At 41.2% G+C, this 57,671-nt stretch carries 53 protein-coding genes, 5 tRNA genes and 2 pseudogenes (1 of these 60 running past the window's edge); 37 read left to right on the plus strand and 23 right to left on the minus strand.

Going from position 1 to position 57,671, the window contains the following annotated elements:
* Positions 1 to 87: 87 nt before the first annotated feature.
* The 19 genes and pseudogenes from CU053_RS04130 (at position 88) to ftsY (ending at position 16,957) form a co-directional block, all read left to right on the plus strand.
* Positions 88 to 1,743, plus strand: coding sequence for a GspE/PulE family protein (locus CU053_RS04130; protein ID WP_100550877.1), 1,656 nt, complete (start codon positions 88 to 90; stop codon positions 1,741 to 1,743).
* Between the two features lie 39 nt (positions 1,744 to 1,782).
* A complete protein-coding gene (locus tag CU053_RS04135; protein WP_100550878.1) occupies positions 1,783 to 2,856 on the plus strand; it encodes a type II secretion system F family protein in 1,074 nt (357 codons plus the stop codon).
* A gap of 200 nt (positions 2,857 to 3,056) precedes the next feature.
* Positions 3,057 to 3,578 (plus strand): type 4 pilus major pilin, encoded by a 522-nt coding sequence (locus CU053_RS04140; protein WP_158106995.1) that lies wholly within the window; start codon positions 3,057 to 3,059, stop codon positions 3,576 to 3,578.
* 16 nt (positions 3,579 to 3,594) lie between these two features.
* The gene (locus CU053_RS04145; RefSeq protein WP_100550880.1) at positions 3,595 to 4,773 is read left to right on the plus strand and encodes a type II secretion system protein; all 1,179 of its coding nucleotides are present in this window, start codon (positions 3,595 to 3,597) and stop codon (positions 4,771 to 4,773) included.
* A 309-nt stretch (positions 4,774 to 5,082) separates the two neighbouring features.
* The gene (locus CU053_RS04150) at positions 5,083 to 6,177 is read left to right on the plus strand and encodes a hypothetical protein (RefSeq protein WP_100550881.1); all 1,095 of its coding nucleotides are present in this window, start codon (positions 5,083 to 5,085) and stop codon (positions 6,175 to 6,177) included.
* Positions 6,178 to 6,911: 734 nt separating this feature from the next.
* A complete protein-coding gene (locus CU053_RS04155) occupies positions 6,912 to 7,325 on the plus strand; it encodes a hypothetical protein (RefSeq protein ID WP_100550882.1) in 414 nt (137 codons plus the stop codon).
* Positions 7,326 to 7,394: 69 nt separating this feature from the next.
* Positions 7,395 to 7,904 carry a DotD/TraH family lipoprotein gene (locus CU053_RS04160; protein WP_100550883.1) on the plus strand — a complete coding sequence of 170 codons (510 nt, stop codon included), beginning with the start codon at positions 7,395 to 7,397 and terminating at the stop codon, positions 7,902 to 7,904.
* Positions 7,901 to 8,668, plus strand: coding sequence for a type IV secretory system conjugative DNA transfer family protein (locus tag CU053_RS04165; protein ID WP_100550884.1), 768 nt, complete (start codon positions 7,901 to 7,903; stop codon positions 8,666 to 8,668). The genes CU053_RS04160 and CU053_RS04165 overlap by 4 nt, the downstream gene beginning before the upstream one ends.
* Positions 8,652 to 9,794, plus strand: coding sequence for an ATPase, T2SS/T4P/T4SS family (locus tag CU053_RS04170; RefSeq protein ID WP_233263335.1), 1,143 nt, complete (start codon positions 8,652 to 8,654; stop codon positions 9,792 to 9,794). Before CU053_RS04165 ends, CU053_RS04170 begins: the two co-directional genes overlap by 17 nt.
* Positions 9,784 to 10,029: an IcmT/TraK family protein gene (gene icmT, locus CU053_RS04175; RefSeq protein ID WP_100550886.1), complete on the plus strand. Its 246-nt coding sequence runs from the start codon at positions 9,784 to 9,786 to the stop codon at positions 10,027 to 10,029. The genes CU053_RS04170 and icmT overlap by 11 nt, the downstream gene beginning before the upstream one ends.
* Before the next feature lie 2 nt (positions 10,030 to 10,031).
* Positions 10,032 to 11,363 (plus strand): type IV secretory system conjugative DNA transfer family protein, encoded by a 1,332-nt coding sequence (locus tag CU053_RS06590; protein WP_325063828.1) that lies wholly within the window; start codon positions 10,032 to 10,034, stop codon positions 11,361 to 11,363.
* 42 nt (positions 11,364 to 11,405) lie between these two features.
* A pseudogene (locus CU053_RS06595) lies at positions 11,406 to 12,374 on the plus strand (TraM recognition domain-containing protein); the annotation flags it as partial.
* Positions 12,352 to 12,648 carry a hypothetical protein gene (locus tag CU053_RS04185; RefSeq protein ID WP_100550887.1) on the plus strand — a complete coding sequence of 99 codons (297 nt, stop codon included), beginning with the start codon at positions 12,352 to 12,354 and terminating at the stop codon, positions 12,646 to 12,648. The pseudogene CU053_RS06595 and the gene CU053_RS04185, both read left to right, overlap by 23 nt.
* 31 nt (positions 12,649 to 12,679) lie before the next feature.
* Positions 12,680 to 13,735: a type IVB secretion system coupling complex protein DotM/IcmP gene (gene icmP, locus CU053_RS04190; protein ID WP_100550888.1), complete on the plus strand. Its 1,056-nt coding sequence runs from the start codon at positions 12,680 to 12,682 to the stop codon at positions 13,733 to 13,735.
* 33 nt (positions 13,736 to 13,768) lie between these two features.
* Entirely contained in the window at positions 13,769 to 14,374 is a 606-nt protein-coding gene (locus tag CU053_RS04195) for a gamma carbonic anhydrase family protein (RefSeq protein ID WP_325063829.1), read from the plus strand.
* A 2-nt stretch (positions 14,375 to 14,376) separates the two neighbouring features.
* Complete coding sequence (lolB, locus tag CU053_RS04200; RefSeq protein WP_100550889.1) at positions 14,377 to 15,009, plus strand: lipoprotein insertase outer membrane protein LolB; 633 nt, start codon at positions 14,377 to 14,379, stop codon at positions 15,007 to 15,009.
* Entirely contained in the window at positions 14,991 to 15,827 is an 837-nt protein-coding gene (gene ispE / locus CU053_RS04205; RefSeq protein WP_100550890.1) for a 4-(cytidine 5'-diphospho)-2-C-methyl-D-erythritol kinase, read from the plus strand. The genes lolB and ispE overlap by 19 nt, the downstream gene beginning before the upstream one ends.
* A 35-nt stretch (positions 15,828 to 15,862) precedes the next feature.
* Positions 15,863 to 15,937: transfer RNA gene (locus tag CU053_RS04210), tRNA-Gln, on the plus strand.
* Positions 15,938 to 15,982: 45 nt separating this feature from the next.
* A complete protein-coding gene (gene ftsY / locus CU053_RS04215) occupies positions 15,983 to 16,957 on the plus strand; it encodes a signal recognition particle-docking protein FtsY (RefSeq protein ID WP_100550891.1) in 975 nt (324 codons plus the stop codon).
* Between the two features lie 108 nt (positions 16,958 to 17,065).
* Here the strand turns inward: ftsY and CU053_RS04220 are convergent, their stop codons facing one another.
* Positions 17,066 to 17,377, minus strand: a complete 312-nt coding sequence (locus CU053_RS04220; protein WP_100550892.1) for a helix-turn-helix domain-containing protein — start codon at positions 17,375 to 17,377, stop codon at positions 17,066 to 17,068.
* Positions 17,378 to 17,678: 301 nt separating this feature from the next.
* Entirely contained in the window at positions 17,679 to 20,381 is a 2,703-nt protein-coding gene (gene secA, locus CU053_RS04225; RefSeq protein WP_100550893.1) for a preprotein translocase subunit SecA, read from the minus strand.
* Positions 20,382 to 20,465: 84 nt separating this feature from the next.
* On the opposite strand from secA, the gene CU053_RS04230 reads away from it, so the two are divergent.
* Together CU053_RS04230 and CU053_RS04235 are read left to right on the plus strand one after the other, a co-directional pair.
* Complete coding sequence (locus CU053_RS04230) at positions 20,466 to 20,912, plus strand: hypothetical protein (protein WP_100550894.1); 447 nt, start codon at positions 20,466 to 20,468, stop codon at positions 20,910 to 20,912.
* Positions 20,902 to 21,570 (plus strand): HAD family hydrolase, encoded by a 669-nt coding sequence (locus tag CU053_RS04235; RefSeq protein WP_158106997.1) that lies wholly within the window; start codon positions 20,902 to 20,904, stop codon positions 21,568 to 21,570. Before CU053_RS04230 ends, CU053_RS04235 begins: the two co-directional genes overlap by 11 nt.
* A 50-nt stretch (positions 21,571 to 21,620) precedes the next feature.
* Here CU053_RS04235 and CU053_RS04240 read toward each other — a convergent pair whose 3' ends face one another.
* On the minus strand, positions 21,621 to 21,908 hold the full coding sequence (locus tag CU053_RS04240; RefSeq protein WP_100550896.1) for a helix-turn-helix domain-containing protein: 288 nt from the start codon (positions 21,906 to 21,908) through the stop codon (positions 21,621 to 21,623).
* Between the two features lie 216 nt (positions 21,909 to 22,124).
* Between CU053_RS04240 and CU053_RS04245 the strand changes: the two genes are divergently transcribed.
* The gene (locus tag CU053_RS04245) at positions 22,125 to 22,547 is read left to right on the plus strand and encodes a hypothetical protein (RefSeq protein ID WP_100550897.1); all 423 of its coding nucleotides are present in this window, start codon (positions 22,125 to 22,127) and stop codon (positions 22,545 to 22,547) included.
* Between the two features lie 41 nt (positions 22,548 to 22,588).
* Here CU053_RS04245 and rph read toward each other — a convergent pair whose 3' ends face one another.
* The 3 genes from rph to CU053_RS04260 form a co-directional block, all read right to left on the minus strand.
* Positions 22,589 to 23,308 carry a ribonuclease PH gene (gene rph, locus CU053_RS04250; protein ID WP_100550898.1) on the minus strand — a complete coding sequence of 240 codons (720 nt, stop codon included), beginning with the start codon at positions 23,306 to 23,308 and terminating at the stop codon, positions 22,589 to 22,591.
* Positions 23,309 to 23,423: 115 nt separating this feature from the next.
* The gene (locus CU053_RS04255; RefSeq protein ID WP_100550899.1) at positions 23,424 to 24,437 is read right to left on the minus strand and encodes a virulence RhuM family protein; all 1,014 of its coding nucleotides are present in this window, start codon (positions 24,435 to 24,437) and stop codon (positions 23,424 to 23,426) included.
* 368 nt (positions 24,438 to 24,805) lie between these two features.
* Complete coding sequence (locus tag CU053_RS04260) at positions 24,806 to 25,492, minus strand: 5'-methylthioadenosine/adenosylhomocysteine nucleosidase (RefSeq protein WP_100550900.1); 687 nt, start codon at positions 25,490 to 25,492, stop codon at positions 24,806 to 24,808.
* A 175-nt stretch (positions 25,493 to 25,667) separates the two neighbouring features.
* Here CU053_RS04260 and CU053_RS04265 point away from each other — a divergent pair, with 175 nt between their 5' ends.
* A complete protein-coding gene (locus CU053_RS04265; RefSeq protein ID WP_100550901.1) occupies positions 25,668 to 26,921 on the plus strand; it encodes an MFS transporter in 1,254 nt (417 codons plus the stop codon).
* Positions 26,922 to 26,930: 9 nt separating this feature from the next.
* A complete protein-coding gene (gene priA / locus CU053_RS04270; RefSeq protein WP_100550902.1) occupies positions 26,931 to 29,111 on the plus strand; it encodes a replication restart helicase PriA in 2,181 nt (726 codons plus the stop codon).
* 17 nt (positions 29,112 to 29,128) lie between these two features.
* On the opposite strand, the gene CU053_RS04275 is transcribed toward priA, so the two are convergent.
* Both CU053_RS04275 and CU053_RS04280 read right to left on the minus strand, forming a co-directional pair.
* Positions 29,129 to 29,407, minus strand: a complete 279-nt coding sequence (locus CU053_RS04275) for a hypothetical protein (protein ID WP_158106998.1) — start codon at positions 29,405 to 29,407, stop codon at positions 29,129 to 29,131.
* A 104-nt stretch (positions 29,408 to 29,511) separates the two neighbouring features.
* The gene (locus CU053_RS04280) at positions 29,512 to 31,743 is read right to left on the minus strand and encodes a heavy metal translocating P-type ATPase (protein ID WP_100550903.1); all 2,232 of its coding nucleotides are present in this window, start codon (positions 31,741 to 31,743) and stop codon (positions 29,512 to 29,514) included.
* Positions 31,744 to 31,885: 142 nt separating this feature from the next.
* Between CU053_RS04280 and CU053_RS04285 the strand changes: the two genes are divergently transcribed.
* Both CU053_RS04285 and CU053_RS04290 read left to right on the plus strand, forming a co-directional pair.
* A tRNA-Thr gene (locus CU053_RS04285) sits at positions 31,886 to 31,961 on the plus strand.
* A 7-nt stretch (positions 31,962 to 31,968) separates the two neighbouring features.
* A tRNA-Asp gene (locus CU053_RS04290) sits at positions 31,969 to 32,045 on the plus strand.
* Positions 32,046 to 32,093: 48 nt separating this feature from the next.
* On the opposite strand, the gene rlmH is transcribed toward CU053_RS04290, so the two are convergent.
* Positions 32,094 to 32,564 (minus strand): 23S rRNA (pseudouridine(1915)-N(3))-methyltransferase RlmH, encoded by a 471-nt coding sequence (rlmH, locus tag CU053_RS04295; RefSeq protein WP_100550904.1) that lies wholly within the window; start codon positions 32,562 to 32,564, stop codon positions 32,094 to 32,096.
* The gene (yaaA, locus tag CU053_RS04300; protein ID WP_100550905.1) at positions 32,561 to 33,334 is read right to left on the minus strand and encodes a peroxide stress protein YaaA; all 774 of its coding nucleotides are present in this window, start codon (positions 33,332 to 33,334) and stop codon (positions 32,561 to 32,563) included. The genes rlmH and yaaA overlap by 4 nt, the downstream gene beginning before the upstream one ends.
* 465 nt (positions 33,335 to 33,799) lie before the next feature.
* On the opposite strand from yaaA, the gene CU053_RS04305 reads away from it, so the two are divergent.
* The 8 genes from CU053_RS04305 to argH all read left to right on the plus strand — a co-directional run bounded on the left by CU053_RS04305 (position 33,800) and on the right by argH (position 42,713).
* Positions 33,800 to 34,627, plus strand: coding sequence for a TIM44-like domain-containing protein (locus CU053_RS04305; protein ID WP_100550906.1), 828 nt, complete (start codon positions 33,800 to 33,802; stop codon positions 34,625 to 34,627).
* A gap of 171 nt (positions 34,628 to 34,798) precedes the next feature.
* Positions 34,799 to 35,161: a hypothetical protein gene (locus CU053_RS04310; RefSeq protein ID WP_158106999.1), complete on the plus strand. Its 363-nt coding sequence runs from the start codon at positions 34,799 to 34,801 to the stop codon at positions 35,159 to 35,161.
* Between the two features lie 88 nt (positions 35,162 to 35,249).
* A complete protein-coding gene (gene argG, locus CU053_RS04315; protein ID WP_100550908.1) occupies positions 35,250 to 37,112 on the plus strand; it encodes an argininosuccinate synthase in 1,863 nt (620 codons plus the stop codon).
* A 159-nt stretch (positions 37,113 to 37,271) separates the two neighbouring features.
* Positions 37,272 to 38,255: an N-acetyl-gamma-glutamyl-phosphate reductase gene (gene argC, locus CU053_RS04320; protein WP_100550909.1), complete on the plus strand. Its 984-nt coding sequence runs from the start codon at positions 37,272 to 37,274 to the stop codon at positions 38,253 to 38,255.
* A gap of 120 nt (positions 38,256 to 38,375) precedes the next feature.
* A complete protein-coding gene (locus CU053_RS04325) occupies positions 38,376 to 39,389 on the plus strand; it encodes a Rossmann-fold NAD(P)-binding domain-containing protein (RefSeq protein WP_100550910.1) in 1,014 nt (337 codons plus the stop codon).
* Entirely contained in the window at positions 39,376 to 40,194 is an 819-nt protein-coding gene (gene argB, locus CU053_RS04330) for an acetylglutamate kinase (protein ID WP_158107000.1), read from the plus strand. The genes CU053_RS04325 and argB overlap by 14 nt, the downstream gene beginning before the upstream one ends.
* On the plus strand, positions 40,195 to 41,310 hold the full coding sequence (locus CU053_RS04335) for a M20/M25/M40 family metallo-hydrolase (RefSeq protein WP_100550912.1): 1,116 nt from the start codon (positions 40,195 to 40,197) through the stop codon (positions 41,308 to 41,310).
* Positions 41,298 to 42,713, plus strand: a complete 1,416-nt coding sequence (gene argH, locus CU053_RS04340; RefSeq protein ID WP_100550913.1) for an argininosuccinate lyase — start codon at positions 41,298 to 41,300, stop codon at positions 42,711 to 42,713. The genes CU053_RS04335 and argH overlap by 13 nt, the downstream gene beginning before the upstream one ends.
* A gap of 51 nt (positions 42,714 to 42,764) precedes the next feature.
* Here argH and rimI read toward each other — a convergent pair whose 3' ends face one another.
* The 10 genes from rimI to CU053_RS04390 all read right to left on the minus strand — a co-directional run bounded on the left by rimI (position 42,765) and on the right by CU053_RS04390 (position 49,719).
* Positions 42,765 to 43,241: a ribosomal protein S18-alanine N-acetyltransferase gene (gene rimI, locus CU053_RS04345; RefSeq protein WP_100550914.1), complete on the minus strand. Its 477-nt coding sequence runs from the start codon at positions 43,239 to 43,241 to the stop codon at positions 42,765 to 42,767.
* Complete coding sequence (locus CU053_RS04350; RefSeq protein WP_100550915.1) at positions 43,213 to 43,632, minus strand: hypothetical protein; 420 nt, start codon at positions 43,630 to 43,632, stop codon at positions 43,213 to 43,215. Before CU053_RS04350 ends, rimI begins: the two co-directional genes overlap by 29 nt.
* Positions 43,633 to 43,638: 6 nt before the next feature.
* Positions 43,639 to 43,959 carry a DUF4404 family protein gene (locus CU053_RS04355; protein WP_158107001.1) on the minus strand — a complete coding sequence of 107 codons (321 nt, stop codon included), beginning with the start codon at positions 43,957 to 43,959 and terminating at the stop codon, positions 43,639 to 43,641.
* A 70-nt stretch (positions 43,960 to 44,029) separates the two neighbouring features.
* Positions 44,030 to 45,007, minus strand: coding sequence for a glutaminase A (glsA, locus tag CU053_RS04360; RefSeq protein WP_199244210.1), 978 nt, complete (start codon positions 45,005 to 45,007; stop codon positions 44,030 to 44,032).
* Positions 45,008 to 45,112: 105 nt separating this feature from the next.
* Positions 45,113 to 45,514: a fluoride efflux transporter CrcB gene (crcB, locus tag CU053_RS04365; protein WP_100550918.1), complete on the minus strand. Its 402-nt coding sequence runs from the start codon at positions 45,512 to 45,514 to the stop codon at positions 45,113 to 45,115.
* 182 nt (positions 45,515 to 45,696) lie between these two features.
* Entirely contained in the window at positions 45,697 to 46,047 is a 351-nt protein-coding gene (locus CU053_RS04370) for a histidine triad nucleotide-binding protein (RefSeq protein ID WP_100550919.1), read from the minus strand.
* 4 nt (positions 46,048 to 46,051) lie between these two features.
* A complete protein-coding gene (gene ubiB, locus CU053_RS04375; RefSeq protein WP_100550920.1) occupies positions 46,052 to 47,716 on the minus strand; it encodes a ubiquinone biosynthesis regulatory protein kinase UbiB in 1,665 nt (554 codons plus the stop codon).
* The gene (locus tag CU053_RS04380; RefSeq protein ID WP_100550921.1) at positions 47,709 to 48,329 is read right to left on the minus strand and encodes an SCP2 sterol-binding domain-containing protein; all 621 of its coding nucleotides are present in this window, start codon (positions 48,327 to 48,329) and stop codon (positions 47,709 to 47,711) included. Before CU053_RS04380 ends, ubiB begins: the two co-directional genes overlap by 8 nt.
* A 9-nt stretch (positions 48,330 to 48,338) precedes the next feature.
* Positions 48,339 to 49,106 carry a bifunctional demethylmenaquinone methyltransferase/2-methoxy-6-polyprenyl-1,4-benzoquinol methylase UbiE gene (gene ubiE / locus CU053_RS04385; protein ID WP_100550951.1) on the minus strand — a complete coding sequence of 256 codons (768 nt, stop codon included), beginning with the start codon at positions 49,104 to 49,106 and terminating at the stop codon, positions 48,339 to 48,341.
* A 536-nt stretch (positions 49,107 to 49,642) separates the two neighbouring features.
* Positions 49,643 to 49,719, minus strand: a tRNA-Met gene (locus tag CU053_RS04390).
* Between the two features lie 361 nt (positions 49,720 to 50,080).
* On the opposite strand from CU053_RS04390, the gene CU053_RS04395 reads away from it, so the two are divergent.
* From CU053_RS04395 to CU053_RS04410, 3 genes and pseudogenes are all read left to right on the plus strand, one after another.
* Complete coding sequence (locus tag CU053_RS04395) at positions 50,081 to 50,878, plus strand: ProQ/FINO family protein (protein WP_100550922.1); 798 nt, start codon at positions 50,081 to 50,083, stop codon at positions 50,876 to 50,878.
* Between the two features lie 16 nt (positions 50,879 to 50,894).
* A pseudogene (locus CU053_RS06655) lies at positions 50,895 to 53,914 on the plus strand (FAD-binding and (Fe-S)-binding domain-containing protein).
* An 84-nt stretch (positions 53,915 to 53,998) separates the two neighbouring features.
* A tRNA-Arg gene (locus CU053_RS04410) sits at positions 53,999 to 54,075 on the plus strand.
* Positions 54,076 to 54,077: 2 nt separating this feature from the next.
* On the opposite strand, the gene CU053_RS04415 is transcribed toward CU053_RS04410, so the two are convergent.
* The 3 genes from CU053_RS04415 to CU053_RS04425 all read right to left on the minus strand — a co-directional run.
* Positions 54,078 to 54,995 (minus strand): S49 family peptidase, encoded by a 918-nt coding sequence (locus CU053_RS04415; protein WP_100550925.1) that lies wholly within the window; start codon positions 54,993 to 54,995, stop codon positions 54,078 to 54,080.
* A gap of 88 nt (positions 54,996 to 55,083) precedes the next feature.
* The gene (gene aspS / locus CU053_RS04420) at positions 55,084 to 56,859 is read right to left on the minus strand and encodes an aspartate--tRNA ligase (RefSeq protein ID WP_100550926.1); all 1,776 of its coding nucleotides are present in this window, start codon (positions 56,857 to 56,859) and stop codon (positions 55,084 to 55,086) included.
* A gap of 128 nt (positions 56,860 to 56,987) precedes the next feature.
* Positions 56,988 to 57,671 carry the 3' portion of a tetratricopeptide repeat protein gene (locus tag CU053_RS04425; RefSeq protein WP_158107002.1) on the minus strand. Its footprint extends 123 nt past the window's final position, so only the last 684 of its 807 coding nucleotides appear in the window; its start codon lies off the right edge, out of view; it ends in the stop codon at positions 56,988 to 56,990.

Consider the following 57,671-nt stretch of genomic DNA (forward strand, 5'->3'; position numbering starts at 1 on the left):
AGGTGTCGATGATGCAATGATTCAACCATATTCAGGACATGAAAGCAGAAAATCATTAGAAATATATTCAAAACTGTCTCTTTCTGATTGCCAGGGAGAATACGAAGAGCAGATAAAATCATTTCCTATCTGAAGTGGCGGCTCAGCGCACGAACCTTAACACATGTCCTGTTTATCAAATCTAAAAAACACTCCGATAGAAATAAAGCCTATATCTTACAATCAGCTCAGGCAAACCCTGATAGTTTGGAGGCTTTATGCCAGTACAAATACGAAATCATTCAAAAGACAGAGTACAAGTATACAAAAACGCATATCGTTTCACCGAATGTTATTCGTCGAGTGTACGAAAATTACAATAAACATAGCAGCCTTTCTCAATCTGACTTGGTTAATTATTTTGATGGTATTTTGACGTCTGCAATTAATCAAAATGCTTCAGATATTCACATTAAAGTAATGCAGGATTCTGCAGATGTATCTTTTCGAGTGCATGGTGAGATTATTCATCATTCACGCCACGATGCAGAACACATGCATAAAATGATACTTTCCGTTTATAACGGTCAAGGCGCCGAGGGACAAAAAGATCAACAATTTGACTTAGGAGAAAAGCAACAAACGATTATTGAAAGACATATAAACAATAGAATGTATCGTATCCGCTTTATGTCTTCTAAAATAGTTGCTGCAAGTAATGATGATTTACACAAGCGATATTATATTGTTGCACTAAGGCTTTTATCATCAGATGCCTCTGCGATTAAAAATATTCATGACTTGGGTTACACCGAAATCCAGTTGGAGTCGTTAAATCGAGTATCATTAGCGCCAAGCGGGGGAATTGTTTTTTCTGGAACCACAGGTTCAGGGAAATCCACCTCTTTGGCAGGTCTGATTATTGAAATATTATCTTACTCAAAGGGTAAGAAAAAAATTATCTCAGTAGAGTCTCCTGTTGAATATGTTATTAATGGAGTTGATCAGTTGGTTGTACATGAGTCTGCGGGGATGAGTGAAGAGGAAATTACTGAAGAATTCAACAAAGCACTAAAGGCATTAATGCGCCTAGATCCCGATATTATTTATTGCAATGAAATAAGAAACAGCACAACAGCTCTATTTTCACAAAAAGCCATACAATCTGGGCACCTATTTTTATCCACCGTTCATGCCCAGTCAGCTTTGGGGGTAATTGAGCGGCTTGCCCGCATAGAGATGGATCTTGATCTACTGTGTAGTATTGGCTTTATTCAACTGGTTGTGCACCAAACATTAATACAAAACTCATGTCAGTATTGCAGCAAAAAAATATCTGATTTAGAAATTACTGAAAAAAACAGTTTAAAACATTTAATTGAAAGGATTGAAAAGGTTGTTGATACCTATTCATTACCCGAAAATAGCCTGCAAAAAATTCGCTTTCGCAATGATTCAGGTTGTAATCAATGCAATCAAACGGGCGTTGCTGGCAGAACGGTTGTTGCGGAGATGTTATTGCCTAATATAGAAATTTTGAAACTCATACGTGAAAAAAGGACGGTTGATGCTTACAACGCTTGGCGAAACCATGGATTTAACACAATTTTAGAACATGCAATAAGCAAACTATTCCATGGAGAGATATGCCCGCTGGCACTAGAAAGTAAATTAGGCTTTATTGACTCAGACATCAACAAAGAAAACTTAACAAAACAAAAATATAAAGAGATTTACAGTAAATTAGTTGGCAGTGATACATGATGAGTGTATTCAATTTATTCAAACAAAGGCAATAACCAAATGAAAACCAAAAGCAAGCATAACTCGCTAAAGCTCTGGTGTTTAAAGCTACAATTTAGTTTGAAACGTCGGCTTGATGTTTATGAATTAATTGAAATGATTCTTAAATCAGGGGTTAGCATTGAGGATAGCCTAAGGCAAATTATTTATAACTATAAAGTCTATGCCCGCTCTTTGCTTGATCCCAATAAATTTATCATAGAAATATTGGAGGATGTGTATTATCGCTATACTCACCTGGGAATAACTTTTGCAGAGGCTTTTTCTCTTTATTTACCAACCGAGGAATTCATGATTTTATGTTCCAGTAAAGATAGCGGCAAGTCCCTCTCAGACGCTAGAGAAATTGGGCAAAAACTCAAGCTGTTAAAACAAATGATTCTAAAAAGCCTAATCAAACCAACTATGTATATCAGTGCCTTGATTGGGATGATGTTATTTGCAAATTTTATATTATTGCCAACCATTATTGATTCAGTTCCTCCTGACATGCTGCCTGAGTTTACCGTTCAGTTTTATTATTTCAACTCATATATTGCCAGGCATCTAAGCATTTTGTGTCTAGGTTTATTATCATGTATCGCCTTGTACAAATATACTGCCCCGCGTGTAACAGGAATCATCCGCTCTGAAGTTTTAGATAAAATCATTCCCTTTTCGACCTATAAGAATCTGCTCGCTGTCAAGTTCATGATAACGCTGGCAGCAATGCTAAGCAACAAGCAGAATTCTGTCGTCCATACACTGAAATTCATCAAAAGTAAAGCAAATTTTTACCTTTCAAGTCATATAGACGAAATGTTGAAGTTTTTACATGCTGGTTGCAATTCGGGTGATGCTCTTGCAAAATCCAGTCTGTTTAGTAGACAGCTGTCTTGCGTTCTTGCCATTTACTCTAATTTAGGAAAGTTTGAGTTTGGCATACAACAGCTTGCTAACGAGTATCTTAATAAACAAACGGCTTCAATTAAGAGAATGTTAAGTTTAGTTGGAACAATCACAATGCTATTAACAGCCGTGTATATCGTTTGTTTTATGTGGGCGATATACGCAATAGGTGTTCATGCTATGTAGCTTGAAAAGAAAAGCTTAGGACCAAATCTCCGCTCAAACAAAATAAGCACTGTCATTCCCGCGAAGGCGGGAATCGAGTTTTCAAATACCCTTAACAATTTCGCGCAGGGTGACGGTGGGCGGGAAGATGGTCAGAGCCAAAAGAAATGAGTTTCAGTCTCAAACAAATAACTTTTATAACATTAAAACAGGAGAAAAAAATGAATATAGTAGAAACAAACACACAAACGGTGTTGGGACAAAAAAACAGTTATCAGCAACAAGGTTATTCGTTGCTTGAGCTGATGATTGTACTTGCAGTGATTGCAGGCTTGGTGGCAATTGCTGTGTTCACGGCTCAGGCGTTGTGGAGTTCCAGCAACAGTGCGAAATTATTTCAAGGACTATCAAACCTGGACCAAAACATTAACATGACATATGGCTCTGACTATTCACGTGTGACCATAGAGAACCTAATTAAGATCAAAGCAATCCCTAAAGAATTAGGGGTTAGCACAGATAACAAAAATATTTTAACTCCATGGGGTGGTACCATAAGTATCGATACTGCTACCGGGAAGTATAGCTTTTCTATTCCCGCGTCAGCCTGCCCCAAAACAGTGCCTTTATTCTTTGGTAACGTAGTCACCTTTGAAATTAATAAGACTGCGGCACCAGCGACGCTAAATGAGGCAATGACAAGCTGTAGTGCCACTCCAAATCTTGCCGTGTCATTTATCTGAGCTTTGCAATACTAAAATGACTTACCAATTAAAGGAAAGACATCGTCTCACATCCAAAACACGTCGTAACAGTGGATTTGTTTTACTTGAAATGGTGATAGCTGTCACCATCGCAGGATTGATGATGATTATGTATTATTGGCATGAGCAAGCCGAAAATCAAAAAATTGAAGCAGCTGATTTGGCTAAAAATATTGTGCAATATACACAAGCTGTTTCTGAATACATTGCTGATTACCCAGGAAAGCTTTCAAAAACAGGAGTCAGTTGGCTGATAGCTGCGCATAGACCACCAACAACAAATGAGTCCTATTTACCTGCAAATTTTACCTTAAATTCACCGTTATGGAGTTACACAGACAACAACATAACAACTAATATTTCAGCAGCCAATACTGCTAATGCTGAAATTCAGGTGACTGGTTTTGCCACTGCACTGTCAGGAGCAATGGTCGCCAAAGCAGCAAGATCCTTATCAGCCAAAGAAAGCAGTCAATTTTCCTATACTTATCTGCCACAAAATGCTCAGATAGATATCCGCTTCATCTCGAAACAAAGTAATTCAGAGACAGACTGGTTAAGCATTACTGGCAAAAACAGTATGGAGTCAAGTTTTAATTTTGATGACTCAAAACCTGACAGTGATCATCAAATGAATAATGTTAGCACCATTAATTTTACGAATAATCATAACTCGATTGGCTCGATCTCAGCAGTAGATGGGCAGCTTTCTATTGGAACTAACAGCAACAAAGTCACTTTAGGCAGTGTTAACTCAACCAATCTATATGCCAATGATATCTACCTGAGCACGTTAAATGGCGAAACTATATCACAAGCAATTCATAATCAAAATCCAGGCAATACGTCAATTAAAACTTTTGATCTTTATTACGAATTCAATCCTGTTATCGCACCAGACACAATAACGTTAGTGTATAGCTTAGACCTCAAAGGTTGCTATGTGGAAAAAGCATACCCAACAATAAATGACTCATCACCTTATTTTGTACTGACTCCTGTATACAAACAAGAGACATCATATAAAAGTGAATACACAGAGAATAATTGGCTAGTTATAACCCTTTCCATTAAGGGGTTACGTTATCACGTGTATACACCTAGATCCAGCACATTTGCAACAGTATATGTCTTTTGTACTCAATCATCTATAACTGTGAATCCCCAAAAATAAACCTAAATCGCTATTTTGAAATAAATATAAAAATATGCTGAGCACTTTGTAATCATATGTACTATCCCCAAGGAAATCGCAATTTATAATGTTATGGTGTTATACACAATACGCCCCTAGGCGCAATACGCCATGCTTGGCGAAGATATCGCCAATACCCACTTCCCTGCCTGGAAATATTCCTGGCAATTAAGGACGATTCGTCCATTTTTAAACGCCTTCATAGAGGTTCCATTTAAAGCGATTACAATCGACAGCGTCCACAAAATAATGTGTACATCAATAAGTAATTAATCAAAGGAGAAATCAATGAAATTTAAGCAGCTTCAACTGTTCATAGCACCTTTATCTATAGCAGTTATAACAGCGAATGTATCTTATGCAAACTACACGCAATCACAAGAAACACCCGTTGATAAAAATATCATTAGCCAGACCTTACAAAGCTTTTCAACGGAAAGTTTATCGGGCAATCCTGAGAGTATTAAACAGTTGACTGCATTTTATAATGCTGCAAAAAGTAAGTCATATATCCATACCATTACGACAGGTATATCGTTTGCCGATTTAATCATTAAGGAATATCCAGTTTACAGTAAGGATGTCAATGTAACAGAAGCCAGTCAACAAACAACAGATGCAGGCAAAGAACTCTATCAAGCGCTGCAAAACATCAATACATTGCCTGTTATGGATCAGCATCTGTTAAATTATAAGAGTGCCTTTGACAAGGCATGGCAGGCGCGCGTTGCATTCTGGAAAAACGAAAACAGCAGCGAGCAGGCACAAGACTTTAATCATTTTGTAAATTACATGATGATTTATGGTTTGGCAAATATCCAAAAGCAAGGTATGGATCATGCCAAGGACAGCTATGTCGAAATTAATGCCATGGCTTATCAGCTGCAGATTGATGCTCAAAGTGCTTACGCTAAAATCAAGCAAAGCGCCATTGACGACATCTATAACGTTACCCCTGAAATTTTAAAGTCAAACATAGCTTTGTTACGTCAAAATGCAACAGCTTCAGGCGTCACGCAGGCTGTTATTGATGTTAATGGCGCGCTGGAATCAGCATTGAACATTAACATACCAATCAAGGTTTTTGGTGTGACAATATTCACCTTGAAATTACCGCAAAGTGTTATTGATTTCGCTCATAATGCCGAAAACAAAACCGGGCTGACCGACAGTTATCAAGCACTGATGTTCATCATGAAAACAGACTTGACAACAATAAGTAATTACGAAGCTATTGCAAAAGCAAGTGATAAAAATGTATTTGCCAAACTGATCGTCTCTCTTGCACAAGCGACCGCTAAACACTTTGCTGTAACACCTGAGCAGGCGTATTGGGCTATTTTGAATCAAATTTCGGTACAGCTTAACGCACATATCCATTAAAAGCACCTGGAATAGAGGACAGATTAAACGGGACGCATTCCAAATTTGTGGACGCTAAATTCCCCTTCACTTGTGAAGGGGTGGACGCACGCCTGACCACTTTAAAGTGGTCAGGCGTGCGGACGGGGTAGTCATTTCATTTGCATCATTTTATCTTTCAGCTGTTGATGCAGATATGCCAAAACTCCTGTCAAATTTTGTTTAATATCAATGTCCAAAATATGAATAATCAACAAGTCAAAACTTTGTCAATAAGCTTCTCGTTTCATATCGTATTTGACCTTAACGTCATGACTAGTCCCATCAATTTCAATGACAACACCTAATAGTCACAATATCATTGATTATATACTACCCCGTCAGCCTCACGCGCAGAGCTTGTGGCGTTCAAAGCTAAAGAAGCAAAACTGTTTGCTTCTTTCGGGCGCTTTTCACCCCCTTCACTTGTGAAGGGGAATTATACCCACCTTAGCCCACAAATTTAGACATTACGTCTGCCATTTGTCAGGAGTATTTGCAAGTGCGAATAATCGCTATAAAATTCTTCGTATTAGAAGAATGTATAAAAGTTGCACCAGCTTCTTGATCTATTCCCCTGGGGGAGCGATCGCATTCGGTAGTAATGCGGGCAAGTGCAGAGGTAAATCAAAATTCCACTTATTTTTCATTCATTACATAGCATTGGAAATTATGTGGGGTTTTGTTGAAAATAAATCAAACGTGGGATAAAACAAATGAGTAAACAAAGAGCAGTGCTAAAAATCTTATTAGGACTCGGTCTGATTCTGTTGGGGGTAGGAATGACTTTTGCCGGAGATGATGGCGGAGGATACTCAAACGGCAATTTTTCCGCCTGGGCTAAAAATCTGGTTAATGTGATTGGGGAAGTCGAATCGTTTATTCAAATAGTGGCAACTTTAGCAGGGATGTGGTTTGTCTTTTCGGGGTTGAATCTTTTCAGAAAACACCATACCTCGCAAGGTGCGCAAGGGGAGCATGTTAAAAACGGCATTGCCCATATGATGATTGGGGTATTTTTAATGTGTTTGGTGCCTGCCATTCAAATGATACAAAGTACTATCATGTCTGGCGCTGGAGAAAGTAAGGCACAAAAAGTGTTTGAAGTAAAATCAGACAACTTCCAATAATGTGATATGAAACTCATATAAATGCGGGCAGATTCAGTTACTTAATTTACCTAAAATGAGCAAATAGTAATGATAAAAATTAAATCATGTTACAAAAATTCGATATCTACCTTAATCTGTCTGTGTCTTTTAGTTTCAATATCAGGCTGCGCGAGTGATCAGACTGTAACTGGTAAAACTGACTATGAACAACTTCTTTTGCAAGAAATTAATGATTCAAGTCAGGGCATTAGCCATAGTCTACGCGAGCTAAACGCGCTAGCAAATCCCTATAATGTGAAAATTGATTTACCTTTTACTGAGATAAAAGATAGTGCATTACAAAAACGGGCTAAATTAAGCTGGTATGGCGATATAGAACCTTTATTGAGGCAGGCTGCCTCCATGATTGGTTACCAGTTTCAAGTATATGGTCAAAAACCAGCGCTCCCCGTATTGATACAGATAGGTTCACCAGAATATCCAATGATAGGAAGCATAAGGTATATTTTGCAGAATATTCAGATTCAAGCCAGGTCCGAAGCGTATATTTATATAGATAGTGAGCGTAAACTCTTAAGCGTGAGGTATACAGCATGATATATGCCCCGCCTGCAGAATATAGCTTGAATGATTTAAAAAATATTAATCAGATAGTACAACAAACCGGTCAAACTGAAAGCCTGACTGTCAGGCAGGAAGCAATTCAAGAAGCGGCAACGGTACTTGGTGCTCAAGCTGGGTTAAGATCGATAAGTGATCGGATTGATAAATTTCTAGAAAGTCGAGTAGCTGTGCTGGATACCATTTATAATTTTAATCAATTATTACTCCCTCATCATATTTTGCCACCAGTAATCTCTGCCAACTACAATACGAGCACTCTCGCAGAAAACAGTTTAAGCTTAAGCATTAATGGCGAGGCATACCATATTGTTAAGCCTGCAAAATTTGTTGTTACCCCTCCCACCTGGCGTGATTATCTGTTTATGAGTTATGCTAAGCCCAGGCTCCCCGATCCCGGTTTATTACCCAAAAACAATGAAGAGCAGCAGATATGGGATAAAGCGATTGAGTCAGCCTGGCAAGATGGTGTTAAGCAGGGCATGTCCATTTTTCAAACTAACATGCATTACTTGACACGTGATTTTCAGGGAATGCTGCTATTTAAGCAAATGATTATAAAAGGCATGATTACAATGCCTCAAGTATCCATAAAGCAATATGGTGTCACGGGGGATAACAGTAATCTGGTCATAGATAATAAGTTGTGGAAATTAAATCAGAACGCTCAGTTTAACTTAAATGCCACTCAATGGCAGCCAGTGTTAGCAGATGAGGTGGCTAATGGAACAGGCAAGTAAGTCAACGACCCCACAAAATAACTATGTTAACCCTGCTTTTTATACGCAGTCCGATGTAGATGAGCTTTTAATTTATTGCCAGTCATTGTCTGTATCAGATGTGACGCTTCACCCTGGAAAACATGTCCTGGTAGATAAAGATGGTTGTCTATTTGCACTTGGCACTCGTTTATTATCCGCAAAAGATGTCGAAGATATGGCAAGGTTCTTATATGGCGATAATGCAGTAGCGTTAGCCTTGAGTGGTAAAGATCTGGATATAGGTTATTCTCTGACGAACTGTGGCAGCTTTATAGATCAGCGTTACCGAGTGAATATAACCGCTTGTCATTATCGTTCTGGCGTATATAGTGTGGAGATTTCCATACGATTAATCAGTGCCAATCCACCCGCTCTAGAGCGTATTAGTGTAAGTCACGAATTGTACGAAGCATTTACAATTTCACAAGGCATTGCACTGGTTTGTGGTGCTACTGGATCAGGAAAAACTTCATTGCTCGCGGCTGTTGTCCAAGAGCGATTACAATCCAGACATAAGTCATTAAAAGTATTGACGTACGAATCCCCTGTCGAATACTTATATCGCACCAATGAAGATATATCTTCGGTGGTCAGTCAAACTGAAATTCCTCGCTACTTGCCAGGCTTTGCTCAAGGTGTGCGTAATGCTTTACGACGTAAGCCCGATTTGATTCTGGTAGGAGAATGCAGGGACCTGGAAACCATGGACGCCGTCATTGAAGCAGCTTTAACGGGGCACCCGGTGTATACCACACTTCACTCAAATGGGGTGGTTGATACAATAAAAAGAATTTTAAACCTGTTTCCTTATGAACAAAGGCAATCAGGCGTTGATAATTTTTTGTCTGTCATTCGCTTAGTGGTCTGGCAAGTCCTGGTGCCTTGTTTACAAGGAGGGAGAATTGCGCTAAGAGAGTACTTAAAATTCGGGTCTGATATCAGAAAAAAATTATTGGCTGAGGACCCGGATAAGCTCAGCCACAGCCTGGATCATATTTTTAAAGCTGAGGGTTTAACGTTACAGCAAAGTGCTAAACTGGCGCTTGATGCTAATCAGATTTCTCCAGAAACTTATCACGAGGTTTTAAGAAATTATGCGAATTAATACAGTGACGCATTGGCGTGATTCAAGTCGAGTTCCACGGTTATTTTTCATTGACGCGCGCGTGTTTATTGTTATTGCCGTGTCATTTTTTTATTTCAGGGTATGGACATTATCGTTAGATATTATTTTGATTATTTTTTTCGTTGTTCTGTATAAACTTCGCATCACACTGACTGTATTTACGCGTGTACTGCGTACGCTGTTATTAGGCAAGCAAAGAATTAAGTTAAAATAATCATGTCGAAAAAAGCATTCAGGGGATTACAGAGAAGCCAGGAGGCAAGCCCGGATAAGAGTATTCGAGATGTTCGTCCGCTGAGCTTAAGGTTACATGACTTTATCCTGGACAGAACCTCTGGTTGCGCCTTAATGACCATGTTGACGGTTTGTTTATATCTTTTCCCTCTGGTAAATGATGCTTTGTTCGTCTTGATCCTGTTTTTATTCTCATACAGCTTTTGGCAGCGCCCAGTTTTGCCATTCAAACTGCCAATAGGCTCCAAGTTCAAAGATAAGAATGATTTGACCCCTGGGACAAAGAAACCAGGTTTTGCCCAAGGTATTTATTATTTTGGTAATGATATTAATACTGAGCATGAATTGTGGTTTTCAAATGATGACATGCGCACACATGCACTTATATTTGGCTCAACAGGCAGTGGTAAAACAGAAGCATTAATTTCTATGGCTTATAATTCGCTCGTTAGAGGCAGTGGCTTAATTTATGTTGATGGTAAAGGGGATAACGCGCTTTATGCAAAGATTTTTTCTGTTGCCAGAAACCTTGGCAGAGAAGATGACCTTTTGGTTATTAATTTTATGACAGGTGGTCAGGATATTATTGGTAAACAAAAAGATATTACCTCAAATACCCTCAATCCCTTTGCCGCAGGCTCTTCAAGCATGTTATCACAGCTTGTTGTCAGTCTGATGGGATCATCATCCAGTAGTAGTGATGGCGATATGTGGAAGGGAAGAGCAATTTCTTTTGTAGAAGCCCTGATGAGGGTCCTGGTTTATTTGCGTGACCAGGGTTATTATCAGCTGGATGCAAGTTTAATACGTAAATATTTTGTATTAGATGTTTTAGAAGATTTACTCGAGAAGGGTCAGGTAATTGACCAGTATAATAATATCACCCTGCTTAAAGAACAGTTCCCCTTTTCAGTCACCGACCCATTATATAACTATTTAGCAACATTACCCGGTTATCAAAAGAAAAATGTAGGCAAGCAATCTGATAAAACGTATGAACAGCACGGGTATATCACAATGCAATTAACCCGTATTTTTGGTTCTCTGGCAGATGTTTATGCCTATATTATGCGTACAGATCTGGCGGAAGTAGATTTTGAAGACGTCATCTTAAATAGACGAATTTTAGTTGTGCTACTGCCAGCTTTAGAGAAAGCTCCTGATGAGCTTGCCAATTTAGGAAAGCTTATTATTGCGAGCTTAAAAACAATGCTGGCTTCTGGTTTAGGCAATAAATTACAAGGCAGTTACAAAGAGGTTATCGATGCTAAGCCATCTAATGCCAGGGAGCCTTTTTTGTGTGTACTGGATTAATATGGGTATTATGCTGTTGAAGGGTTTGCTGTCGTTCCTGCACAGGCCAGATCTTTGGGATTTTCAGTTATTTTTGCGGGGCAGGATTTGCCTGCCTTCCAAAAAGCATCAAAAGAAGAAGCTGCATCGATTTTTGCGAATACCAACATTAAAGTATGTATGAAGCTGGAGGATCCAACAGAAACATGGGATTTTTTTAGTAAGACTGCAGGAGAAGCCTATGTGACAGTTGCCCGTAGTTACAACATGGGCAATGATGGAAATGCTTTTGGCTATAAAGACACCAGAGAAGCAGGGATTGAAAAACGTGCCCGAATTGATCTTATGGACTTAAAAGAACAGGCGCCAGGGGAGGCTCATATTTTCTTTAAATCAACTATTGTAAGAGCAAAAATGTTTTATGCTAATCCTCCGAAATCAAAGCAGTTGCGTGTTAATCAGTTTATTAAAAATGTGCCCGTGGCAATTAATAAAGTAGATTTGCTTAAGTTAAGTTATAGCGGGGGAGTTAAACTTTCCAAGCCACCCAAGCCTTTGGAGCTTTCACCTGATTTAGTGGCCATTTCTGAACTGGCAAAGCTCTCGGCAATTGAAGATCTGCAAACTGAATATATGAATTATATGCGGGAAGGTAAGCAAAATCTGAATAATATCGTTAGCAAGATTAAGGCGCAGCTTTTAATTCAATTGCACAACTATCAAAATAGTTTACTGTTTTTGCACGTGGATCCGGCGCACAGGGCATCAAATCCATTTAATGACCTTAACTATAACGAGTCAGTGATCGATGAAGATATGATGATTCAAGTTATGTATAAAGTGGGTATTAACTCAAACTATGTGCCACAACGGATATTTGCAGAGATTTTACAGCTGTATCAACTTTTACTTAAGCCAACAGCATTCAATGTCTCAGATCAAAGTAAAGAGACAAAGACCATTAAGCTAAAATTAGAATCGTTTAGCCAGCGTTTTGGAGGAGAGATAAATGAATCTGACTACAATTATTAATAAATGGGTTGAAAACACAAAGTTCGGAGTCACCCGCGATGGCAAGAACATTTCTGCTCAAGAGCTCGCGTCAAATGCTCAGTTGCTTGAGTCTGTTTTTGCGTCAGTTGAAGCAAAATTATATCATTTGTGTGAATCAGATTTTAAAGTTCAGCACAAAAATAATGCGTGGGTTATACAGTCTGAAAAATTATCAGATCAATTTCTAATTATATCAATGGCAATAAGAGAATTAAGCCAGCTGGAAAACGCAAATGGCGTGATTGAATTATGATAAAAACACAGTAGCCAGAGGTAGATAATTTATGTCTCAATCCAATCACAACGCCGAGGGCAGCGAAATGACCATTATCTATATTATTGTGGTCATCCTGATTGCCTTGCTGCTGACCTATTACCTTTTCAAGGCTCAAATATTAGCAGTGTTATTTCAATGGAAGTTTTATGAATTAAAAACCATTGCTGCTTTTGTGCCCAAATATAAGAAAGTGATTGACTGGGTATTAACGATAAATCATGATCAGGTTACCTTAAAAAATATTTATTATCTGTGTATCGATATTGGTGTTGCATTAAGATATCCTCTCGTTCTCCTCAGTGCCGCTATGGTGATAATACTATACCGTTACCACCCCCAGTCTTACTATCAAAAACCCCATAATATGAAAACTCTGACTGAGTTTACTGGTGAGTATAACCCGATGGCTTTATCCGTTATTAATCTGCAATTGTCACAAATGGAACTGACTTCTGGTGCCTGGTCGATGGGATTATCTCCATTTGAGTTTGTAAGAAAAAATCGATTAATTTCCGAGCATAAGAAGCTTGATAGGAATAAAACATATCAGTTATTTTTAAAGCAATTAGGTGACAAATGGTCAACGTTAGGAAGACTTAATTTTTGTCAGTCAGCAATACTGGCTGCTTGTTGTACTTATATCGTTGGTGACAGGAAGCAGGCGGAGAGCTTTGTAAAAGGTATCGCAACCGTTGTGAAGAATGGCAAGGTGACCACACAGCAAAAAAGTCAGTTAATCCATAGTATTAAAGCTTTGGTTGCGCAACATTATAAACATGAAACAATTCAGACCATCGTGTCGCAACATGCGTACATCAATACAGTCATAGCCGCCCTGCTACAAGAAGCAAAAGCTGGCGGAATCGTTCCTCCTTCGTTGTTTTTATGGATAAAACCATTAGATAGAACACTGTGGTATATCATTAATAATCTTGGCAGAAAGTCAGTTTTTATCGAGGCTGCTGCTGTGAGCATGCATTTTAATAATGAAAGACGAGTTGGAGAGAAAATTGAATATCCTGCGATTGAGCAGCTGGTTACCGAGCTTGAGAGCTTGATTTAAGTTTAGGCTTAAGTCCAGTTGTGGTCAGACAGTTTGTCTAAGTCAGCATGCTTATGTTATATTGCCTGCTCCTATCCCAAAATAGAAGAAGATAGCATTATGCCTGTGCGTAAATTTAACGGTAAAGCTCCCCAGATCGCCGATGATGTATTTGTTGACCCAATGGCAACGCTGACGGGTGATGTCAACATTGGCAGCATGAGCTCCATCTGGCCCCATGTCAGCATTCGTGGGGACTTGCTCAACATTACTATCGGCAGCAAAACCAATATTCAGGATAACTCGGTTATTCACACCACACAGTTCTTTGATAATCCAGGGCATGGGTTTAATGTACGCATTGGTGATGAGGTTACGATTGGGCATGGTGCCGTTATTCATGGCTGCCATATTGGCAATCGCGTACTCATTGGCATGGGGGCGATCATTCTTGATGGCGCAACCATTGAAGATGATGTGATCGTGGGAGCGGGATCCGTTGTTGCACCTGGAAAACATCTTGAATCAGGATTCTTATATGTTGGTTCTCCTGCCAAACAGGCAAGACTACTCAAAGACAACGAAAAATCCTACATTAGAGCCAATGCACAAAATTACTATGAAGTGATGCAGCAACATAAAAAGGAGTTTGGTTTATAGTGATGCTTACACTAAAAATGATACTGCGTTTTCTATTCATTACAGTTGTTTTATTGACAGGTGCCTGCACTACCATCAGCACGCCTAAATCCCCCCTCACTCCCACAAATCAGCCACAGATACAATGGCAGGCTTATCAGAAAAATCTAGCCAGCCTTAACCATTGGCAAGCCTCTGGCGTCATTGGAATCATCATCGATCAAAGAGGTGAATCGGCTAATTTTATTTGGAAACAAAACAACGATAATTTTTGGATACAAATCTATGGACCCTTGGGCATGGGAGCCACGATTTTTTCTGGTAATCAACAGCAGGTAAAGCTTGTGCGTAGTAACAAAAAAACGATACAAGCCCAGGACTTAAAAAGCTTAATGCAATCACAACTGGGTTGGAGTCTACCACTTGATGGGCTTTATTATTGGGCTCGTGGGCTTTTTATTCCTCAACTTCCATATCAAAACACCTTTAATGATTACGGATTGATAAAAACCCTGTCACAACAAGGCTGGAAAATCCAATACAGTCATTACATGCTGTATGATGCTAAATACCCACTTGCTGAAAAAATGATATTTCGCTATGGTGATGACCTGAAAATTACACTGATCATCAAGTCATGGCTTTTGAACCCGTAACCTATCCTGCTTATGCCAAAGTTAATCTATTTTTACACATCCTCGGCAAACGCGATGATGGCTATCACAATTTACAAACCTGGTTTCAATTTATTGATCTGAAAGATTTTTTACATTTCTCAAGAAGGCGGGATGATCAGATCAGGCTCTCGAGCAATATAAGCATCGCACAAGATGAAGATAATCTTGTCTATAAAGCAGCGCAAGCCTTAAAACCTTATGCGCAACACTGTTTAGGTCTTGATGTTCATATTGATAAACATATCCCGATGGGAGCTGGTCTTGGGGGGGGAAGCAGTAATGCTGCGACTACGCTCATTGCATTGAATACACTTTGGCATTGTCACTTATCCAGTGAGAAGCTGCGTGCAATCGGACAAAGCCTGGGGGCTGATGTGCCGATTTTTATCTATCAAAAAGCCGCCTGGGCTGAAGGCATCGGTGAGACTCTAACAGCAAAAGCCTATCTTGAGCAGTACGCACTTATCATTAAACCTGACTTCCATGCAAGCACCGCAGTATTGTTTAATCATCCAGAGCTGAACAGGCATCAAACACCACTAGATCAATCAAGCGTTGCCAATCCGCTGCTATATGAGAATGTGTTTCTTGAGCTGATTATTAAACTGTATCCCAAAGTCTGGAATGAACTGCAAAGCTTACCCAATGCAGATGACCTGAGATTAACGGGAACCGGGGCTTGTTTTTATCTTCTTAGCACAGATTACAACCTGCTTTTGCGAAATCAGAAAAAGTTAAAAAAAGGTGTTGACAGCTGGATAGTGAAAACATTAAACTTTGCACCTGTCGAGCGATGACAACCCATTAACCAAGCGGGTTTCACTATCAACATTGGGCTGTCGCCAAGCGGTAAGGCAACGGGTTTTGATCCCGTCATACCTAGGTTCGAATCCTAGCAGCCCAGCCATAATAATCACCCCAGATTCCACGCAAGCCTCGGTCGTGAAAGCCAATGAATGTATACAAAGCAGTTGCTACCTCAACAACAGAACAAAGCAATGAAAAACGTGGTGTTTTTACACGCTTAAAAGAGGGACTTAAAAAAACACGCAGTAAACTCAGTGCTGGCATTGGGGATCTGTTATTGGGTAAAAAAATCATCGATGATGATTTGATCAATGAGATTGAAATGCAGCTTTTAACCGCTGACATTGGCGTTGAAGCCACTCAAGAAATCATCGAAACTGTGCGCAGCAAGGTCAGTCGCCACGAACTGCAAACGATGGAGGCTTTGATTGAGCTTTTAAAGCAAAAACTTAAAGAGATTATTGCACCGTGTCAAGCCCCATTAATCATTGACACAAAACATAAGCCTTATGTGGTTTTAATGGTTGGAATCAATGGTGCAGGTAAAACAACCACCATCGGTAAGCTTGCCAAGAAATTCCAGAGTGAAGGCAAGTCCGTCATGCTCGCTGCAGGAGATACCTTTCGTGCTGCTGCCGTTGAACAGCTTAAGGTTTGGGGAGAACGCAATCATATTCCTGTGATTGCACAGCACACAGGGGCAGACAGTGCCTCGGTTATTTTTGATACCATACAGGCCGCTAAATCACGAGAAATTGATGTCGTCATTGCCGATACCGCAGGACGCTTACACACTAAAGATAATCTTATGGAAGAACTTAAGAAAGTCGCACGGGTCATGAAGAAGCTTGACAATAGCGCACCACATGAAGTGATGCTTATGCTTGACGCAGGCACAGGACAAAATGCGATTACGCAGGCAGAAGTGTTTAACAAGATTTTAGCCGTCACGGGCATTACCTTAACCAAAATGGATGGCACGGCGAAAGGTGGAGTTATCTTTGCCATTGCCAAAAAGCTTGCCCTACCGATTCGCTTTATTGGCATTGGTGAAAAAATAGACGACCTTCGCACCTTCAATGCTGATGATTTTATCGATGCGTTGTTTACTCAAGACTAGCCAGGCATCCCCACTTATTCTGTATAACCCAGTGCACCTAGCGTAAATCATTTCACGACGAGTATACCAAAGTCAGCAAAGGGCAAATTATCAAACACGAATAAAAAATTATTTTAACGGAGACTCTTCTTCACTATCCAGCATATTATATTGCTCAAGCTTCTTGCGAAATGTTCCGCGATTAAGCCCCAGAATACGTGCAGAACGACTCTGGTTGCCACCAGTGAAGGCCATGGTTGCTTCCAGTAAAGGACACTCGGTTTCTTCCATGAGAAGCTCATACACAGATTCAGGACTCAGTCCCTCTTGCGCCACCATCCTGTAGTAGTGCTGTACTCGCTTACGCACCACCTCTCGCAATGGAAAAGTCTCCGCTGAGTCGCCATTTGGTTTTAATTTATAATGCATTGTTGCAGCCATAATCGTTTCCCTCTATTTTGAAACATTGTTCATTAGCTATTGGTTAATATCCGGCAAAAGATTAATTGATTTAGCACCTAATAACAATAGCTTCACCGCTAAAAATTATTGTTTACGTGCAAAAAAATAATAAATTGATTAATACCTTTATGCCAATGACCCTACCTTAAGCATTTTACTACCCCGCCTCGCAAGTGAAGGGGAGTTTTGCAGCCCCATTGTTGATAGAAGCAAGTCCTGCAAGGTCAACTGATTTAATATACTACCCCAAACTGTCTTGACAGTTTGGGGTAGTATATTATTAAGCTAAAGCGCCATGACATTGTTTGTATTTCTTACCAGAACCACAAGGGCATGGATCATTCCGCTTAACCTTTGCTGTATCGCGTACAAATGGTTGATGTGCAGAGAGTGCCTTTTCTTCCTCCTCACTGGATGAGGCACTACCACTTAAAACATCTTCATGCTGTGCTTCGATGTTTCTAATGGAATTTTTCCATTCTTCTTCCATTCGTTGAGCTTCTTCTGGCGCTTGAATTCTAATTTTTGCCAAATTGGAAATGACTTCATATTTAAAGTTATCCAGCATGCTTGAGAACAACGCAAAGGATTCTTTTTTATATTCATTTTTTGGATCTTTCTGCGCATATCCTCGCAGATTAATACTGTTGCGCAGGTGATCCATCGCATTTAGATGCTCCCGCCAATGGGTATCCAGTGCCTGCATTAAACTGATTTTTTCAAACTGTCTGATTGATTTCTCATCTAGCTTTTCGGTTTTCTGCTGATATTCATCCACAATCGACTTGATAACAATTTCTTTTAGGCGTCCTTCATGCAAATGATCATCCTCTCCTAGCAGCTTCTGCAAGTTCAATGAAATCGCAAAGTCTCCCAGCAATGCTTTTTCCAAGCCTTCCAGATCCCACTGCTCTTCCATAGAACCCGCAGGAACATGATCATGAAACAGTTTCTCTGCCACATCGTAACGCATGTTATTAATGATTTCAGAAACATCATCCCGACCCAACAGCTCTTCTCGCTGCTTGTAGATAACCAGACGCTGCTCGTTCGCCACATTATCATATTCAAGTAAGTTTTTACGAATATCAAAATGATACTGCTCAACTTTAGCCTGTGCTTTGGCAATAAATCGCGTCATCATTCCAAACTGGATTGACTCACCACCAGATAACGCTTTCTTCATGCGATTTGCTAAAGTCTCAGAAGCAAAAATCCGTAAGAGATTATCATCCATCGACAAATAAAAACGACTCTCCCCTGGATCACCCTGGCGAGCCGCGCGCCCTCTTAACTGGTTATCCACACGACGGGAATCATGACGCTCAGAACCTAAAATACATAGCCCACCCGCTTCAATGACCTGTTGGTTACGCTTTTTCCATGCAGCTTTTATCTCATCGATTTGCGTTTGCGCTGGCTCTTCAAGCGCTGCGATTTCCGCCTCCCAATTTCCCCCTAGAATAATATCCGTACCACGACCTGCCATGTTGGTTGCGATAGTCACATTCCCAGGATATCCTGCCTGAGCAATAATCGCAGCTTCACGGGCATGCTGTTTTGCGTTTAATACCTCATGATTGATTTTTTTCTTTCGCAACAGTGTTGACAAAATCTCCGAAGTCTCAATCGATGCGGTCCCAACGAGTATTGGCTGACCTTTTTCGACACGCTCCTTAATATCCTCAACGATTGCCAAAAATTTATCTTTCTGATCCCCAAAAATGCAATCATGATGATCCTGGCGTTGCGATGGTCTATTAGTGGGAATCACAACCACTTCTAAACCGTAGATTTCATGAAACTCAAACGCCTCGGTATCTGCCGTTCCCGTCATCCCTGATAACTTATTGTAAAGCTTAAAGAAATTTTGAAATGTGATGGATGCCAGGGTCTGGTTTTCCCCTTGAATTCTTACCCCTTCTTTAGCCTCAATCGCTTGATGCAAACCATCTGACCAGCGCCGCCCCTCCATTGCGCGCCCAGTGTTTTCATCAATAATAATCACTTCCTGGTCACGAATAATGTAATCAACATTCTTTTGATATAAACTTCGTGCACGTAGGCACGCATTTAAGTAGTGCATTTTTGTTACATGTTGCGGTGAATATAAGTTATCCCCCTCATTAAGTACCCCTTCTTTGATCAGGGATTCCTCGATTTTTGTGTGACCTTCATCGGTCAAATAAGCCTGTTTTGACTTTTCATCCAGATAAAAATCACCATTACCTGCCTCCTTATCGGACTGTTTTACCAGGGTTGGAACTAAGCGATTAAAAAGCAGATACATATCCGAACTATCTTCAGAGGCGCCAGAAATAATAAGCGGAGTTCTTGCTTCATCGATCAAGATGGAATCTAATTCATCAATAACCACGAAATTGCGACTTCTTTGCACCTGCTCTGCTTTGCTAAATGCCATATTATCGCGCAGGTAATCAAAGCCAAATTCGTTGTTAGTACCATACGTAATGTCACAAGCATATGCAGCTCGGCGCTGATCAGGGGATAAATTAGCAATAATGACACCTGTTGTCATTCCCAAAAAGCCATAAATTTGTCCCATAATTTCGGCATCACGTGATGCCAGATAATCGTTCACCGTAATAACGTGTACCCCTTTGCCCGTCAAGGCATTCAGATAAACAGGTAAAGTTGCTACCAGCGTTTTACCTTCACCTGTGCGCATCTCAGCAATTTTCCCAGAATGCAGCACCATCCCCCCAATAAGCTGCACATCATAGTGACGCATACCCTTGACACGCTTTGCCGCCTCTCTGACCACAGCAAAAGCTTCTGGCAGCAGCTGATCCACGGTTGACCCATTATTTAAACGTTCCTTGAATTCGTCTGTTTTTGCTCTTAAGGCGTCATCACTTAGCTTCTCAACTTCAGGTTCCAGTTCGTTAATTTTATTGACTGTTTTTTGCATTTTTTTAATCAAGCGGTCATTGCGACTGCCAAATAGCTTTCTTATAATCATCGATGTCTCAGATAGGGCTTTTCCACACAACTGGTTTTGGATTATACTTCAACTCACCCCATAACAAAAGCCAAGTGCATCAAAATGATCCGCAGGTATAACACTTCAGTTAGCGCGCTTTTAAACAGTAAAAAGCCCTCACTTTTACGCACAATCAGAGAGCAGCATGAAGCAGCGACAACGACTCAGCAAAAGCTCTTAAACTTTAAGATCCCCTATTTTAATCATACTAAAGTGTGCTTTTTTAATGGGACTAAACTCGTTTTAAAAACAGAAATCCCTGAGCTTATTGCTAAGTTTCGTGAGTTAAAAAAAGACCTTGTTGCGCTTCTTAACACCAGTGAATATTTTACTAATCTGCGCACACTTGAGCTTATTCTCGTCTTTGAACCAAAAGTCAAAACAACTGAAAATACGCAACATTTCCCCGAGCAAGCACATCTTGCCTTTAAAAACCTGGCAAACACACTCGAAGATGATCCGATCAAAGAGGCTATTCATAACCTACTGCAAAAGCATAATGAAAACTGACTACCGTTACTTATTTTTTGATCTAGATGGCACACTTATTAACAGCCTCAGCGACATCACTTACGCGCTTAATAGAATGCGTGAGCATTTCGATCTCCCACCCATCAGTGATAGCATTACTGCACGCATTATTGGTAAAGGCTTGCCGACCACTACCCAGAAGGTTTTAGCACTTGACTTGCCAGATGATAAGGTCAGGCTTTATGCCAAAGATGCTTTACGACTTACCCTGGATAACTATGAGTCTGTTATGGGGCGCCATACCCACATTTACCCGGGCGTGATCAATGCACTTCAATACTTTAGGAAGCAGGGAATTTCCATGGCCATTGTTACAAACAAAGAGCAGAACCACGCGCTTAAAACACTAAATCACCTTGATTTAGCCAGATATTTTGATTGTATTGTCGGCGGCGATACCACTGAGTTCTACAAGCCACATCCTGCGCCATTAGCCTATGCGCTTAAACAACTAAACGCCCACCTTCAGCAAAGCCTTATGATTGGAGACTCTGCTAATGATGCTTACTGTGCACAAGCACTCAACATGCCTTATGTCCTTATTAGCCATGGTTATGCAAACGGGGTTGATCTGCACTCACTGGGAGCATTACAGGTCATTGAAGATTTTAACGAGTTAAAACTTTTTCTTGGCTGAAATAAAAAAGGCTACCCGAGGTAGCCTTAAATCACAGCTCATCGCCAGTGTTACAACATTCCATAATGAAATAATTTCTTACGGAACGTACCACGGTTAAGACCCAGAATTTTTGCTGCACGACTTTGATTTCCTCCCGTGTATTCCATTGTCGCTTCAATCAAAGGCAACTCGACTTCAGCCATCACAAGCTCATACACATTCTGTGGTTTAGAACCTTGAGAAACCATATTTTTGTAATAAGTTGCAATGACCTCTTTGATGTGATCACGTAACGGTAAATCTTGTTGATGCACATCCGATTTATGTGCATTACCATAATGTATAGTCGCAGACATAATACTTTCCTCTTTTATCATTTTCGTTATTGAATTATAAAACGCACAGAACAAAAATTTCCCCATCAAATCATGTTCTGAGCACTGTTTTTATTGATCTTGTCAATCAGCTGTGTATTATAAGGACAGCTAAATTTAAAAGCAAGCGCAATACTTGCTCAATAATTTAATAGACCACCTTCAGTATTGTTAATAACCAATAAAAGAACCACATTCATGACAGACATACCCATCAGAAAAACACTTTCTCTGAAAAGGAAAAAAAGCGCTGCGACCAACCCGTTGGAATCGCAAACAAAAGCCGAGCAACAAACGCTAGCGCAAAACACCCGTTCCGAGCATGGATTGCAAAAGCCAAAATGGAATTATCAAGAGCAGGAAGTCAGTTTCAGCACGCTGCAAGATAGTAAGCATCGAACTACCGATCATGTGAGTCTGCTAGCTAACCATGACAAGGTGCTTGCTGGCTTACAGCAAAAACGTGAAGCTTTTCTGAAGAAAATTGAAGTGCTCGAGCAGCGCTTGGTCTTCATCTCAAGTGAGCCACTAAAAATCGCCTGCAATGAGCTAAAGAAGCAGGATACGGAGATTCTGTGCCAGATCAATAACTACCTTATCAACAGGTTAGAGCGTAAATAAAGAATGGGTTCAAAAGATGTTTTAGGGCGTATGTAGTGCACCTAAAACTTAAAATTCCGCGTATGGTTGAAAATCTCCTTGATGCCCGTTTTTCCTAAGGCAAGCATGGCGTGAAAATCATTCTCTGAGAAAGGTTTACCTTCAGCAGTACCCTGAATTTCAACAATACCCCCCGTATGTGTCATTACAATATTCATATCCGTGTCTGCATCAGAATCCTCCGCATAATCCAGATCAAGCACTGCCACTTCTTTGTATATCCCGACAGAGACCGCAGCAACATGAGCCTGAATTGGCTTTGCATTGCCATCAATAAGCCCATTTTGTTGCATGTAGCTCACCGCATCTTCAATCGCAAGGCTAGCTCCTGTAATGGCTGCTGTTCTTGTCCCTCCATCGGCTTGCAACACGTCACAATCCACTTTGATCGTAACACCTGGAAACTGAGACAAATCGACCGCAGCCCTTAACGCACGACCGATCAGTCGCTGTATTTCTTGCGTTCTGCCTGACTGCTTACCTCTTGCAGCTTCTCTATCCATGCGTGAATGCGTTGAACGCGGCAGCATACCGTATTCTGCCGTCAACCATCCTTGTTTAGCATCTTTTAAAAACTTTGGCACTTCTTTTAATACCGATGCCGTGCAAAGCACCTTGGTATCGCCAAAAGCCACTAACACAGAACCTTCTGCATGTTTGGTGAAGTTATGAATAATCGTCAATTGACGCATTTCATCGACTTTTCTCTGGCTTGGACGCATATTATTTCCTTTTCTTGGCTATTCGGCTTAACTAGTCGGTTTTATCACATATGATTTTTGCATTCGGCATATTCATCACTAAAGTCCCACGATTTTTTCTCATAATGCTTTGTACTCATTTTTTGGCTTTTACCTTTGGTAATTGATCAATGACTTTATCAAAATCACTTAACAGCTGATCGTCATGCTTTATCTGCTTAGCATGAAATGTATCATAAGCTTGCTCTGCTAACTGCTTTGCCATTTGATGGGATATTTTCCCTGCATGCGTTAATATTTCACGATCGTTTAAGCCTAAAAAGCCATCTAGTTTTTTAATCCAATCCCGCATAGTCATCGGAATTCGTCGCATCGCTTGACCCTCTGCAAATACAAGATATTGCTCCACCAAATTGTTTAACGCGGATAATTCTTCTTCATTCAGATAATTTTTAGCTATCGTCACATCTTGTTTGCGCGGCTTGTCACCTCTGAAATTAGTCAATCCCATATTAGGTAAAGCGGGATTGGCTCGATCTTTGATAATTTCAGCAGCTGTCTTGCCTGTAATAGCCCAGTGAAATTTGTTCTGAACGGTTTTAAAAAAGGTGATACTCGTTTCAAGTGTTGGATCATAATCAACACTGGTAGCGTATATATCCGTTATTTTTTGATAAAACCGCTTTTCGGATGTGCGAATATCTTGGATACGCCTTAGCAACTCATCAAAATAATCAAAAGGCTGATCAGGATTTTTTAAACGCTCATCATCTAACACAAAGCCCTTAATAATATATTCTTTTAACTGCTTAGTTGCCCACTGGCGAAAACGCGTTGCAACATGCGACCTAACCCGATAACCGACCGAGATAATTATGTCCAAGTTATAATAATCAACGGCTCTACTTACCTGTCTCTCACCCTCAAATTGAACTGTTCGGAATTTCCGAACAGTTGAAATTTGGTCAAGCTCACCTTCTTGATAGATATGTTTAATATGTTCGCTAATAGTTGATTTTGCAACCTGAAATAACTCCGCCATGCTTTTTTGAGTGAGCCAAACGGTTTCATCTTGCAATTGTACTTCTATTTTGGTTTTACCTGCCTCAGTCTGATAGATAATAAATTGAGATTGATTTTCAATCGACATCACATACACTCCCTTACGTCAACTTTGCCTGTGACTACCGCGGTGATTAAGGCCACGCGTTTTTCTTTCAGTAGTTTAATCGCCTGTTCTGCCTCGCCATTTTAGCGGTTAATCTAAACTGTGCCATTGAAGCCTCCTTAAAAAAACGCAAAAGCCGCTAAAGTGTGCGTGAATCAGAGGCATAGCGGCTATATTGCCCCTGAGTGTATTCGTAAGGATCCGAAAATGCAAGCACCTCATGAGTGCACCTCACCCAAAAGTTCTAATATTTCTTTGGTAACTGCATCTAACTTCTGCGTCAATTTCTACTAACGCCCGTGGTGGTTTATATTCATAAAAGTGGCGACTAAGTCGAACTCACGTGTGTTTTAAAGCTCTTCAACCAGAGCCAAAATAAGGTCTGCTGATCTTTTTGCCGCCATATCAACAAACCTGGGGAAATCATTCACGGCTTGACCATCAGCGGTATCAGAGATAGCGCGCAAAATCAGGCAAGGTACATTAAGCTCATGGCACGCTAAATTAACACTACCGCCTTCCATTTCAATCGCGTGCGCATCAAACTGTTCCATAATTGCCCGTTTGGTCTGTGCGCTATGAATGAACTGATCACCTGTCGCGATAATCCCCTCTTTGAGTGGAAGATCCATTTTTATAGCCACGACTTTAAGCTTTGACTTCAGAAGCTGACAAGTTTCAGTAAAAATCTTACTCCCCGGAACCTCCCCTTTCAACCGTCCAAACGCTGTAATATCAATATCATGCTGCACCGTTTGCGTGGCAACAACTAAATCACCAACACAAATGTTATCTGAAACACCTCCAGCCACACCTGAAAAAAATAATGCTTTCACCCCAAAGTGCTCAATCATTACCATTGCAGTGAGCGTTGAAAACACCTTACCAATTTTACTACAGGCAACCACTAAATCGTGCCCTTTATATGAGGCCAGATAATACTTATTATTGGCGTACTCCTTTATTTCATAGGGTTTGATAACCTCAAGAATTGGCGCAATTTCCCTCTCCATCGCGCCCAAAATTGCAATTTTCATTGTTATTTACCATCATACATCTATCCGTAGTAATGGCGCACACTATACGTAAAACAATCCAAGTTGACTATAACCAAACTAAAACTTTCAATATAATCAAGCAAATATCACTAGCCTGCAAAAAACAGGATTGGTAGACTGAGTAACGCCATTCACAACGAAGCTATTAATGAAGATGTTAAATAAAAACCAACGTAAAACACTTCTACTGTCAAGCCTTGGCGGCATGCTTGAGTTTTATGATTTTATTATCTATGCCCTGCTTGCCAGCTATATCTCAGCGCTTTTTTTCCCAGCATACTCGGCGATTAATTCACTTTTAATTGCCTTTAGCGCCTATGCAGTTGGCTACCTTGTCCGCCCCTTTGGTGGCATTATTTTCGGACATTTTGGCGATAAACATGGTCGTAAAAAGACTTTTACGATTTCAATTCTAATCATGGCAATCTCAACTTTCTTAATCGGGGTTTTACCTACTTTCCAATCTGTTGGGATGTTAGCCCCCATTTTGCTGGTTATTTGCCGCGTTGCGCAAGGCTTCTCGGTGGGCGGTGAAATCCCAGGAGCCATCACTTATGTCAGTGAATCAGCTCCCAAACGCAAGGGTTTTATGACAGGTGTCGTTTTCTGTTTTTTGACAGCAGGGGTTGCTGTTGGATTTATTGTTGAGGCAGTGCTATTACAGTTTTTCAGTCACGAACAGATGCTGGCTTATGCCTGGCGCATCCCATTCATTCTAGGCGGCATATTTGGCTTTATCGCTTACTACTTACGCAAACAATTGATGGAAATAGAGGACTTCAAACCCTTCATGCAAAACGAATTTTCATTACCGCTGACAAAGGTTTTATTAACCCATCGCTGGAATCTCGTCTATGCGACAATTGTTGTTTCATTTGGCGCTCTGTGTTTTGTGACCCTGTTTTTGCTGTTGCCTGCTTATTTTGGCACTATTTTACAACTCCAATTGAAAAACTTTGTGTGGATTAACAGCCTGGGAGTCATTCTTCTTTCAGTCTTCTGCATTATCGTCGGTTTTCTTGCCGATAAAATCAGTCGATCAATCATTCTTATTGTTAGCGTCATCGTGGCGATTTTTGGAAGCTTTATCATCTATCATATCTATGTTGATCACCAGAATATTTATTTTATCGCTCTTGTTTTAAGTGCCATACTAGGGGCGCTTTGCTGGGGAAGTATTCCTGCGATTTTAATTGACCTGTTTCAACAAGATGTGCGTTATAGCGGCATTGGTTTTGCCTACAATTTGGGATTTGCGGTTTTTGGTGGATTAACACCAGTGATTGTCATCGGCACCATTAAAGCAACCGCCAATCCAATGGCCCCTGCCTATGTGCTTGGTATTGGGGCTATCATAATCTTAACAGCCATTTTTCTAAATCGCATTATCACATATAAAAACCGCTAAGTATCGTCAATGACTATTGTACGGGTATTGGTTCTAGGACCTTTTGAAGAAGGCTTAGACTATTTATATCCATTTGCTAACCTGCCTACGCCATTTACTCGTGTCCTTGTACCACTTGGTAAACGCACGGTCATTGGCATGATTAGCGAAATTAATCCAACCACCCAGCTATCACGCGATGAATTAAAGCCTGTTACTAAACTGCTTGACGATAATAAATCCCTGTTGTCAGATCGAAGTATTGCAATGATTAAATGGCTCGCTAAATACTATCAATGCACACTCTACCAGGCGCTTAAATTATCCCTTCCCAAACTCTATCTACAAAAAGAGCATCCTGAAATTTCACATCAGATAAGCTATCAGCTAAATAACGTCACGGTTATCCCTCCCCAAAATGCACACAAACAACTTAAGGCAATCGCACTGCTAAAAGAGCATCAAACGCTCACTCATGAAGCCTTTCTGGCACAAGAGATCAATCAGGCAACACTTAAAGCATTGCTTCAAAAAAACATTATCCGCAAAAAAGACCAACCTGTTGCAGCATCTAATTCCTGCTCAGTGAAATGCACACCACGTACATTAACGCCCAATCAACAGGCAGTTGTTGCTCGCATCCACCAAAACCTTAATAGCTTCAAAACCTTTTTACTCTTTGGAATCACAGGCAGCGGCAAAACAGAAGTTTATATTGAAGCCATAAAGCCCATTATCCAAGGTGGTCTGCAGGTGTTAATACTGGTGCCTGAAATTAATCTCACCCCTCAAACGCTAACGCGCTTTCAGCAAAGCTTTAACAACCCTGTTGCTGCTATTCACTCACAACTGAGTGACCAAGCGCGCTTTGATTTATTTGTAAAAGTGCAAAGCGGAGAGATCAAGATCCTCATTACCACACGCTCGGGTCTTTTGTTTGACACCCCTAACCTGGGGATGATTATCGTTGATGAAGAACATGATGGCTCGTACAAGCAGCAAAACATCCCCACCTACCACGCTCGCGATATCGCGATCGTTAAAGCACAACAGCATAATGTGCCCATTATTCTTGGCAGTGGCACACCATCGATCGAAAGCTATTATCATGCTATGAATGGCAAATATGAGTTATTAATCCTAAAAAATCGCGCACTTAATCAACTGAGCAACCAGGTACATATCATTAATCTGCAAAGGCAACAAACTCAGGCAGGCTTAAGCCCAACGCTTATCGATAAAATCAGACAGACACTTGCCAAACATGAGCAGGTGTTATTATTTATTAATCGTCGTGGCTTTGCTCATAGTCTAATCTGCCAGGATTGTGGCTGGTGCGCCAACTGCAATCAATGCGAGAAGCCCTATACATTGCATCAAAAACCACAACATCTCGCGTGTCATTTTTGTGGTAAGGCGCGTAATATTATTCTGCAATGCCCCAACTGCCAATCACATAATCTTACTGATCTTGGACATGGCACCGAAAAGCTTGAAGATGAACTTAATCTTATCTTTCCTTCTGCTAAGACTGCCCGATTGGATCGTAGCTCAACGCAAAAAAAGGGCTCACTTGAAACCGCACTTAATGATATACAATCACGACAAGTAGACATTGTCGTTGGCACACAAATGATTGCCAAGGGGCATGACTTTCAGAATGTAAGCCTTGTTGGAATCATCAATGCTGATGCGGGATTTTATAGTCAGGATTTTCATTCAATTGAAAAAACAGCGCAACTGATCATTCAGGTGGCAGGCAGAACAGGGCGAGGTAACAAAGCAGGAGACGTTTACCTGCAAACCTATCAGCCAGATAACCCGCTTTTGCACTTAATTCTTCAATCAAGTTATGGGCACTTTCTAGCACAAACACTTGAAACACGTAAGCTTTTAAACTACCCACCCTACACCTGTCAGGCCTATATCTATGCTCAAGCCAGCAAAACAAGCACATGTACTCACAGCCTGCAAAAAATTTATCAAACACTTATTCACTGCAATGCACAGCAACAGTTACACTGTCAGGTTTCTTCGGTGCTTCCTGCTATTAACATCAAGCAAGCAGGGCATTACCGCTTTATGATTATGCTGACTGCCACCACACGCAAAGCATTACAGCAACTACTAAAGATGATTTCTGCAGCGACAGCCGAAGCGCGCAAAAAAGCGAAAATCACGATTGATATTGATCCGATTGAGATCAAATAGCTATCATGTTCTTTCGATTATGACAGGGTATCGAAAGGATACTCAGGATGCCCTCGTTTTTTCGGTGCCAAATAAGCGCCTAAAGACAGTGTCGTTTTTGGGATCTGGATATTTCTGGATAGGCATGGCAGAATCTTTGATTCATGCCTGTTGAGGAGGAAGTCCATATAAGTCAGATGCAAAAGGCTATTTGAGAGCTTTACTTTAACAGCCAGAACCAATAAACAATCAATAAAATAAGGATTACTCCCAATCCATTTACTATCCAAAAAATCATATGCTGCTCCTATGTTCATTTAAAAAATCGACTTAAACAAATTTTTCGCCGAGACAAATAGTCACGGTCATTCCCGCGAAGGCGGGAATCCAGCCAGGGGCGGAAAATATTTCGCCCCTGGCTTCAAGTAGGGTGACGGTGGGCAGAAAGATGGTCAGAGCCAAAAAATCTCAACCGATTTGCATTAATAATGACCGTTAATGAGGATGCCGCCATCACCGCCCCTGCAATAATCGGGTTTAACAGCATCCCAGTTAATGGGAATAATGCCCCTGCTGCAATCGGAATCCCTAAACCATTATAAATAAACGCACCCCACAAATTTTGTTTAATATTCCTCATAGTTGCTTGAGAAACCGCAATAGCATCAACCACTCCAGTCAACGAACTTCTCATGAGCGTGATATCTGCACTTTCTAGCGCGATATCCGTCCCATTACCAATTGCAAAGCCAACGTCTGCCTGCGTCAATGCAGGGGCGTCGTTGATGCCATCACCCACCATCGCAACAGGTTGATTTTGCTGCTGCAATGAAGCGATATAACTGGCTTTATCCTGTGGCATTACTTCTGCCATCACATTTTTGATGCCTAACTGACTGGCAATAGCCCACGCCGTACGCTTATTATCACCTGTTACCATAGTGATCTTTATATTCAAATCCTCAAGCTTTTTAATTGCAGCCAAGGCGTCTTCGTTGATGGGATCGGCAACTGCGACAATACCCATGAGCTTTGATTCTAGCGCTACAAACATGACGGTTTGACCTTGCTGAGACATTTGATTGAAAGTATCCATAAATGCACTCACCTCAACTTGGCAGTTTTCCATCATCCTGACATTTCCAATCGCAACATTTTTATCCTCTATTTTAGCGCTAACCCCCAACCCTGTATGGCTATAAAAATGGCTGACTGGTAGTAAACTCAGTGACTTGTCTTTCGCTTTTTTAACGATTGCTTCTGCCAGCGGGTGCTCTGAATGCGCTTCAATACTTACCATAATCTGCAATAAATAATCTTCCGACACACCCTCAACACACTCAATCGCGATGACTTCAGACTCACCCTTCGTGATCGTCCCTGTTTTATCAAGTACAACATGGTTTAATTGACTTGATTTTTGCAAGGCTTCACCATTACGAATCAAGACCCCCATTTGTGCAGCTTTCCCCATGCCCACAATAACTGAAATTGGCGTTGCCAACCCCAGTGCACAGGGACAAGCAATAACCAAAACAGTGATGCTCGTTACCACTGCAAAACCGGCAGAAAAGCCGAGGTTAAACCAAATAAGCGCCGTAATCACAGCACAGATCATAACAGCAGGGACAAAGTAGCTTGAAACAACATCGGCAAGTTTGGCAATAGAGGGTTTTGTGCTTTGCGCATTTTTCACTAAAGTCACGATTTGCGCAAGCAGAGTATCTTTGGTTGCCTTAGTTACCTTATAGGTAAAGCTCCCATTTTTATTTATCGTTCCTGCATAGACTTCATCATCAATGTTTTTAGATACTGCAATACCTTCCCCTGTTAGCATCGATTCATCAACATGCGATTTCCCTACCACAACAATCCCATCTAATGCAATTTTTTCACCAGGTCGGACTCTCAGCAAATCTCCAGGCTTTATGTAATTAATTGCTACCTCTTGCACCTTGGCATCCTTTAGCACCACGTGTGCCGTTTGCGGTTGCAACCCAATTAAATGCTGGATTGCCAGGGAGGTCCTTCCTCTTGCTTTTACTTCCAAAAAAGCACCTAAATTAACCAAAGCAATGATCAATAATGAGGCTTCGAGGTAGACGTGTCGCGCATTCTCTGGCATCCAGTAAGGAAAGAAAATAACCATCGCAGAGTAGCCCCAGGCGGCTAAAGTTCCAAGGCTGATTAAGGTATCCATGGTCGCATGGTGCTGCAAAAGCGCTTTATAGGCCGCATAATACATGTGCTGAGCAGCATAGAACAGGATGAACAACGTCAAACCTGTCATGCAAAGCCAAAACAGATTTACGGCATCAGACGTTATCATAGCCGCTTGAGCAGACATCCCATAGACCATAATAAACAGCCCAAGTACCGTTGGAATGATAATCTTCAAGAGTTGAGCCATATCTGTTTTGTGAAGAATATCAGCTGTCACTTCTTCACGACTAGAACTCACCTGATAACCAATTTTAGCCAAAGCAGTGATGACTTCATCAGCATCGACACTGCCAAGCACCAGGAGTGTACGCTCTGCAAAGTTTACCCGAACATTGTCGATCAGGGACAATTGCGCCAGCGTTTTTTCAATTTTACTGACACAGCTCATACAAGAAACATTGTGTAATTTAAATTCTTGTGATGCTTTCATCCTCTCCCTCCTTGTTTGCTTTGCCTTCTAACCCATATAAATTCTGCATGATAGAACAGCTGCTGATCAAGGCAGATATTTCATATTTTTTGAAACTTTGCAGTTGACATCCAACCTGAATTCTATAGAATGCCTTCCTGTTGCCGACATGGCTCAACTGGTAGAGCAGCCGACTTGTAATCGGCAGGTTCCGGGTTCAAGTCCTGGTGTCGGCACCATCTACGCGGAGTGGTAGTTCAGTTGGTTAGAATACCTGCCTGTCACGCAGGGGGTCGCGGGTTCGAGTCCCGTCCATTCCGCCATGTATCTTTAGATAGCCTCCCAATGCAAGCCCTTAATTTAGTCCTCTGTTATTTATGATAAGGATGACCCTGCAAGATCGTCCACGCGCGGTAGATCTGTTCCGCAAAAATAATGCGTACAATTGGATGTGGAAACGTCATTTTTGACAGCGATATTTTTTCACGGGCGATGCGTTTAATTGACTCATCAATGCCATCAGGTCCACCAATCACGATGGCAACATTCGGGGTATTCTGCTGCCAGTTTTTCATTCTGGTCGCAAGCTCTTTGGTACTGATAGGCTGAGACTGAACATCTAACACCACCAGATGGTCTTGATCATTAAGCTTTGATAGAACCGTTTTGGCTTCCTGGGCTAACCAGCCATCGATAGATCCCGTCTTTGTGGGCTTTGCAATAGGCAACTCTACTAATTGCAATTGTATTGATGAGCCCGTTAAACGTTTTTGATATTCATCAAAGCCTTCCTGCACCCAATTTGGCATTTTTTCGCCCAAAGCGAGTAACTTAATCTTCACGGTTTGATACGAGTAAAGCACAAGGACTCTGTGCGTGAAAACTCTGGATTGAGCATATAACCGTCATAGTGAAAGTCTTTAAGTGCATCGATAGTATCAGCTTTATGATCCAGGATATAACGCGCCATCCTTCCACGCGCACGTTTGGCAAAAAGCGCTATCGTTTGGTATTTACCTTTGTGATATTCTTTAAAATCAATCTCAAGCCATGTTGCCTTAACAGCTTTTTTATTAATCGCCTTGCTATATTCGTCTGATGCCAAATTGACAATTGCCTTGTGTCCATCTCTCACGATGATTTCATTGAGTTTATGCGTTAGTGTTTCGCGCCAAAAGTCATACAACAACGTGTCATCAATCTTAAATTTTATGCCCATTTCCAAACGATATGCCTGAATCAAATCCAATGGTCGAATAAGACCATAGAGACCTGATAGCATTAATAAGTGGCATTGCGCGTATTCAATCTGATCCTGGTTTAGACTCAATGCCTCAAGTCCGCGATAAACATCACCGCTAAAAGCAAACAGTGCTTGCTTGGCATTGTCTTTTGTATAGTGCTCCACATCAAAGTTAAGATACATTTCAAAAACCCCTTCTGCAAGCTTCGGTGAAATTTTCATTAAGGATTCAAACTCATCTGGGCTATAGTGTTTAAGCTTAACGACAAGCTCAGCAGTCTTGGCTTTAAACATCAGATCAGTCGTCACTTCAACGGGGGTGTTTTTACTAAAATCCTGACTTTTTGCAGGAGAAATAAGGCTTAGCATAATTACTTCTCATCACGAAATTTTCGCTATTGTAACCAGATTTACGCGCTTTTTCGATGCCTATTACACAACCCTTTCTTCTCCATCATTTAAGGGGAACTAAACTGGGGCACTAAAAAATCATAAGCACGTCTGAGCTTAATTAAACTCTTCACAAAATTTGGGGTTGACCATCTTTCTGCCCACAAGGGCGTATTCAATACGCCCCTACGATTGTTGGCTTAGACAAAGTATCCGCCCAAAACAAGCAAGCTACCATCAAAAACCTTGATGAAATCAAAGGTTATGATGGTGCTTTTTCACAAAGTGGGTGGAAAGATGGTCACCGCCCGATTGTTCAAATGAAAAATGGGCTGAAATTCTGTCGAAGCCCAAAATTTAATGTGAGATCACGCTGGTGTGTACAGCAGGTTTTAGCTATGCTCATCCAGGATTCTACAAATATAACCAGGGGATATGGATTACATGTTTAAGAAAATTACTGTTATTTTTTCGTTTCTGTTATTGGCGATGTCAGGCTTTCAATTAGCTGAAGCCAAACGCTTTGGCGGGGGATCAAGCCATGGTTACAGTCGCTCTGCCCCAGCACAGACACACAACACCGCGGCAGGCAGTGCAGCGCAAAAGCAAGGTGGCATGGGCATGTTTGGCAAGGTTCTAACTGCGCTTGGGCTTGGAGCGTTATTTGCCTGGCTGTTTAGCGCTCAAGGCATGACTGGAGTTTTAATCGTTGTGGCTTTAATTGCATTATTGATGTTCTTTATGCGTAGAAAAGCCATGCAACAAAATTCAGTTGCTAACACGCAACATAATGCGGCATACAAACAGCCATCCCCTTTGCATTCAGCGACCAACGCGTTTACCAGTCATCAAGTAAAGGAAGGCTCCACTCATGAGGAAGGGCAGGTTAGCAGTGCCATTAAAAATGGTCAGCTTCCTGACAGCACTCCTGAAACCGTATTTAACCATCAAGCGCTTAACCTATTCAATCAACTGCAATCACTGAACAATAAAGCAGGTCTTGAAAAAATCAAAAGCTACATCACTGAAGACCTATATCATAGTGTCATCAGCGATATTGAGCAGAATGATGAGCTGGCGCAATTCAAAGACGTTAGCTGTAAAGTGGTTGATTGCGATCGCCAGGGCACTCAATGGATTGCCAGTGTCATGTTTGTCGGGCAGGTGCAAGAAGACAGCAATAGCGTATGGCAAAATTTTGAAGAAATCTGGCACTTTACGCGCAAAGATGGTGAACACCTGTGGCAAGTCGCTGGTGTTCAACAGTTTTGATTTTACATATAGTGCGTTCTAACACAGCAATACAGGCATTTGCACTTAAATTTTACTGATTGATTTACTTTGAGCATCAGTTTACCGATGTCAGATTAAGTAAAAATGGAAACGACAACAATTGAGCTAAAGCCCTCTAAAGCGAAAATAATTGTAGTATCGCTACTTTTTATGATTTCATTTTTTATCGTTTTTTATTTATTGCATGCGTGGTTTTTCTATTTAGGGCTATTGTTCTGCCTGTTTGCCGCAATGGGTAGCCTCATGAGTTATTACAGCAAACAGAAAATTAATTGTATTCATGTGATTGAAACTGCGTACGCACGAGAAATAAATATTCTCTATGCTAAAACATGGCTTAATAATATATTCATTGAGCGTTATATGCTGGTTGCGGGCGTTATTTACATGAAGTTAAGGGTAGCCCAGCATAAACCGATAAGGCTTTGGCTATTTAGGGATAATTTTACAAGCCTGGAAGCTCGCTACCAGCTCATTAAGGTGTTAATGTTGGCAAAAGATAGATTAAAATAAATGATCTCTAAATTATAAAAATGAATTTTTATAATCATTCACTCTCTGCTATCGTCTGTTTTCCGTTTTGAAGAATCGAAGTCCTGGAATGAAGTTATCAAATATTGAAATTGTTATTGCTAATAGCACACACTGCCGTTTTGCCGAAGCGATTTCCAGACAAATTGAAGAGAGCGCCAAACAAAGAAAGACAGGTATTGCAAAGCGTAGTGTAAGCTATCTGCAGGGCAAACTACGCACGCAACATGCGGTCATTGCGATTGATCAGCTGTTAAATACGGTGGCTGGTTTTTGCTACATAGAATCCTGGCAAGATAAGCGTTATGTCTCCAATTCAGGACTCATTGTTTTTCCCGCCTATCGAAATCTGGGCTTATCAAAGATGATAAAAAACAAGGCATTTGAACTTGCGAGAACCTATTACCCAGAGGCTAAGATTTTTGGTTTAACCACCAATCCGCAAGTGATGCACATCAACTATGAATTAGGCTATGAGCCTGTAGCATTCACGGGACTGACTACCGATAAGACATTTTGGCAGGGGTGCAAGAGTTGCGTTAATTTCCCTATTTTACAATCAAAAGAATATCAAAACTGTCTGTGTACGGCGATGCTGTATGATCCTGTGAGAAAACAAGCACAAAGAGAGCAGCAAAAGGAGCAGAAAATGAAAGTAATCGTCGCTTTTAGTGGAGGATTGGATACGAGTTTTTGTGTCAAATATTTGCAACACGAACATGGGCTTGAAGTGCATACTGTCACCGTCAATACGGGTGGTTTTAGTACGATTGAGCTGACAGAAATTGAGAAGAAAGCGTATCAACTGGGGGCTAAAACACATCAATGTATTGATGCAACTAAAGATTTTTATCAGCAATGTGTGAAGTTTTTGATTTTTGCGAATGCGCTAAAAAATAACTGCTATCCCCTGTCGGTGAGTGCTGAGCGCACCTTTCAAGCCATGACAATCGCTAAAGCCGCTAATAGCATGGGCATCAGTAAAATCGCACATGGATGTACGGGAGCGGGGAACGATCAGGTGCGCTTTGATCTTATGTTTCATATTTTGTGTCCTCATATTGAAATTATTACCCCTATCAGAGATTTAAAACTCTCGCGCAGCAAAACTCAGGATTATTTGATTAAGCATGGAATTGCCTGCTCACAAAGCACAAAAAATTATTCAATCAATAAAGGCTTATGGGGAACTTCTGTGGGTGGTGTTGAAACCTTGACTTCTCATTTATATTTAACGGATGAGGCATGGCCAACGGGGCTAAGTAAAAGCACAAATGAAGCAGAAATGCTGAAAATTACTTTTATAAATGGTGAGCCGATTGCCTTAAATGATGAGTTATCCAATTCCATCCAAGTCATTCAAAAACTTAATAGCATTGCCAGCCAATACGGTATTGGACGTGACATTCACATCGGCGATACCATTATTAATATCAAAGGACGTGTAGGCTTTGAAGCTGCGGCTCCATTGATATTGATTAAGGCGCATCACCTGTTGGAAAAACATGTACTGACTAAGGCGCAGCTTAAAATTAAAACCCTGCTTACCGACACCTATGCCGAGATGGTGCATGAGGGTCAGTTTTTGGATCCTGCAGTACGAGATGTTGAAGCACTATTATTGTCATCACAAGCAAAAGTAACAGGAGATGTTTTCGTACTGCTTAAGCCATACCACTTTGTGCTGTTAGGCGTGCAATCTGAGCATGATTTAATGCAGGCGCAAAGTGCCAAATATGGAGAGGAAAACACAAGCTTTAGCGGTAATGATGTCAAAGGCTTCACTAAGGTGATGAGTAATCAGTTAGCCACCTATTACCAGCTACAAAACAACCTCAAAGTGACCAAGTCACTGGAGTTGCGTACTTTTACTGATTTTGACGACTACCCCGTCCGCTTCGCGTCCACCCCTTCGCTAACGAAGGGGAATTAATGGAGAAGCTTTCCAAAAATTCCCCTTCACTGGTGAAGGGGTGCCGAGCCTGCCTGACCACTCCAGAGCGGTCAGGTCTGCGAGGCGGGGTAGTGCAGCAAAAGTGCGTAACTCCAGTAAGTCAGATGTGGCAAATGCAATGATAACAGGATAGTGGTTATGGAAGAGAAGCGTATTACAACAGAGCGTAAAATCAAAGTAGGAGTCATGGGTGGGGCTGGGTATACGGCTGGTGAGCTTTTACGCATCTTAATGCTCCATCCAAAAGTCGAGGTTGTGTTCATTCATAGTGAATCAAAACAAGGTGAACTCATTGCTGCAACTCATCATGACTATTATTTTATTGATGATAAACGCCGATTTGATGGAGAAATTCATCAAAATGTTGACGTGGTTTTTTTATGTGTTGGTCACCATCAAGCGAAAGCAACACTCATCAAGCATGTCTTCAACCCAAAGACAAAGATAATCGATCTAAGCCAGGATCATCGTGATACAAAACAAAATCCGACATTCATGTATGGTCTGGCAGATGTTGAAAAAAAACGCATAGCCTCAGCGCAGAACATTGCCAATCCTGGTTGTTTTGCTACGGCAATCACACTGGCACTTGTGCCTTTTTCTGCCCATTTTGAAGGTGATATTCACATCAATGCGATTACTGGCTCAACGGGGGCAGGGGTCATGCCAAGGGACACCTCACATTTTAGCTGGCGTTCAAACAATATTTCGGTTTATAAGGCATTTAGTCATCAGCATTTGGTAGAGATAAAGCAAGCGCTGAAGCTTCCTGACACAAGCCAGCTTCTTTTTATTCCAATGCGTGGGAATTTCAGTCGCGGCGTTTTTGCCTCTGTTTATTTTAAATCGTCATTAACTGAGCAAGGCGCCAAACTGTTATTGCAACAATTTTACGAGGACAGCCTTTTTGTCAAAGTACTTGAGCATGAACCCGATTTGAAAATGGTCGTGAACACCAATGCCTGTATGTTGTCGATTAAAAAGCATGGGGATTATTTGCATATTGTCAGTGTTATTGACAATTTAATTAAAGGCGCTTCAGGACAGGCTGTACAGAATATGAATCTGATGTTTGGGTTACCTGAAGCGTTGGGGCTAAGGTTCAAAGCAAGCGTATTTTAGGTTTTGCCAGAATTTTCACCAATTTTGATTGGCATAAATGTAGGGGCGTATTGCATACGCCCTTGTGATCAGCAATAAGGTCAATGCCAAACAATTCATTCAAAAAAACAGGAGCAAAACATGCAACAGTATTTAAGTATTAAAGATATCGACAATATCCAGGAGGCGATTCAATCGTGCATTGAAATCAAGAAAAGCCCTCATGAGAGATCGAGTTTGGGAAAAAATAAAACACTGGGTATTATTTTTTTAAATCCAAGCTTACGCACCAAAATTTCAACCGTTAAAGCCGCACAGAATATCGGTTTAAATGTTTTGCCGATCGATGTCAACAGCGGTTGGGCGCTTGAATTTGAAGAGGGTGTGGTGATGGATGGGGATAAGCCTGAACATATTAAAGAAGCTGCTCAAGTGATCGCCAGTTATTGCGATATGGTTGCTATTCGTTCCTTTGCAAAACTCCAAGATAGAGAGAAAGATTATCAAGAGCAAATATTTAATGCTTTTAAGAAATACACTGATTGTCCGATAGTTAATTTAGAGTCGGCATTGCGTCACCCCTTGCAAAGCCTTGCTGATATTTTGACGATTGAAGAGTACAGGAAACGTAAAAAAATAAACAGACCCAAGGTCGTATTAAGCTGGGCGCCACATGTTAATCCTTTGCCGCATGCGGTAGCAAACTCCTTTGCCGAAGCTATGCAGCTTATGGACTACGATTTTGTGATCACGCACCCTGAAGGTTATGAACTGGATGTTGAGTTTACGGGAGGTGCGCAAATTTGCTATGACCAAGACGAAGCGCTGAAAGATGCAGATTTTATTTATGTAAAAAATTGGTCAAGCACCAAAGAGTACGGCAAAGTGACTAACAAAGACCAAAACTGGATGATCAGTGAAGCCAAACTTAACCATGCTAAGAATGCCAAGGTGATGCACTGCTTACCAGTAAGACGCAACGTGGTGATTGCTGATGATGTGCTTGATTCTCCGCGATCTATCGTGATTGAACAAGCGGAAAACAGGCTTTACGCTGCGCAATATGTGCTATCTGAAATGGTGTCAGCGTTCAAGTATAAAGATCAAGCGGTGATAGCGACTACTGACGAGGTTTATGCAGATGGCATTAAGTAAAACGGCTAACGTGATTAAACTGGGAGGACGCGTCATGGATGATCAGTTGGAATTAAACGCATTATTAAAAGCGATTTCGCTTTGGCAACATCCGTGCATTATTATCCATGGCGGGGGTGAGCAAGTCAGTAAACTCAGCAAAGACTTAGGACTTAAACCACAATTTATCGATGGGCGGCGCGTCACGGATAAAGCTTCTTTAGAACTTGTGATCATGATCCTTGCAGGTCTTATTAATAAAACACTGGTTGCCAAGCTTCAAGCTAATGGCGCTAATGCTTTTGGTTTAAGTGGTGTTGATGCAAATCTGTTGTTAAGCGAGAAACGCGGCATTGAAAAACACGATTTTGGCTTTGTCGGTGACATGAAGTGGGTCAATGTGAGTGTATTAATAAATATGTTAGACAGTGGTTTATTGCCCGTACTAGCACCCATCACACATAATGGCAGTGGGCAGCTGTTAAATACTAATGCCGATACGGTGGCGTATGAGGTTGCAAAGAGTATGGCAAATGTGTGCGATTACCAGGTTAGTTTGTATTACTGCATGGATTTGCCTGGAGTGTGTGAGAGCGTAGAAAATCCGCAATCATTGATTGAAGAGCTTGATCTAAGAGGCTATCAGGATTTGCGCACGCAGGGCAAAATTCATCAGGGGATGCTGGTAAAGCTTGAAAATTGCTTTAGTGCGATAGAGTCTGGGGTCAATAAAGTCGTGATCAGTAATGCACAAAATATAGCAAAAGCGTTGGTGAATGAACCACATAAGGCAACCACGATACAATTAAAAGAGGCAGTGAATTAAATGGAAACTGAAGTTTTAGCCCTGGAAGCATTGCGCGCGCAGATAGCCGAAAAACAGCAGCAAGCGTTAAATTTATTAACGTCTTTAATAGGAATTCCATCGATTTCAACCGAAGAAGAAAAAAGTGCGCTGTTTATTCAGGCGTGGTTAGCAAAGCATAAGATTCCATCCACGCTTATTGGCAATAATGTCTGTGCTAAAAATAAGTATTTTGATCAAGAGAAACCTTCGATTTTATTGTTATCTCATCACGATACCGTGCCACCTGCTAAGAGTTACACGCGTGACCCCTATCATGCCGAAATGATCGAGGGCAAATTATACGGTTTAGGCGCTAACGACGCAGGGGGAGCATTGGTAAGCCTAATCACGGCATTTACCCACTTTTACAACATGCAAAACTTACCCTTTAATCTCTTGTTGTGTGCAGCTGCGGAAGAGGAAATTTCTGGCAAAAATGGCGCCGAGCTTGCTTTGCCTTTTTTTGGTGAAATCGACTTTGCCATCGTCGGTGAGCCCACGAGTATGGAGCTTGCTGTCAGTGAAAAGGGACTCATGGTGTGCGATTGTGTGGCGCATGGCAAAACAGGGCACGCCGCACGCAATGAGGGAGATAATGCGATATTAAAAGCCGTTAGCGACATTAACTGGATCACAGGTTATCAGTTTGAAAAAACCTCGCCAACCTTGGGTGTGGTGAAGATGAGCGTGACGGTGATAGAGGCGGGAGTAAAACACAATGTCGTGCCAGAGAAATGCCATTTTGTTGTCGATGTGAGAACGACAGACGCCTACGGCAATGAAGAAATATTGGCGATCATGCGTCAATATATGTGCGCGGAAATCACGCCAAGATCAATGAGAATTAGACCCACGGCAACCCCACTTGATCATCCACTGATGCAAGCGCTTTTGGCTAAAAATATCAAATCTTACGGTTCACCAACCACGTCAGATCAAGCGATACTGAATTGCCCAAGCGTTAAATTTTCACCTGGGGATTCAAAGCGCTCACACAGTGCCGATGAGTTTATTTATGTTGCACAAATTAACGAAGGCGTGCAGTTTTTTATTGAATTTTTTCATGAACTAAAGGATCAACCATGGCGGAAGTAAATGAGAATATACAGCACAGGCAAAAATTATGGGGAGGGCGTTTTACGGAAGAAAATAACCCTTTGTTTGTGCGCTTTAATGAGTCATTAAGCGTTGATTATCGACTGCTGCCCCATGATATAAAAGCCACCAAGGCATTTACACAAGCTTTGAGTGAGATAGCCGTTTTGTCAGAGAAAGAGTTGCATAAGCTGCATCAGGCACTGGATGAAATCGAGAAAGAAACTCGTGAAAATCCATCATTAATCCAACAAGCAATCTATGATGGCGTTGAGGATGTCCATACTTTTGTTGAGCAAAGCTTAGTGGATAAGATAGGAGAGCTTGCCTACAAGGCAAATACAGGGCGCTCACGCAATGAACAGGTTTCATGCGCCACAAGATTATGGGTGCTTGAGCACATTGATATATTGCTCCATTTAACCAAAGCCTTACAAAATGCGTTGGTTGAACAGGCACAAGAAAACATTGATGTGGTTGTCATGGGTTATACCCATTTACAGCAAGCACAACCGATTACCTGGGGGCATTATTTTTTATCGTTTTATGAGATGTTTAAGCGTGATTGCGCACGCCTTTTAGATGTGAAAAAGCGCGTAAATATTTCACCACTAGGCATGGGGGCGATTGCAGGTAATTCATGGAATCTTGATCGCAAGAAAATGGCTGAAAACCTTGGATTTGCTGATATTGTGCAAAACAGCTTAGATGCGGTAAGTGATCGCGATTATATTATTGAGCTTTTAGCGAATATTAGCTTGATTGGCGTACATTTAAGCCGCTTCGCAGAAGATATGATTATCTATTCAAGTAGTGAATTTAACCTGGTTGAAATGAGTGATTTGGTGGCGACGGGTTCATCGTTGATGCCGCAAAAGAAAAACCCGGATGCGATGGAGCTCATACGCGGTAAAGCAGGACGCTTAAACGGATATCTCATTGCACTTTTAACAACAGTTAAAGGATTGCCATCGGGCTATAACAAGGATTTACAAGAGGACAAAGAAGCCTTATTTTTGGCGGTTGACAGTGTAAGCAACATGATTAAGGTGACAACGATCACCGTTCAAAGCTTAACTATTAAGCGTAATAAAAACTATGATCATAGCTTGTGTGTGGCAACTGAACTTGCGGATTATCTTGCCAGAAAGGGGATTCCCTTTAGAAAAGCACACCATATCGTCGGACAGCTTACAGCTTACGCTTTGGCTTGTAGCAAGTCATTAAGCCAGTTGAGTCTTGGCGAATTTCGACAGTTTTCAGCTGAGATTAAAGAGGATGTTTATCCAATATTAACGATTGACTCAGCCATTAACAGCAAAACAGCCATTGGCGGCACAGCAGTTGCAAATGTTGCGCTAGCCATAGCAGAAATTAACAGGGATATTGAAAACGGGATGTAACGCAAGTTGTATATCCATCGTAAATCATTTTTCAGACTTAATTGCGGGTAACTAAAAATAGTGCGGTGAACTTTGCGTTTGCAAAGTTGCTTGAAGCACCATTGCATCTTCATGCTTATCACCAACGCGATAATAGTTTTTACGTATGGAAATCTGCTGAAAGCCATATTTTTTATAAATACTGATAGCAGGAATATTACTTACCCTTACTTCAAGAAAAAGTTTTTCAGTCTGTTTGTACGACAAATGATTCATTAAATAAGCTAACAGCCTCTGACCAAATCCTTGGTGTTGGTAGTGTTTTGCCACCGAAAAATTCAAGATTTCAGCTTCATCAAAAATGACGGATACAATCACAAACGCAATCAGGTGGTTATTTAAATCAAAAAGCCCCCACGTCTCCGTATGAGCGGAGAGAATACTGTCTTTCATTTGCGATGCCGACCATGGATATTCAAATACCTCACGCTCAATATCCATGATTTGTGGCAAATGATTTTCACTTAGGGGCAAAATCTGATACTGCATAGACACTCATCATCGTTTGTTTTTTAACCTCTGCACAATTTAACTTATCAATGTTGATTGCAAAGCTTCCTGCATGCGGGTTTTCATCGAGGAAGTTTGCCAAGTCCAAGCTTTCATCATAAAGAATTATTGTGTTTGAAGCGATCACTTTTTCCAGCGCTTTATCATTTACCTCTATATAGCACACATCCTTGCATGAAAACATAGCCTTTAGGAAGGTAGAAAGTAACGTTTCTTGAGATGCTAAGCACAAAATAACACATAGCTTATTTGTGTCGACCATATGTGCGTGGCTGACAAATTCAGCATTATTTTTCTTTTGCCGTTTTACCTGCCATTGCGTAATACTCAAATGCTGTAAAATCGCGTATTGTCTCTCTCCCTTGGTCATCAATGATTAAATTCCAATGCTTGATAATAAATTACAAATGGAACGCACAGCGTGCGTAACCCTGGGGTGGCTAGCTTCGTATTCGATTATTGCCTGTTCCAAATCACTAAAATCAGTCTCTTTGGGATCCTGCAATTTACTCACTTGGATTCTTTGCTTCACCAAGTCTGCGATTTCAATTGCTTGAGCCTTTTTTTCCTGAGGAAGACTCTCTAGTTCAGCTTGCAATTGATCTAGGAGATCGGATAGATTTTCTATATCGGAAAAATTAAGTTTATCTGAATTTTTGAGTATCGCTTTAATCTCAGTAATCGTATCTTTTGGCATACTTTGACTCCAGGTCCAACGGTTAGGTTGTTTCATTCTATGGGCAAAAGGGGGTGTTTGACAATTAGCTTCAAGGGAATAAATTAATTTTATTTGGACAACGCAAAATACTATCGTAATTATGCAGGTTATACTTCTCTACAAGACGCTTACAAACTTCAATTGCTCTTAATGAATTCCCATGCTTATCCAGTCTTGGAGAATAGATGGCAATACCCATCCTATCTGGCACAACTACGTAAATCCCCCCAGACACCCCACTTTTTGCAGGCAACCCGATTGAAAACGCCCATTCTCCCGAATAGTCATACATGCCGCAGGAATACATCAAAGATAAACAGTTTTTTGTCGTCTCAGGCTTAAAAACTTCTCTACGTGTCAATGGGCAACTTCCCGCATTGGCAAAACCTGCTGCAATAACTGAAAGAACCTCAGTATTTAACTCGATTGAACACGCCTGAAAATATAGATTAAGCGTCTGATGCAGATCGGTATTTTTAGGGAACGCATGATGTTCGCGCATGAAATAACCCAAAGCATAATTACGATCTGCCGTGTCCTTTTCTGAATTATATACCGCATTGTTAAAGGTGATCTTTTGACTATTACTCAACTCATGTAATGCTTTCATAATATGATTAAACTTACTCGCGGGATTCGCTTTGCGTTTGATCATGGAGCATGACATAATCGCTCCTGCATTAATCATTGGATTATGTGGCAACCCTTCGTCATTGAGTGTCAGCTCATTGAAGTTTTTTCCACTAGGTTCGCGACCCACATGCTTATGCACATGACTCAATCCATTTTCCTCCAACGCCAGTGCATACAGCACAGGCTTCACCATCGATTGCATGCAAAAGCGCGCCTTATAATCCCCCACACTAAACTGCTGACCATCTGTCGTGCATACAGAAATAGCAAACTGCTCAGGGTTCACTTTTTTAAGTTCTGGAATATAACTTGCCACTTTGCCACTTTTATTTAATTGCAGATCCTGGTAAATCTCTGCCAAATAGCCACAAAAATCCTTGAAGTTGACTGACATTATCACACGCATTTCTAATATTGAAAATGCACCTTATTCTACTTCAATATTTTTATTTTGAAAGCGCTGTTATGTTCTGTTAAACATTTTGCACCCCGAACAACATTATAGCGACGGTGAAAAACAGCGTTGAGTTAAATAGAACCCAATAGCAACAGCGATAAGTGAAATGACAACGCTCAGCACAATATAGCTCAACGCCTTTAACCATTCGCCTTTTTGCAGCAACATCAGCGTGTCTAAGCTGAAACTTGAAAAGGTGGTAAAACCACCCAAAAAACCTGTCACCACCAAGGCGCGCAAATGGTGCGTTGCCATGTTTAGAAAAAAACGCTCTTGCAACAAAAGGGCTGCCATGACCCCAATGAGCAGGCATCCGACCACATTGATAAATAAAATACCAAATGGGAAAGACCTGCCTAAGTATTTAGCCGCCAACTCAGCAACCCAGAAACGGCTGATTGAACCTAAACTACCACCTAGACCAACTAACAACACAGCTAACATAACGATTCTCCTTTAAGTTTTTTTAAAAAAACAGACGTCATCAATCTTAAAGGATGGTTTAAGCCAGAACGTTTAAGCTCAGCCTGGGAAGAACGTCATTTCCCCAGCGCAATGCTACCATAAAAATTTTATGCTACACAATCAATTCTTACAGTAAAAAAATGTGCATAACTCCAGTAATTTTAAACCTGATGCAGACCATCCTTTCTGATAAATCGTCCACCAAGAATATGATAGTGTAAATGAAAAATGGTTTGACCACCCGCTCTTCCTGTATTAATTAGCGTTTTAAAGCCAGCATTCAAACCTAATGTTTCCGCAAGTTTAGGAATGGCAAGATTGATCTTTCCAACAAGTTCTAAATCCTTTTCTTCAACATGGTTTAAGCTATCAATGTGTTTTTTGGGAACGACCAGCACGTGCGTTTCAGCAACTGGAAAGGCATCGTGAAAGGCTAGAATATCACTGTCTTCATAGACTTTCTGCGTGTTTATTTCACCTCTAATAATTTTACAAAAAATACAATCGCTCATTGTTCTAATCCTTTTGTTTTGAGATTAACGCATAAACTAATAGCACAACGCCAACGCTACCGACTATTCCATAATGTTTAGCAAGGAATCGGTGAAGGTCATTTAATAATTCATTATTGTAACCGTAAATAATACCAAGCACAGTTAGCGAAAGTCCAAGACCTACCAGCACGCCACGCTTTTTTGACTGTTTTGGAGTTTTAGGCTGATTCATTTGGTTATTATCTTCAAACCTGGCTTTTTTAGCTTTACTACTCAATAAATCAAACAACATCTCAGGGACATCAGGCAGGCGTTCACTTAAATCAGGAATGTTATCCATTGAACGCTTTGCAAAGCCTTTCCAGCCAACACGTGTTTTCATCCATTTCTCCAAAAATGGCTTGGCAGTTGCCCATAAATTTAGCTCAGGATAAAGCTCACGCCCCAATCCTTCTATGTTAAGTAGTGTTTTTTGTAGTAGCACTAATTGTGGTTGAACGCTCATATTAAAGCGTCTGGCAACTTGAAATAAACGCATTAGCGTGTAACCAAAAGAAATTTCAGCTAAAGGCTTCTCAAAAATAGGCTCACACACGGTGCGAATGGCAGATTCCAGTTCATCAGCACGGGTGGCATACGGGACCCAGCCAGATTCGATATGAAGCTCGGCAACTTTTTTATAATCACGATTAAAAAAAGCCAGAAAATTACCCGCAAGGTAATGCTGATCTTCACGCGTTAGCGTCCCAACGATGCCAAAATCAATCGAGATATATTTAGGATCTTGAGGATCAGTGGCATCAATAAAGATATTGCCTGGGTGCATGTCAGCATGGAAAAAACAGTCCCTGAAGACCTGGGTATAAAATATTTCAACACCACGCTCCGCCAAAAGCTTCAAGTCGGTATTAAGCAGTTTCAAAGTTTCAATATCCGAAACAGGAATACCTTTTATCTTCTCAATCGTCAGCAAATTATTGCGACAATATTGCCAGTATACTCCGGGGACATAATGGATATGACTATCCTTAAAGTTACGCTTAAGCTGCGAGGCATTGGCTGCTTCGCGCTGCAAATCAAGTTCATCTAACAGATTACGACTAATTTCTGCGACTACTTCCACAGGGCGCAAGCGCCTGGTTGCTGGGATATAGCGCTCTAGCATACGTGCAAGGGTTTTTAACAGTTCTGTGTCTTGAACCAGGATATTCTGGATATTGGGGCGTAGCACTTTAACAACCACTTCCTGACCGTTGGCTAGTGTTGCGCTATGCACCTGAGCAATGGACGCGGAAGCCAACGGATTTACATCAAAGCTCATAAATGCTTCACTAATGGGCTGCTTTAACGCTTTTTCAATAACCTTGACAGCATATTCGCCTGAAAATGGGGGTACTTTGTCCTGCAGTTTAGCCAATTCACTGGCTAAATCCTGTGGCAATAAATCGCGTCTTGTGGAGAGTGCCTGACCAAATTTAATAAAGATCGGACCTAAGGTTTCAAGAGCCAGACGCAAACGCGTGCCACGATCAAGTATATTGCGAGCAAACCAGTAATAAGGATTAAAGATCAGCGTTATTTTAAGTACGCGCAACAACGGAAGATTTGCCATCATAGTGGTGACATTATATTTGTTAAGCACATAACCGATGTAGATCAGGCGCCACCATTTTCTGATTTTATTCATGTTTGACACCTTGTGCTGTTAGGTAACGCTCAAGCCTGGCTGTAACACGCTCAACATCTTGTTTGAGTTGCTGGACATCGGTAAAAAAGTCTTCAAGCTCTTCCTTGCAAGGGATCAGTTCTTTCTCATATTGGAGGTATTCTCTTAATTCGATCGGGAATTGCGCTTTGCTGACAAGCCACCAATGCTTAATAGCATCAAACGGTTTGGATAACAATGAGCTTAATGTTGTTGTTTGCCCCTGCGTGAGCGTGAACATGAGATCAGGATGAATTGCCTTAAAAAAATCACGATATGCTTCAAGTACATACATATCGCCTTCAAATGATGCCTCCGCTTTTTGAATATAGCGCTGTGGACTGGCACTCAACGCCATAGCGATTAAAACACCTGAATCAGCGGAGAGTATATTTGTCTGATGTGTGCCATCCGCTACATCAAAGATTAAATTATCTGCGGTGGGGATTAAGCAAAAGCGCATTGCAAAATCATTTAACTGAATCGTCAATGTCCTTTGTTTCAGGCGATCCAGCAGATAGGATTTTTGAGGATCTAAACTCAGAATTTTGTCGAGCAGGAAATTGATAGATTTCACGATCATAAGCTCTTTCATACGATCACCTTAATATTTTACGCCCATATGAAGGGCGACAACACCCCCTGTCATGTTTTGATATTCAACTTTGTCAAAACCAGCTCTTAGCATCATTTGCTTCAAAATTTCCTGGTCTGGATGTTTGCGAATGGACTCTGCCAGATAGCGATAACTATCAGCATCTTGTGCTATGAGTTGTCCCATAAAGGGTAATATTTTAAAGGAATATTGATCGTAAATCTCGCTTAATAATGGCATTATTGGCTTTGAAAATTCGAGCACCAGGAGTCGTCCACCTGGTTTTAATACGCGATACATCGAGGCAAGTGCTGCATCTTTATCCGTAACATTTCTAAGCCCAAATGAAATCGTAATGCAATCAAAGGTATTCTCAGCAAAGGGTAGACATTCAGCATTGGCCTGAACATATTCGATATTGCCAATGCAACCGCGATTAGTCAGCTTCTCACGCCCAACGTCCAGCATAGAAGCATTAATGTCACTCAAAATAACCGTGCCCTGCTCTCCCACTTTTTGGGTAAATTGATAAGCCAGATCCCCTGTGCCACCTGCGAGATCCAGGATTTTCTGTCCAGGTTTAACTCCTGCCTTTTGAATAGTGATTTTTTTCCACAAACGATGAATGCCAAAAGACATCAGATCGTTCATGATGTCGTATTTTGCCGCCACAGAATGAAACACTTCGGCAACTCTTTGCTGCTTATCTGCCCATTTAACTTCTTCAAAGCCAAAATGCGTGATTTTTTCTGAGTTATCTTGTAATCGTTTGTCCATAAATAGATTGATAGGGAAATGCTGTTGCCAGCCAGTATAACGTGAAAGCCTTAGTGAAACTACTGATGCGTTCGTCTTTATGCACAATACGGGCTGTGACTCAGCAATCCCGCCTGTTGCGCCAACTAGGTTCTGTGAACCAAAAAACCACATGAACCGAAGTTAGATTAATTTAGTTAAAAAATGATTTGAAAAATTGCAATCCTTAAGTCGACCCAAATTTAACTGTGATGGGAAAAACAACAAAAGGATTGCAGAACGGATTATGACATAAGTGAGTACGCTTGGGAAGAGATTTATATGTTTTTAACAACCGTAAAAGGTATAACATTGCAGAAGTGGCGAGTCACTACGAATCTTTATAGAAGGCGTTTACTTCGTTTTATGGTCATTGGAGAACAGTTCATAAAGTTTTTAAGCATTCGGCAGAACTGGGTATTTGGGAGGAACTAAAGGAAAGTGTTAGCGACGTACAACGATTTCCCACTTGCTTGAATTTAAAATTCTGAAACACTTGCCAGAAAAGACCTCGAGAGTGGTAGCTACGACTGGACTTGAACCAGTGACCCCAGCATTATGAATGCTGTGCTCTAACCAACTGAGCTACGTAGCCACAATAGGGACGAATTATTGGCAAGATTACATTTGTTGTCAATATTTTTTTTCCAGTTTTATCGACACTGTAAATACTGTATCTTGCTTCAGAATATTAATCCTCCTCGTGTGAGGATAGCACCGACCACTCTTACCGATATGGTTGAGTACATTACTCACTCCAGGTCCTTTTTATCTCCCTGATAAGACATTGCCGCCAAAAGTGGTCAATAGGTACTGATTTTTGCCTGAATTGTGTCTATAATGTCCGCCTTATTGCTGCAGCACTATGGATTGATTAGCCCGCTCAAGGCTATTTAGATCGGTAAAACCACGCAGTCGATGGCACCAAGTATAAACTTAACGTAGGAACATTTTAAATGTCTGATGGTAGAAATAAGCTCAATGATTTTTCATTATTAAAGTCGTTGGTTGGGAGCAAAAGCATAAAAGACAAAACAGATCGTTTACGTAAAGCACATGCGGAAAAACGTAATGAAACTGATGAAAAAAAACTGGCAAGTTCCGCTCCAAGACCGGGTGCGCGAGCTCAGCCAGTACATCAAACAAGACAGGAGCGCGTTAATCAACAAAAAACACCTTTCCGCATGCCACAATATGGTCAAAAGCAGCATGAAGAGCTTACTATTGAGATGCCTGACATTGAACAACAAGATGAAATTATCGTCGAAATCGATTTGCAAAAGGAACTTTATAAAGAGGAACAGCGCTTATTTAAATGGTTATGCCTGCGCTTCCCTAAGTGCTTTAATCCCAAGGATAAACACCCCTTAAAAATCGGCATCAGTGAGGACATCGAGGTTATCTATTACAATGAACACTTTGCCCCAGTTGACCAGTATATTCTGAAAAAAGTGATCAAACGCTATGTTGGCGATACCCGCTATCAACGCTCAGTACTTGAGCATAAGCAAAGGTTCAATCTCTATGGAAAACCCGTAGAAAGCTTTAGTGATGAGCATGTTGCTTATGCAAAACAGCGTTTGGATGAGATTGCAGAAAAAGCTTATCTACGTTCGCAAGGCATCGATATTAAAACCTACTATCAGCAAAAGCATGCACAAGAAAAGCCAGAAAATACAGAGGCTGATAATGCTCCCATCTTAAGAGATTCCAATATTGAACCTCCTTTAAACGACAATAATTCTATCCGTTAAACTCATCATCCTCGACATGTTGCCCATACTCGATAAATTCTCAACCCAATACGCAATCTCTGAGCAGTTTGCCAAAGAGTTAGCCGATACTGAGTTTAACGGCGATATTCACAATGATTACGCCACGAGAATCACTAGCTCCATCGACAACAGCATTTATCAAGTTGTGCCCGAACTGGTTATTTTCCCCAAAAGCCACCTCGATATTGAAAAGATTTTTCGTCTTGCCGCTACTGAGCCCTTTCGAAGCCTGAAATTTAGTGCCCGCGGCGCGGGCACGGGCACTAATGGTCAATCCTTGACTACAGGAATTATCATTGATACCAGTCGTTATATGAATAATGTTGTGGAAATCAATCTTGAGAATAATTATGTTATTGTCGAGCCTGGGGTGGTCTTAGATCAGCTCAATGAAATTCTTGCTCCTCATCATGTGTTTTTTGCGCCCAACCTATCCCCTGGTAATCGCGCCACAATCGGAGGCATGACCAGCACCGATGCCTGCGGCAAAGGTTCGCGGATTTATGGGCGCACCAGTGAACACCTGCTTGAGCTTGAGTGCGTTTTGAGTGATGGTGAACGAGTATCCTTTGAAGAAATAAGCGCCTTAAATCTAAATAAGTTAATTGCCAGTTGTACGCAACGAAACTCACTCCTGGCACATATCTACCAGGTAGTTGATAGTGAAATTATTCAAAAGTACGACAAAATTAAGGCTCAATTCCCCAAGTTAGACAGGTTTATGACAGGTTATAATCTGGCAAAATGTTATGATCCCATCCTGCAGAAAATCAACATTAATCATCTAGTCTCTGGTGCTGAAGGAACTCTGGCTTTTATCACCCGGTTAAAACTGAAGCTAACCCCTATTCCTCACCACAAAATTCTATTTGTGATCAGCTACAGTGACTTTGATCAAGCGCTGCGCGATGCTAAGAGTCTATTGAGTCTTAATCCTGCCGCGATTGAAACCATTGATGATAATATCTTAAAGCTCGCTAAAGAGGACGAAATTTATCCACAAATTCGCCCGATGCTGGAAACCCATGCCAATCATGAAATCGCCGCCATCAATCTCGTTGAGTTTATTGCACACAATGAGGACGAGCTCAGTAAATCCAGCATCATTGCCCAACAACATTTTAAAGCGTATAACCGCCTTTTTCATTTAGCCTCCGACAAGGATGAAATGGCTATCCTGTGGGAGCTTAGAAAAAAAGGGGTTGGACTCTTAGGTGCCATGAAAGGTAATCGAAAACCCATCCCCTTTATGGAGGATACAGCGGTTCCTCCTGAGAACCTGGCTGATTATATTATTGAATTAAGAGCCTTACTTGATAGTTATAATCTACGCTATGGCATGTTTGGACATGTTGATGTTGGTTGCCTGCATATGCGCCCTGCCTTAGATATGAATGATCCCAAAGATCAGGCACTGGTAGTAAAACTGACCAAAGAAGTCAATGACCTGGTAAAAAAATATGCTGGAGTCTATTGGTCAGAGCACGGAAAAGGCTTTAGAAGTGAGTACGTCAAAGACTATTTTGGCGAAGAGTTGCACATCTCCTTACAGAAAATTAAAGGAGCCTTTGATCCTGACAATAAGCTAAATCCAGGAAAAATTGTTGTCCCCTTTCAAAGCGAGGATCAATTAGTGAGGGTAAATGGTCCATTTAGAGGCCTCCAGGACGCCAAGGTCAATCCACAGACGCAGGCGATGTTTTCTGGTGCATTCGATTGTAATGGCAATGCTGCCTGTTTGAACTACCACCCAGATCAAGTCATGTGCCCATCTGCTAAAGTTTCACACAACTGGGTGTACTCACCCAAGGGAAGGGGCGCAGCGCGCTCTTACGTGAATGGTTAATACAACTTGCTGAAAAAAACCATCAGCCCCAACCTCTCACCAAAACACCACTTGGCACCAGGAGTAAAATAAATACCAGCGATTTCTCTTATGAGGTCTACCAGTCACTTGATAAATGCCTTGGCTGCAAAGCATGCGCCACCGCTTGCCCTATTAAAGTTGATATTCCCGCGATGAAGCCCCTATTCTTAGCCGAGTATCACAAACGTTACCAACGCCCCTTAAAAGACTATGCAATAAAGTACGTTGAGAAAACTGCCAAATGGCAAACTTTGTTTCCTCATTTTATGAACTCACTACAGTCCACGGCTTTTGTAAAAACATGGGTTCAAAACAAGCTCAAACTGATGGACGCCCCGCTACTCTCCAAGGAAACGCTCAAAGCAGGGCTTAAGAAACGCAATGCCCCAAAGTTTAGCTTTGCTGATTTGCGCACTAAGTGCCAGAGTAATGACACACAGAAAGTCGTCTGCATCGTTCAAGATGCGTTTACGAGTTTCTATGATGCTGAAGTTGTGCTAGCGGTATACGATCTACTTACCAGGCTTGGCTTCCATGTTTATGTGTTGCCTTTTTATGAAAATGGTAAAGCAGCACACGTTAAAGGTTTTCTACCTTATTTCCAAAAGAAAGCAGCACACGCCACCGCTTTTTATAATAAAATTGCACATTTACAAGTTCCATTAGTAGGTATTGATCCTAGCATGACACTGGTCTATCGCGATGAATATAAAACCATGTTGAAAGATGAGGTTAAATTTAAAGTTGAACTGCTTCAAGAGTGGCTGGTCAAGCAGCTACCGCTGATAAATCTTCCTGCCAGAGATGCTACTGAGAGTGAAGTCATTTCTCTGTTTGCACATTGTTCTGAGCGTTCACTGGCAGCTGTATCAATGATCCACTGGCAAAAAATATTTAAAGCCTTTGGCGTAAAACTTTCCATTGAAAAAGTTGGTTGTTGCGGCATGGCGGGCACTTTTGGTCACGAAACAGACAATCTTGAGTTATCCAAAAAAATTTATGCGTCCAGCTGGCAAAAAAAGTTCGATGTCAACAATACAGATAAGACACACCTTGCCACTGGATTCTCATGCCGCTGCCAGGTTAAGCGCTTTAGTAATAAGCAGCTATTGCATCCAGCGCAATTGCTTGTGAAACTATTGAATTAATCTGCGTGAATATTCATTGAATTTGTATCATACCCCTGGATTTTAATGCTATTTTTTGTTAATTTCACACACCTGTGAGTCTTTGCACCCGTAGCTCAGCTGGATAGAGCGTTGGCCTCCGGAGCCAAAGGTCGGACGTTCAAATCGTCTCGGGTGCGCCATCTCACTGCAACTTCATGCCACTGGCTTGTGCTGCTTGATAGACAACTTCCGTGCCAAGTTTTTGACTAAGCTGGTCCAGTAAATTAAGTGGTTTAGTATAGTCAACTACTTCCATGTTGTTAAATTTCTCACGTTGCAAGCTGTCAACAGAGCCAAAGCCATCGATCAAACCATACTTTTTAGCCTGCATGCCAGAGAAAGGCACCCCAGAGAAAATTTTATCGTCTGCTTTGTTATCCAATCTCTCACCTCTTCCTGCTTTGACTGCATCGATAAAGACCTGATGCGTTTCAGACAGCATAGCTTCCATCTCTGCAACCTGTGAGGCACTTTGCGGTTCAAATGGATCTAAAAACCCTTTGTCTTTACCTGCCGTATAAAGCCTCCTTTCAACACCAATTTTCTTAAGTAACTCGACAAAGCCAAAGCCTCCCGCACGAACTCCAATCGAACCTGTGATCGTCATTTTATTGGCATAAATATCTTTTGCTCCTGAAGCGATATAGTAGCCACCTGATGCGCAAACATCCACACACACCGCATAAAGCGGAGTGCTCGGATACTTATTCTGTAAAAAGCGCATATGCTCGTATATATCATCAGATTGTACAGGCGAACCACCTGGACTATTGATTTGCATAATGACTGCTTTGGTATTTTTATCCTTGAACGCTGCATCCAGGCTCGCATTAATCCGCTGTGCATTGGCATTACTATCATCAGCAATAATCCCATCCACCTTAATTAAGGCTATATGATCATTGGTCACGTCTGTTTTACTGCTAAACTCGCTAAATAGCAATCCAATAATGGCGATAGCAACAGCCAACCAGCAAAAGCGCCAAAATATGCGCCAGCGACGCGCTCGGCGCTGTTCCAGAATATAAGCATCTGCAATACGCTTTAAATGTTTCGACATAAAAAATTCCTTATTGTGAAGAGATTGTTGGAGTTATTACACACGGGTGGCTTATGGTAGAGGAAATAAGAAAAAAATGCAGCAGGATTTACGCTTTGTTACCTAAAACAGTTTGAATGGCCAGCTCCTTAAGCTGTGCACTGGAAACTTCTGCAGGTGCTTCAGTCATCAAACAGCTTGCGGTTTGCGTTTTGGGGAAGGCGATAACATCGCGAATATTGGTTGTGTGTGTAATGAGCATCGTTAAGCGATCTAAACCAAACGCAATACCGCCATGAACGGGTGCTCCATATTGCAGGGCATCCAATAAGAAACTGAATTTTTCTTTGGCTTCTTCTTCAGTAATGCCTAGTAGACCAAATACCATTTGCTGCATTTTCTGATCATGAATGCGTATTGAGCCACCACCTACTTCATAACCATTAATTACCATATCATACGCCCGCGATAAGGCGTTCTCTGGATAAGCTTTTAGCGCATCTACCGAATCTACTTTGGGTGCGGTAAATGGATGATGCAAAGCATAATACCTGCCATCGGCTTCTTCAAACATCGGAAAATCAATCACCCAAAGTGGCGCCCACGCCTTAGTGTAAAGTTTCAAATCCTCACCGATTTTCACTCTAAGCGCACCCATTGAGTCGTTGACAACGTTGACCTTTCCTGCCCCAAAGAAAATAATATCGCCATCATTGGCACCCGTAATCTCCAGCACTTGCGATAATGCGGCTTCTGAAAGATTCTTCACAATCGGCGATTGCAAACCCTCTCTGCCTTGAGACTTGTCATTGACTTTGATATACGCCAAGCCCTTGGCCCCATAAATACCAACAAAGTTAGCGTAATCATCGAGCATTTTGCGTGTCAACAGTGCATTGCCATCGGGCAAGCGCATTGCGATGACCCGAGACTTATCATCATTTGCAGGAATCGAGAATACTTTAAAATCCTCATTTTTCATAATGCTTTTCACATCAACGAAATAAAGCGGGATACGTAAATCAGGTTTATCTGAACCATATTTACCCATCGCCTCGGCGTAAGTGATGACGGGTAAACTTTGAGGAAAATCCACGTTTGCCACCTGCTTGAATAACGCATGGATCATTTTTTCCATAATCGACATAAGCCTTTCTTCATCAATAAATGATGCTTCAATATCAATCTGGGTAAACTCAGGCTGTCTGTCAGCGCGCAGATCTTCATCGCGAAAACATTTGACGATCTGATAATAGCGATCAAATCCTGAAATCATAAGTAACTGTTTGAATAACTGTGGAGATTGCGGGAGAGCATAAAACTTACCGTGATGATTTCTACTTGGCACCAGATAGTCGCGCGCGCCCTCGGGCGTTGCCTTGGTGAGAAAAGGTGTTTCAATATCTAAAAATCCATGCTCATCCAGGTAGCGACGAACAAATTGTGAAATGCGCGCACGCTGCATCAGACGGTTTTGAATCTCAGGGCGACGTAAATCAATATAACGATACTTCAACCGCACATCTTCACCAACATGTTGATGCTCATCCAGCTGAAAGGGGATTGTTTTTGCCTGATTGATCAGTATCAAATCCTGACCGATAATCTCTATTTTACCGCTTGTCAGATTTGAGTTTTCCTGACCTTCCGGGCGCATTTTAACAAGTCCTTTGGCCTTAATAACGTATTCATGACGCACATGATCCGCTAATTTAAACACTTCCTGATTTTCTGGCTCATAAACCAGCTGAACCAGACCCGTTCGATCACGAATATCCAGGAAAATCACCCCCCCATGATCTCGACGCCTATGCACCCACCCGCAAATTTCGACGATTTGACCGACAAGAGTTTCATTAACTTCTGAGCTGTAATGACTACGCATTTTTATCCTTTGATCCTTAAATATTTTCTTTTGGTTTTTCAAGCAACGCCTGCCTACCTTACTGGAGTTAATCTTGGGAGAACGAATGGCAGCAAGTGACGATCAGATTTGCCTAAACTATTCGATGGCTACGTTAATTTTTTAAGTTCAGCCTTAGCCTTTACTGCAACCTCATGCTGAGGATACTTGTCAACAACCTGCAGCAAATGATTTTTTGCAGCTTTCACATCTCCTTTACTGAGCTCAAGCAACGCCAAAGCATAAGTAGCATCTGCGATTTTAATGCTTCTGGGGTAACGGGTGACGATGGTTTTGAACTGCTCATACGCAAGATCAATCTTACCATCGATCAAGTAAACCTGACCTAGTAGATATAATGATTCAGAGTAATGCTCGCCATTGTAGTAGGCTTTTAAATACTGCTTCAACATGGTTTCAGCTTCTGAGTAGTTTTTGGCTAATAGTGCGCTATTTGCCTTATCAAAAGCGGCATTATCCTGCTGCAACTTTAGTGCTTGCGGCGATGGCTTATTCACCTCTTCTTGAAGTGCAGCTATTTGCTTTTCAAACTGTGCAAGCTTATTGGCAACAACATCATTGAGCTGATTAATCTTATAGGCGTTAAGCTCAACTTTCCCTCTTAAATCACTCAGTTGCTGCGTGAAAGCCTGACTGCCTGACTGACTCTGCTGAGTGATCAGATACTGTACCTGGTTATTGAGCTTGGCAGTTTGAAGTTGCAAGCTCTGTACATCGGTGCTTATATCAGCAAAAGAGGCAGAGGGCAGGAAAATCGCCGCAATAATGACCCG

The sequence above is a fragment of the Caedibacter taeniospiralis genome (genome assembly GCF_002803295.2).
In the GTDB taxonomy this organism is placed as follows: domain Bacteria; phylum Pseudomonadota; class Gammaproteobacteria; order Francisellales; family Francisellaceae; genus Caedibacter; species Caedibacter taeniospiralis.

Bases quoted from the DNA above. Each gene is read 5' to 3' on its own strand.
- CU053_RS04135 (WP_100550878.1), top strand. From the start codon at position 1,783: ATGAAAACCAAAAGCAAGCATAACTCGCTAAAGCTCTGGTGTTTAAAG.
- CU053_RS04140 (WP_158106995.1), top strand. From the start codon at position 3,057: ATGAATATAGTAGAAACAAACACACAAACGGTGTTGGGACAAAAAAAC.
- CU053_RS04145 (WP_100550880.1), top strand. From the start codon at position 3,595: ATGACTTACCAATTAAAGGAAAGACATCGTCTCACATCCAAAACACGT.
- CU053_RS04150 (WP_100550881.1), top strand. From the start codon at position 5,083: ATGAAATTTAAGCAGCTTCAACTGTTCATAGCACCTTTATCTATAGCA.
- CU053_RS04155 (WP_100550882.1), top strand. From the start codon at position 6,912: ATGAGTAAACAAAGAGCAGTGCTAAAAATCTTATTAGGACTCGGTCTG.
- CU053_RS04160 (WP_100550883.1), top strand. From the start codon at position 7,395: ATGATAAAAATTAAATCATGTTACAAAAATTCGATATCTACCTTAATC.
- CU053_RS04165 (WP_100550884.1), top strand. From the start codon at position 7,901: ATGATATATGCCCCGCCTGCAGAATATAGCTTGAATGATTTAAAAAAT.
- CU053_RS04170 (WP_233263335.1), top strand. From the start codon at position 8,652: ATGGAACAGGCAAGTAAGTCAACGACCCCACAAAATAACTATGTTAAC.
- icmT (WP_100550886.1), top strand. From the start codon at position 9,784: ATGCGAATTAATACAGTGACGCATTGGCGTGATTCAAGTCGAGTTCCA.
- CU053_RS06590 (WP_325063828.1), top strand. From the start codon at position 10,032: ATGTCGAAAAAAGCATTCAGGGGATTACAGAGAAGCCAGGAGGCAAGC.
- CU053_RS04185 (WP_100550887.1), top strand. From the start codon at position 12,352: ATGAATCTGACTACAATTATTAATAAATGGGTTGAAAACACAAAGTTC.
- icmP (WP_100550888.1), top strand. From the start codon at position 12,680: ATGTCTCAATCCAATCACAACGCCGAGGGCAGCGAAATGACCATTATC.
- lolB (WP_100550889.1), top strand. From the start codon at position 14,377: ATGCTTACACTAAAAATGATACTGCGTTTTCTATTCATTACAGTTGTT.
- ispE (WP_100550890.1), top strand. From the start codon at position 14,991: ATGGCTTTTGAACCCGTAACCTATCCTGCTTATGCCAAAGTTAATCTA.
- ftsY (WP_100550891.1), top strand. From the start codon at position 15,983: ATGAATGTATACAAAGCAGTTGCTACCTCAACAACAGAACAAAGCAAT.
- CU053_RS04220 (WP_100550892.1), bottom strand. From the start codon at position 17,377: ATGGCTGCAACAATGCATTATAAATTAAAACCAAATGGCGACTCAGCG.
- secA (WP_100550893.1), bottom strand. From the start codon at position 20,381: ATGATTATAAGAAAGCTATTTGGCAGTCGCAATGACCGCTTGATTAAA.
- CU053_RS04230 (WP_100550894.1), top strand. From the start codon at position 20,466: ATGATCCGCAGGTATAACACTTCAGTTAGCGCGCTTTTAAACAGTAAA.
- CU053_RS04235 (WP_158106997.1), top strand. From the start codon at position 20,902: ATGAAAACTGACTACCGTTACTTATTTTTTGATCTAGATGGCACACTT.
- CU053_RS04240 (WP_100550896.1), bottom strand. From the start codon at position 21,908: ATGTCTGCGACTATACATTATGGTAATGCACATAAATCGGATGTGCAT.
- CU053_RS04245 (WP_100550897.1), top strand. From the start codon at position 22,125: ATGACAGACATACCCATCAGAAAAACACTTTCTCTGAAAAGGAAAAAA.
- rph (WP_100550898.1), bottom strand. From the start codon at position 23,308: ATGCGTCCAAGCCAGAGAAAAGTCGATGAAATGCGTCAATTGACGATT.
- CU053_RS04255 (WP_100550899.1), bottom strand. From the start codon at position 24,437: ATGTCGATTGAAAATCAATCTCAATTTATTATCTATCAGACTGAGGCA.
- CU053_RS04260 (WP_100550900.1), bottom strand. From the start codon at position 25,492: ATGAAAATTGCAATTTTGGGCGCGATGGAGAGGGAAATTGCGCCAATT.
- CU053_RS04265 (WP_100550901.1), top strand. From the start codon at position 25,668: ATGTTAAATAAAAACCAACGTAAAACACTTCTACTGTCAAGCCTTGGC.
- priA (WP_100550902.1), top strand. From the start codon at position 26,931: ATGACTATTGTACGGGTATTGGTTCTAGGACCTTTTGAAGAAGGCTTA.
- CU053_RS04275 (WP_158106998.1), bottom strand. From the start codon at position 29,407: ATGAACATAGGAGCAGCATATGATTTTTTGGATAGTAAATGGATTGGG.
- CU053_RS04280 (WP_100550903.1), bottom strand. From the start codon at position 31,743: ATGAAAGCATCACAAGAATTTAAATTACACAATGTTTCTTGTATGAGC.
- yaaA (WP_100550905.1), bottom strand. From the start codon at position 33,334: ATGCTAAGCCTTATTTCTCCTGCAAAAAGTCAGGATTTTAGTAAAAAC.
- CU053_RS04305 (WP_100550906.1), top strand. From the start codon at position 33,800: ATGTTTAAGAAAATTACTGTTATTTTTTCGTTTCTGTTATTGGCGATG.
- CU053_RS04310 (WP_158106999.1), top strand. From the start codon at position 34,799: ATGATTTCATTTTTTATCGTTTTTTATTTATTGCATGCGTGGTTTTTC.
- argG (WP_100550908.1), top strand. From the start codon at position 35,250: ATGAAGTTATCAAATATTGAAATTGTTATTGCTAATAGCACACACTGC.
- argC (WP_100550909.1), top strand. From the start codon at position 37,272: ATGGAAGAGAAGCGTATTACAACAGAGCGTAAAATCAAAGTAGGAGTC.
- CU053_RS04325 (WP_100550910.1), top strand. From the start codon at position 38,376: ATGCAACAGTATTTAAGTATTAAAGATATCGACAATATCCAGGAGGCG.
- argB (WP_158107000.1), top strand. From the start codon at position 39,376: ATGGCATTAAGTAAAACGGCTAACGTGATTAAACTGGGAGGACGCGTC.
- CU053_RS04335 (WP_100550912.1), top strand. From the start codon at position 40,195: ATGGAAACTGAAGTTTTAGCCCTGGAAGCATTGCGCGCGCAGATAGCC.
- argH (WP_100550913.1), top strand. From the start codon at position 41,298: ATGGCGGAAGTAAATGAGAATATACAGCACAGGCAAAAATTATGGGGA.
- rimI (WP_100550914.1), bottom strand. From the start codon at position 43,241: ATGCAGTATCAGATTTTGCCCCTAAGTGAAAATCATTTGCCACAAATC.
- CU053_RS04350 (WP_100550915.1), bottom strand. From the start codon at position 43,632: ATGACCAAGGGAGAGAGACAATACGCGATTTTACAGCATTTGAGTATT.
- CU053_RS04355 (WP_158107001.1), bottom strand. From the start codon at position 43,959: ATGCCAAAAGATACGATTACTGAGATTAAAGCGATACTCAAAAATTCA.
- glsA (WP_199244210.1), bottom strand. From the start codon at position 45,007: ATGTCAGTCAACTTCAAGGATTTTTGTGGCTATTTGGCAGAGATTTAC.
- crcB (WP_100550918.1), bottom strand. From the start codon at position 45,514: ATGTTAGCTGTGTTGTTAGTTGGTCTAGGTGGTAGTTTAGGTTCAATC.
- CU053_RS04370 (WP_100550919.1), bottom strand. From the start codon at position 46,047: ATGAGCGATTGTATTTTTTGTAAAATTATTAGAGGTGAAATAAACACG.
- ubiB (WP_100550920.1), bottom strand. From the start codon at position 47,716: ATGAATAAAATCAGAAAATGGTGGCGCCTGATCTACATCGGTTATGTG.
- CU053_RS04380 (WP_100550921.1), bottom strand. From the start codon at position 48,329: ATGAAAGAGCTTATGATCGTGAAATCTATCAATTTCCTGCTCGACAAA.
- ubiE (WP_100550951.1), bottom strand. From the start codon at position 49,106: ATGGACAAACGATTACAAGATAACTCAGAAAAAATCACGCATTTTGGC.
- CU053_RS04395 (WP_100550922.1), top strand. From the start codon at position 50,081: ATGTCTGATGGTAGAAATAAGCTCAATGATTTTTCATTATTAAAGTCG.
- CU053_RS04415 (WP_100550925.1), bottom strand. From the start codon at position 54,995: ATGTCGAAACATTTAAAGCGTATTGCAGATGCTTATATTCTGGAACAG.
- aspS (WP_100550926.1), bottom strand. From the start codon at position 56,859: ATGCGTAGTCATTACAGCTCAGAAGTTAATGAAACTCTTGTCGGTCAA.